Source organism: Pseudomonas sp. GW821-FHT09A09, assembly GCF_059418405.1.
The window spans coordinates 111,167-167,529 of record NZ_JBWKPU010000002.1 but is presented as its reverse complement, the minus strand read 5'-3'; the positions used below and the strand labels follow the sequence as shown (position 1 = coordinate 167,529).

55 protein-coding genes (2 of these 55 running past the window's edge) are annotated in these 56,363 nt (G+C 55.9%); 35 read left to right on the top strand and 20 right to left on the bottom strand.

The annotated features are described in order from the left end of the window. The 17 genes from rpsA to AC07OV_RS02195 all read left to right on the top strand — a co-directional run. Positions 1-1,072: the 3' portion of a 30S ribosomal protein S1 gene (rpsA, locus tag AC07OV_RS02275; protein WP_176998564.1), read on the top strand. It extends 614 nt beyond the left edge of the window; the window shows 1,072 of its 1,686 coding nt (coding positions 615-1,686); its start codon lies beyond the left edge, outside the window; the stop codon is at positions 1,070-1,072. A 161-nt stretch (positions 1,073-1,233) separates the two neighbouring features. Beyond that, complete coding sequence (locus AC07OV_RS02270) at positions 1,234-1,518, top strand: hypothetical protein (RefSeq protein WP_495091416.1); 285 nt, start codon at positions 1,234-1,236, stop codon at positions 1,516-1,518. 132 nt (positions 1,519-1,650) lie between these two features. Continuing rightward, positions 1,651-1,938, top strand: coding sequence for an integration host factor subunit beta (gene ihfB / locus AC07OV_RS02265; RefSeq protein WP_034102647.1), 288 nt, complete (start codon positions 1,651-1,653; stop codon positions 1,936-1,938). A 367-nt stretch (positions 1,939-2,305) separates the two neighbouring features. Beyond that, positions 2,306-3,583 (top strand): Vi polysaccharide biosynthesis UDP-N-acetylglucosamine C-6 dehydrogenase TviB, encoded by a 1,278-nt coding sequence (tviB, locus tag AC07OV_RS02260; protein ID WP_494997857.1) that lies wholly within the window; start codon positions 2,306-2,308, stop codon positions 3,581-3,583. Positions 3,584-3,620: 37 nt separating this feature from the next. Next, the gene (locus tag AC07OV_RS02255; protein ID WP_494997856.1) at positions 3,621-4,658 is read left to right on the top strand and encodes an NAD-dependent epimerase/dehydratase family protein; all 1,038 of its coding nucleotides are present in this window, start codon (positions 3,621-3,623) and stop codon (positions 4,656-4,658) included. After that, positions 4,655-5,071, top strand: coding sequence for a sugar 3,4-ketoisomerase (locus AC07OV_RS02250; protein ID WP_494997855.1), 417 nt, complete (start codon positions 4,655-4,657; stop codon positions 5,069-5,071). The genes AC07OV_RS02255 and AC07OV_RS02250 overlap by 4 nt, the downstream gene beginning before the upstream one ends. Before the next feature lie 70 nt (positions 5,072-5,141). Further along, complete coding sequence (locus AC07OV_RS02245; RefSeq protein ID WP_495091492.1) at positions 5,142-6,269, top strand: DegT/DnrJ/EryC1/StrS family aminotransferase; 1,128 nt, start codon at positions 5,142-5,144, stop codon at positions 6,267-6,269. Next, positions 6,269-7,555 (top strand): O-antigen translocase, encoded by a 1,287-nt coding sequence (locus AC07OV_RS02240; RefSeq protein WP_495091415.1) that lies wholly within the window; start codon positions 6,269-6,271, stop codon positions 7,553-7,555. Before AC07OV_RS02245 ends, AC07OV_RS02240 begins: the two co-directional genes overlap by 1 nt. Beyond that, a complete protein-coding gene (locus AC07OV_RS02235) occupies positions 7,549-8,430 on the top strand; it encodes a glycosyltransferase family 2 protein (RefSeq protein WP_494997852.1) in 882 nt (293 codons plus the stop codon). The genes AC07OV_RS02240 and AC07OV_RS02235 overlap by 7 nt, the downstream gene beginning before the upstream one ends. Next, on the top strand, positions 8,427-9,329 hold the full coding sequence (locus AC07OV_RS02230) for a glycosyltransferase (RefSeq protein ID WP_494997851.1): 903 nt from the start codon (positions 8,427-8,429) through the stop codon (positions 9,327-9,329). Before AC07OV_RS02235 ends, AC07OV_RS02230 begins: the two co-directional genes overlap by 4 nt. A gap of 72 nt (positions 9,330-9,401) precedes the next feature. Next, positions 9,402-11,678 carry an O-antigen ligase family protein gene (locus AC07OV_RS02225; RefSeq protein ID WP_495091414.1) on the top strand — a complete coding sequence of 759 codons (2,277 nt, stop codon included), beginning with the start codon at positions 9,402-9,404 and terminating at the stop codon, positions 11,676-11,678. A 12-nt stretch (positions 11,679-11,690) separates the two neighbouring features. Next, positions 11,691-13,652 carry an asparagine synthase (glutamine-hydrolyzing) gene (gene asnB / locus AC07OV_RS02220; protein WP_495091413.1) on the top strand — a complete coding sequence of 654 codons (1,962 nt, stop codon included), beginning with the start codon at positions 11,691-11,693 and terminating at the stop codon, positions 13,650-13,652. Then, positions 13,649-14,776 carry a glycosyltransferase family 4 protein gene (locus AC07OV_RS02215; RefSeq protein WP_494997848.1) on the top strand — a complete coding sequence of 376 codons (1,128 nt, stop codon included), beginning with the start codon at positions 13,649-13,651 and terminating at the stop codon, positions 14,774-14,776. The genes asnB and AC07OV_RS02215 overlap by 4 nt, the downstream gene beginning before the upstream one ends. A gap of 63 nt (positions 14,777-14,839) precedes the next feature. Then, positions 14,840-15,436, top strand: a complete 597-nt coding sequence (locus tag AC07OV_RS02210) for a sugar transferase (protein ID WP_034102665.1) — start codon at positions 14,840-14,842, stop codon at positions 15,434-15,436. Then, entirely contained in the window at positions 15,433-16,053 is a 621-nt protein-coding gene (locus AC07OV_RS02205) for an acetyltransferase (RefSeq protein ID WP_495091412.1), read from the top strand. Before AC07OV_RS02210 ends, AC07OV_RS02205 begins: the two co-directional genes overlap by 4 nt. 77 nt (positions 16,054-16,130) lie before the next feature. After that, a complete protein-coding gene (locus tag AC07OV_RS02200) occupies positions 16,131-17,318 on the top strand; it encodes a DegT/DnrJ/EryC1/StrS family aminotransferase (RefSeq protein ID WP_494997846.1) in 1,188 nt (395 codons plus the stop codon). 61 nt (positions 17,319-17,379) lie between these two features. Next, the gene (locus tag AC07OV_RS02195; RefSeq protein WP_495091491.1) at positions 17,380-19,380 is read left to right on the top strand and encodes a polysaccharide biosynthesis protein; all 2,001 of its coding nucleotides are present in this window, start codon (positions 17,380-17,382) and stop codon (positions 19,378-19,380) included. Between the two features lie 12 nt (positions 19,381-19,392). On the opposite strand, the gene AC07OV_RS02190 is transcribed toward AC07OV_RS02195, so the two are convergent. The 5 genes from AC07OV_RS02190 to AC07OV_RS02170 form a co-directional block, all read right to left on the bottom strand. After that, positions 19,393-19,947 (bottom strand): O-antigen ligase family protein, encoded by a 555-nt coding sequence (locus AC07OV_RS02190; protein WP_495091411.1) that lies wholly within the window; start codon positions 19,945-19,947, stop codon positions 19,393-19,395. Between the two features lie 11 nt (positions 19,948-19,958). Beyond that, positions 19,959-21,698 (bottom strand): lysylphosphatidylglycerol synthase transmembrane domain-containing protein, encoded by a 1,740-nt coding sequence (locus AC07OV_RS02185; RefSeq protein WP_495091410.1) that lies wholly within the window; start codon positions 21,696-21,698, stop codon positions 19,959-19,961. Positions 21,699-22,522: 824 nt separating this feature from the next. Continuing rightward, entirely contained in the window at positions 22,523-23,140 is a 618-nt protein-coding gene (locus AC07OV_RS02180) for an HAD family hydrolase (RefSeq protein ID WP_494997843.1), read from the bottom strand. Beyond that, a complete protein-coding gene (locus AC07OV_RS02175) occupies positions 23,137-24,033 on the bottom strand; it encodes an NAD-dependent epimerase/dehydratase family protein (RefSeq protein WP_495091409.1) in 897 nt (298 codons plus the stop codon). Before AC07OV_RS02175 ends, AC07OV_RS02180 begins: the two co-directional genes overlap by 4 nt. Continuing rightward, on the bottom strand, positions 24,030-25,097 hold the full coding sequence (locus AC07OV_RS02170; protein WP_494997841.1) for an ATP-grasp domain-containing protein: 1,068 nt from the start codon (positions 25,095-25,097) through the stop codon (positions 24,030-24,032). The genes AC07OV_RS02175 and AC07OV_RS02170 overlap by 4 nt, the downstream gene beginning before the upstream one ends. A gap of 295 nt (positions 25,098-25,392) precedes the next feature. Between AC07OV_RS02170 and AC07OV_RS02165 the strand changes: the two genes are divergently transcribed. After that, positions 25,393-25,716 carry a ComEA family DNA-binding protein gene (locus AC07OV_RS02165; RefSeq protein ID WP_494997840.1) on the top strand — a complete coding sequence of 108 codons (324 nt, stop codon included), beginning with the start codon at positions 25,393-25,395 and terminating at the stop codon, positions 25,714-25,716. Between the two features lie 48 nt (positions 25,717-25,764). Here AC07OV_RS02165 and AC07OV_RS02160 read toward each other — a convergent pair whose 3' ends face one another. Then, positions 25,765-26,328: a TetR/AcrR family transcriptional regulator gene (locus AC07OV_RS02160; protein WP_494997839.1), complete on the bottom strand. Its 564-nt coding sequence runs from the start codon at positions 26,326-26,328 to the stop codon at positions 25,765-25,767. 132 nt (positions 26,329-26,460) lie between these two features. Here AC07OV_RS02160 and AC07OV_RS02155 point away from each other — a divergent pair, with 132 nt between their 5' ends. Together AC07OV_RS02155 and AC07OV_RS02150 are read left to right on the top strand one after the other, a co-directional pair. Further along, on the top strand, positions 26,461-27,105 hold the full coding sequence (locus AC07OV_RS02155) for a GntR family transcriptional regulator (protein ID WP_494997871.1): 645 nt from the start codon (positions 26,461-26,463) through the stop codon (positions 27,103-27,105). Between the two features lie 15 nt (positions 27,106-27,120). Further along, positions 27,121-27,969 carry an urea carboxylase-associated family protein gene (locus AC07OV_RS02150; RefSeq protein WP_495091408.1) on the top strand — a complete coding sequence of 283 codons (849 nt, stop codon included), beginning with the start codon at positions 27,121-27,123 and terminating at the stop codon, positions 27,967-27,969. 6 nt (positions 27,970-27,975) lie between these two features. On the opposite strand, the gene AC07OV_RS02145 is transcribed toward AC07OV_RS02150, so the two are convergent. Further along, complete coding sequence (locus tag AC07OV_RS02145; protein ID WP_003172675.1) at positions 27,976-28,143, bottom strand: DUF2897 family protein; 168 nt, start codon at positions 28,141-28,143, stop codon at positions 27,976-27,978. A gap of 110 nt (positions 28,144-28,253) precedes the next feature. Continuing rightward, complete coding sequence (eat, locus tag AC07OV_RS02140) at positions 28,254-29,618, bottom strand: ethanolamine permease (RefSeq protein ID WP_495091407.1); 1,365 nt, start codon at positions 29,616-29,618, stop codon at positions 28,254-28,256. 414 nt (positions 29,619-30,032) lie between these two features. On the opposite strand from eat, the gene kdpF reads away from it, so the two are divergent. From kdpF to kdpC, 4 genes are all read left to right on the top strand, one after another. Then, complete coding sequence (gene kdpF, locus AC07OV_RS02135) at positions 30,033-30,122, top strand: K(+)-transporting ATPase subunit F (protein WP_003218754.1); 90 nt, start codon at positions 30,033-30,035, stop codon at positions 30,120-30,122. A gap of 9 nt (positions 30,123-30,131) precedes the next feature. Then, positions 30,132-31,826 (top strand): potassium-transporting ATPase subunit KdpA, encoded by a 1,695-nt coding sequence (kdpA, locus tag AC07OV_RS02130; protein WP_495091406.1) that lies wholly within the window; start codon positions 30,132-30,134, stop codon positions 31,824-31,826. A gap of 12 nt (positions 31,827-31,838) precedes the next feature. Further along, on the top strand, positions 31,839-33,896 hold the full coding sequence (gene kdpB / locus AC07OV_RS02125; protein WP_495091405.1) for a potassium-transporting ATPase subunit KdpB: 2,058 nt from the start codon (positions 31,839-31,841) through the stop codon (positions 33,894-33,896). Between the two features lie 111 nt (positions 33,897-34,007). Then, positions 34,008-34,553 (top strand): potassium-transporting ATPase subunit KdpC, encoded by a 546-nt coding sequence (gene kdpC, locus AC07OV_RS02120; protein ID WP_495091404.1) that lies wholly within the window; start codon positions 34,008-34,010, stop codon positions 34,551-34,553. A 57-nt stretch (positions 34,554-34,610) separates the two neighbouring features. Here kdpC and ampC read toward each other — a convergent pair whose 3' ends face one another. Next, the gene (gene ampC / locus AC07OV_RS02115; RefSeq protein ID WP_495091403.1) at positions 34,611-35,765 is read right to left on the bottom strand and encodes a class C beta-lactamase; all 1,155 of its coding nucleotides are present in this window, start codon (positions 35,763-35,765) and stop codon (positions 34,611-34,613) included. 128 nt (positions 35,766-35,893) lie between these two features. Between ampC and AC07OV_RS02110 the strand changes: the two genes are divergently transcribed. After that, positions 35,894-36,772 (top strand): LysR family transcriptional regulator, encoded by an 879-nt coding sequence (locus AC07OV_RS02110; RefSeq protein ID WP_495091402.1) that lies wholly within the window; start codon positions 35,894-35,896, stop codon positions 36,770-36,772. A 73-nt stretch (positions 36,773-36,845) separates the two neighbouring features. Then, positions 36,846-38,030 carry a DUF2252 domain-containing protein gene (locus AC07OV_RS02105; protein ID WP_176995827.1) on the top strand — a complete coding sequence of 395 codons (1,185 nt, stop codon included), beginning with the start codon at positions 36,846-36,848 and terminating at the stop codon, positions 38,028-38,030. A gap of 122 nt (positions 38,031-38,152) precedes the next feature. Here AC07OV_RS02105 and yghX read toward each other — a convergent pair whose 3' ends face one another. Together yghX and AC07OV_RS02095 are read right to left on the bottom strand one after the other, a co-directional pair. Further along, the gene (yghX, locus tag AC07OV_RS02100; protein WP_495091401.1) at positions 38,153-39,040 is read right to left on the bottom strand and encodes a YghX family hydrolase; all 888 of its coding nucleotides are present in this window, start codon (positions 39,038-39,040) and stop codon (positions 38,153-38,155) included. A 44-nt stretch (positions 39,041-39,084) separates the two neighbouring features. Further along, positions 39,085-39,579 (bottom strand): PaaI family thioesterase, encoded by a 495-nt coding sequence (locus AC07OV_RS02095; RefSeq protein WP_495091400.1) that lies wholly within the window; start codon positions 39,577-39,579, stop codon positions 39,085-39,087. 133 nt (positions 39,580-39,712) lie between these two features. Here AC07OV_RS02095 and AC07OV_RS02090 point away from each other — a divergent pair, with 133 nt between their 5' ends. Next, entirely contained in the window at positions 39,713-40,267 is a 555-nt protein-coding gene (locus AC07OV_RS02090; RefSeq protein ID WP_176995830.1) for a YceI family protein, read from the top strand. Here AC07OV_RS02090 and AC07OV_RS02085 read toward each other — a convergent pair. Further along, positions 40,264-41,154 carry a DMT family transporter gene (locus AC07OV_RS02085; protein WP_495091399.1) on the bottom strand — a complete coding sequence of 297 codons (891 nt, stop codon included), beginning with the start codon at positions 41,152-41,154 and terminating at the stop codon, positions 40,264-40,266. The two genes, AC07OV_RS02090 and AC07OV_RS02085, sit on opposite strands and share 4 nt — an antisense overlap. A gap of 90 nt (positions 41,155-41,244) precedes the next feature. Here AC07OV_RS02085 and AC07OV_RS02080 point away from each other — a divergent pair, with 90 nt between their 5' ends. Further along, the gene (locus AC07OV_RS02080; protein ID WP_495091398.1) at positions 41,245-42,570 is read left to right on the top strand and encodes an aminotransferase-like domain-containing protein; all 1,326 of its coding nucleotides are present in this window, start codon (positions 41,245-41,247) and stop codon (positions 42,568-42,570) included. Positions 42,571-42,598: 28 nt separating this feature from the next. Here the strand turns inward: AC07OV_RS02080 and AC07OV_RS02075 are convergent, their stop codons facing one another. Continuing rightward, the gene (locus AC07OV_RS02075; RefSeq protein WP_176995833.1) at positions 42,599-43,030 is read right to left on the bottom strand and encodes a nuclear transport factor 2 family protein; all 432 of its coding nucleotides are present in this window, start codon (positions 43,028-43,030) and stop codon (positions 42,599-42,601) included. Between the two features lie 258 nt (positions 43,031-43,288). Between AC07OV_RS02075 and AC07OV_RS02070 the strand changes: the two genes are divergently transcribed. The 3 genes from AC07OV_RS02070 to AC07OV_RS02060 are packed head-to-tail and all read left to right on the top strand — an operon-like array spanning position 43,289 to position 44,731. Then, a complete protein-coding gene (locus AC07OV_RS02070; protein WP_176995834.1) occupies positions 43,289-43,507 on the top strand; it encodes a DUF6434 domain-containing protein in 219 nt (72 codons plus the stop codon). Further along, complete coding sequence (locus tag AC07OV_RS02065; RefSeq protein ID WP_494996007.1) at positions 43,504-43,974, top strand: RidA family protein; 471 nt, start codon at positions 43,504-43,506, stop codon at positions 43,972-43,974. The genes AC07OV_RS02070 and AC07OV_RS02065 overlap by 4 nt, the downstream gene beginning before the upstream one ends. A 19-nt stretch (positions 43,975-43,993) precedes the next feature. Continuing rightward, the gene (locus tag AC07OV_RS02060) at positions 43,994-44,731 is read left to right on the top strand and encodes a CPBP family intramembrane glutamic endopeptidase (RefSeq protein ID WP_495091397.1); all 738 of its coding nucleotides are present in this window, start codon (positions 43,994-43,996) and stop codon (positions 44,729-44,731) included. 213 nt (positions 44,732-44,944) lie between these two features. Here the strand turns inward: AC07OV_RS02060 and AC07OV_RS02055 are convergent, their stop codons facing one another. After that, positions 44,945-46,654 (bottom strand): amidase, encoded by a 1,710-nt coding sequence (locus AC07OV_RS02055; RefSeq protein ID WP_495091396.1) that lies wholly within the window; start codon positions 46,652-46,654, stop codon positions 44,945-44,947. A gap of 55 nt (positions 46,655-46,709) precedes the next feature. Further along, positions 46,710-47,498 (bottom strand): helix-turn-helix domain-containing protein, encoded by a 789-nt coding sequence (locus AC07OV_RS02050; RefSeq protein WP_495091395.1) that lies wholly within the window; start codon positions 47,496-47,498, stop codon positions 46,710-46,712. An 83-nt stretch (positions 47,499-47,581) separates the two neighbouring features. Here AC07OV_RS02050 and AC07OV_RS02045 point away from each other — a divergent pair, with 83 nt between their 5' ends. Next, complete coding sequence (locus AC07OV_RS02045; RefSeq protein ID WP_494996003.1) at positions 47,582-47,887, top strand: DUF2834 domain-containing protein; 306 nt, start codon at positions 47,582-47,584, stop codon at positions 47,885-47,887. Further along, positions 47,880-48,299 carry an MAPEG family protein gene (locus tag AC07OV_RS02040; RefSeq protein WP_494996002.1) on the top strand — a complete coding sequence of 140 codons (420 nt, stop codon included), beginning with the start codon at positions 47,880-47,882 and terminating at the stop codon, positions 48,297-48,299. The genes AC07OV_RS02045 and AC07OV_RS02040 overlap by 8 nt, the downstream gene beginning before the upstream one ends. Before the next feature lie 114 nt (positions 48,300-48,413). Here AC07OV_RS02040 and AC07OV_RS02035 read toward each other — a convergent pair whose 3' ends face one another. Genes AC07OV_RS02035 through AC07OV_RS02025 form a run of 3 tightly spaced genes read right to left on the bottom strand, consistent with a single transcriptional unit; the run spans position 48,414 to position 51,359 of the window. Continuing rightward, a complete protein-coding gene (locus AC07OV_RS02035) occupies positions 48,414-49,337 on the bottom strand; it encodes a sugar ABC transporter substrate-binding protein (RefSeq protein ID WP_176995841.1) in 924 nt (307 codons plus the stop codon). 43 nt (positions 49,338-49,380) lie between these two features. Next, positions 49,381-50,514: a phytanoyl-CoA dioxygenase family protein gene (locus tag AC07OV_RS02030; protein ID WP_495091394.1), complete on the bottom strand. Its 1,134-nt coding sequence runs from the start codon at positions 50,512-50,514 to the stop codon at positions 49,381-49,383. Further along, on the bottom strand, positions 50,514-51,359 hold the full coding sequence (locus AC07OV_RS02025) for an SDR family oxidoreductase (RefSeq protein WP_495091393.1): 846 nt from the start codon (positions 51,357-51,359) through the stop codon (positions 50,514-50,516). Before AC07OV_RS02025 ends, AC07OV_RS02030 begins: the two co-directional genes overlap by 1 nt. A gap of 124 nt (positions 51,360-51,483) precedes the next feature. Between AC07OV_RS02025 and AC07OV_RS02020 the strand changes: the two genes are divergently transcribed. Both AC07OV_RS02020 and iolG read left to right on the top strand, forming a co-directional pair. Then, on the top strand, positions 51,484-52,509 hold the full coding sequence (locus AC07OV_RS02020) for a LacI family DNA-binding transcriptional regulator (RefSeq protein WP_495091392.1): 1,026 nt from the start codon (positions 51,484-51,486) through the stop codon (positions 52,507-52,509). Positions 52,510-52,543: 34 nt separating this feature from the next. After that, the gene (iolG, locus tag AC07OV_RS02015) at positions 52,544-53,548 is read left to right on the top strand and encodes an inositol 2-dehydrogenase (RefSeq protein WP_495091391.1); all 1,005 of its coding nucleotides are present in this window, start codon (positions 52,544-52,546) and stop codon (positions 53,546-53,548) included. Between the two features lie 515 nt (positions 53,549-54,063). Here iolG and AC07OV_RS02010 read toward each other — a convergent pair. Together AC07OV_RS02010 and AC07OV_RS02005 are read right to left on the bottom strand one after the other, a co-directional pair. Then, entirely contained in the window at positions 54,064-55,242 is a 1,179-nt protein-coding gene (locus tag AC07OV_RS02010) for a GGDEF domain-containing protein (RefSeq protein WP_495091390.1), read from the bottom strand. Between the two features lie 108 nt (positions 55,243-55,350). Further along, positions 55,351-56,363 carry the 3' portion of an MFS transporter gene (locus tag AC07OV_RS02005; RefSeq protein ID WP_176995847.1) on the bottom strand. Its footprint extends 199 nt past the window's final position, so 1,013 of the gene's 1,212 nt are visible here — the last part of the coding sequence; its start codon lies beyond the right edge, outside the window; its stop codon occupies positions 55,351-55,353.

The window sequence follows — 56,363 nt, the reverse complement described above, 5'->3', positions numbered from 1 at the left end:
CGACTACGGCGCATTCGTCGATCTGGGTGGCGTGGATGGCCTGCTGCACATTACCGACATGGCTTGGAAGCGTATCAAGCATCCTTCCGAAATCGTCAACGTTGGCGACGAGATCGATGTCAAGGTTCTGAAATACGATCGCGAGCGCAACCGTGTTTCCCTGGGTCTGAAGCAACTGGGTGAAGATCCATGGGTTGCTATCAAAGCCCGTTACCCAGAAAGCACTCGCGTAACTGCACGTGTTACCAACCTGACCGACTACGGCTGCTTCGCTGAGCTGGAAGAAGGTGTTGAAGGTCTGGTACACGTTTCCGAAATGGACTGGACCAACAAGAACATCCACCCTTCGAAAGTCGTACAAGTCGGCGACGAAGTGGAAGTTATGGTTCTGGACATCGACGAAGAGCGTCGTCGTATCTCCCTGGGCATCAAGCAGTGCAAATCTAACCCATGGGAAGATTTCTCTGGCCAGTTCAACAAGGGCGATAAAATCTCCGGCACCATCAAGTCGATCACCGATTTCGGTATCTTCATTGGTCTGGACGGCGGCATCGACGGCCTGGTTCACCTGTCCGACATCTCCTGGAACGAAGTGGGCGAAGAAGCTGTTCGTCGTTTCAAGAAGGGCGACGAGCTGGACACCGTTATCCTGTCGGTTGACCCAGAGCGCGAGCGCATCTCCCTGGGTATCAAGCAACTGGAAAGCGATCCGTTCTCCGAGTACGTTCAAGAGAACGACAAAGGCGCAATCGTTAAGGGCACTGTGAAAGAAGTTGACGCTAAAGGCGCCATCATCACTCTGGCCGACGATATCGAAGCGACTCTGAAAGCCTCCGAAATCAGCCGTGACCGCGTTGAAGACGCGCGCAACGTTCTGAAAGAAGGCCAGGAAGTAGAAGCCAAGATCATCAGCGTTGATCGTAAGAGCCGCGTAATCCAGCTCTCCATCAAGTCGAAAGACGAAGTGGAAGAGAAAGAAGCTATCCAGAGCCTGAAATCGGCACCGGAAGCTGCACAAGGCGAGACCACCATGGCCTCCCTGCTGCGCGAAGCAATGGCTAAGCAGAACTAAGTTCTGTAAAGCTATAGAAAAAGGGCGACTTCGGTCGCCCTTTTTTGTGCCTGAAATTTGTTGAATCACCGCCCGAGAACCTTGGGCTATCGAGCGGGGTCAGATCTAATTATAGTCTTTGAAGAAATCGCTCTTGTGTCGCTGATTCAATAAGGATCTGAATGAATAGGCTTACAGTTGTATTCGCCATGATGTTGCTTGCAGGGTGCTCCGCTACCAGCGCCAAGACTCACGCCAGGCACGGTGTCAGTGGCATTGAGATCGACTGCTCGGGTCTCGGTTCCAATTGGGACAAGTGCGAGAAGCGCGCTGCCCGTGAGTGTAAGCAGCAGGGCTACAAGGTCATCACCAGGTCCAGTGATGCCAAGGACGATGAGGGTGATTACCTGTTTGGCTGGAATCCTGCGGGTGCGGTGACCCGGACGATGCTGGTGATGTGTAATTGAGTATGGAAGGCGCGTTTTATCGGTATGAATTGATCATGCAGATAAGTTGGTGGGTGGGCTGTTCAAATTCATCAAGTCATGCTAAAACCTTCGAAGCGCTTTTCCTAGCTGCTTGAAAAAGAAGGGAAAAATATGACGAAGTCGGAGTTGATCGAACGAATTGTCACCCATCAAGGGCTGCTCTCATCCAAAGATGTGGAGCTGGCTATCAAGACCATGCTTGAGCAAATGTCCCAGTGCCTGGCCACCGGCGATCGCATCGAGATTCGCGGTTTTGGCAGCTTTTCTCTACACTACCGCGCCCCCCGCGTAGGACGTAATCCGAAGACCGGCCAGTCCGTCAGCCTGGACGGCAAATTTGTACCACATTTCAAGCCGGGCAAGGAGCTAAGGGATCGGGTGAATGAAGAGGAAGAGTAGGGGGGGCAAGGTATCAGCCACCTTTAGCGCTGGTTTCAAATAGCTCTCGGATATTTTTCGATCCGATGCAGTGGGTTAACGAGCCCCATCTGTTTGGCGAATTTAAGGGCCTTGGGCCCTGCAATTTCCATCTTCCCTGTTTTCGAGCGCCAGAACGCTAAAGATAAAACCTCAATACTAGTATAATGAAGTGTTGTTATTTTCGCGGCTGGACTATTTTATTTTAAGGCCTGTTAGGGCTTTTTTTGTTTTTAGTGAGAATGGTTTTCACCCTTTGTGCTGCATCTGCGGGGTGAAGGCATGAAGGTAATGGCTTTATAAAAATCGCAGAGGCGATTTTTACGACAACGGATTAATGGATATACACATGCTAAAACTGGATGACATCAAACTGGCTGTAATAGGCCTTGGTTACGTGGGGTTGCCACTGGCTGTTGAATTTGGCAAGCAGCGTCCGGCGATCGGATTTGACATCAACCAGGCAAGGATTGATGCGTTGAAGGCTGGGCATGACGCCACACTGGAAGTCTGTACTGCGGAGCTGAAAGAGGCTGGTTTGTTGTCGTTCAGCTCGGATCAGGAAGATCTAGTGGCTTGTAATACCTATATCGTCACTGTGCCGACGCCAATCGATAGTTACAAGCAGCCGGACCTGACGCCTCTGATCAAGGCTTCGGAAATGCTCGGTAAAGTGTTAAAGAAAGGCGATATTGTTATCTATGAGTCTACAGTTTATCCCGGCGCCACCGAGGAAGTCTGTGTTCCTGTGTTGGAGAGAGTTTCAGGTTTGAAATTTAACAGGGATTTTTATGCTGGCTATAGCCCGGAGCGGATTAATCCAGGTGATAAAGTTCACCGGCTGACAACTATCAAGAAGGTGACTGCCGGTTCGACTGCGGAAGTCGCCGAGTTGGTTGACGAGCTTTATAATCAAGTTGTGATCGCGGGGACGCACAAGGCTTCCAGTATAAAAGTGGCTGAAGCGGCCAAGGTGATCGAAAATACTCAGCGTGACTTGAATATTGCTCTGATCAACGAGCTGGCAATTATCTTCAATAAGATGGGGATTGATACCGAGGCGGTCTTGGAGGCGGCAGGAACGAAGTGGAACTTTCTACCATTCAGGCCAGGGTTGGTTGGCGGGCACTGCATTGGTGTCGACCCTTATTATCTGACGCACAAGGCGCAATCGATCGGATATCACCCGGAAATTATATTGGCCGGACGCAGGTTGAATGACGGAATGGGGGCGTACGTTGTCTCGCAGATGGTCAAGGCCATGCTCAAGAAGCAGATTCAGGTAGACGGTGCGCGTATTCTACTGATGGGTCTTGCGTTCAAGGAGAATTGCCCTGATCTGCGAAATACCCGCATCGTCGATATTGTTAGTGAGCTGGCTGAATACAATATCGCCGTTGACGTGTACGACCCTTGGGTGAGCAAGGAAGAGGCTGGGGAAGAGTACGGCATTCGTCCTATAGCCGCTCCCGACGAGTCTGCATACGATGGTATAATATTGGCGGTAGCACATGAAGAATTCCGTCAAGCGGGCGTAGCAAAAATACGCAGTTACGGCAAGACAAAGCACGTACTTTATGACCTGAAGTATCTATTGAAGGCCGAAGAGTCTGATTTGCGTCTATAGAACACTCGGTTAAGATAATTACTAGGGTAGGTGCAGAATGAATGAATATAAGAAGATTCTTTCGAAAATTTCGACGTCCCCCAAAAAATGGTTGGTGACAGGCGTTGCCGGTTTTATTGGCTCGAATCTTCTGGAAGCACTGCTATTGGCCGAGCAGTGGGTGGTTGGAATAGACAATTTTTCTACGGGGCACAAGAAAAACCTTGAAGAAGTGCAAGGTCTTGTCAGTGTCGAACAATGGGCACGCTTTACCTTTGTCGAAGGTGATATAAGGTCTCTGGAAGACTGCAACTCAGCTTGTCAGGGGGTTGACTACGTCTTGCATCAAGCAGCCTTGGGCTCTGTTCCGCGCTCGATTAATGACCCGATTAACACCAATAGCACCAATATTGATGGTTTTCTCAACATGTTGGTTGCTGCCAAAGATGCAGGGGTGAAAAGCTTCACCTATGCAGCCAGTAGCTCCACTTACGGCGATCACCCTGGGTTGCCTAAGGTTGAGTCTATCATCGGCAAGCCTCTTTCTCCCTATGCTGTGACAAAGTATGTAAACGAACTCTATGCTGATGTATTTTCTCGCTGCTACGGTTTCAATACTGTAGGACTTCGCTATTTTAATGTTTTCGGTAAGCGCCAGGATCCCAATGGTGCTTATGCAGCGGTTATCCCGAAGTGGATTTCTTCGATGATATCCGGTGAGGATATCTATGTTAACGGCGATGGTGAAACCAGTCGGGATTTTTGTTTCATCGAGAATACTGTCCAAGCCAACTTGCTCGCGGCGACGAGTACAAGCGCTGAGTCCTTGAACCAGATATATAATGTTGCTGTGGGCGACCGTACGACATTGAACCAATTGTTTGCGTTGCTGGCTGCAGAACTCTCCAAGAATGGTGTTGTTCGTCAGCGTAGTCCGGTGTATCGAGACTTCAGGGCAGGCGATGTCAAGCACTCACAAGCTGACATTGGGAAAGTCAAGGCGCTGTTGGGGTATGCCCCCGAGTACAGCGTGGAACAAGGTATTGCTGTGGCCATGCCTTGGTACGTTAACGCCTTGGCGCAAGGTGTGAAATGAATAGCTTAGAGTGGGTCAGCTTTCCACCACTAGGTGATGATCGTGGGTCTTTGGTTGCGATAGAGGCCGAGAAGACCGTTCCCTTTGAGATTAAAAGGGTCTATTACATCTTCGGTACACAAGAAGGTGTCGCTCGAGGTTTTCATGCGCACCGTAATCTTAAGCAAGTAGCGGTGTGCGTAATAGGCCATTGTGAAATGATTCTGGACAACGGCTCTGTCCGAAGTATGGCTAGGCTGGACTCGCCGACCAAAGGGCTGGTCATTGGGGACTTGGTTTGGCGAGAAATGCACAATTTCAGCGAAGATTGTGTATTGCTGGTTTTGGCCAGTGAACATTACGACGAGAGTGATTACATAAGGGATTATTCCGAGTTTTTGGCCGCCGTAGCGGATAGCCAGCCGTCGGTCTGATGTAAATGCCTGAGTCAATTTAGTAACTAAGATGTTTCATAAGTATCAAGTGAATGTGAGTGACTTTACAATGATTGAGTTTTTGAATCTTAAATCTGCCAATGCATCGATGCGTGACGAGCTGATTGGCGCGTGCACAAGGGTTGTAGACTCTGGTTGGTATATAGCGGGTCAAGAGCTGAATCAATTTGAGGCTTCATTCGCCGAATACTGTGGCGCAAAGCATTGTGTTGGGGTGGCCAATGGCCTCGATGCGCTGGTTTTGACACTGCGTGCCTGGAAGTTGATGGGTAAACTGCAGGACGGTGACGAAGTTATTGTGCCGGCAAATACCTATATTGCCAGTATTCTCGCAATTACAGAAAACAACCTGGTGCCCGTACTGGTTGAACCCGATGAGCAGACGTTCAATCTATCGCCTGAACGCACGCGTGCTGCTTTGACTTCTCGAACCCGCGTTATCCTTGCTGTCCATTTGTACGGGCAGCTTGCATGCATGCCTGAGTTGATGGACATTGCCAAATCCCACAAATTGCTTGTACTGGAGGACGCAGCGCAAGCACACGGCGCTAGCTCAAATGGGAAGAAAGCTGGTTGCTGGGGCGATGCGGCAGGGTTCAGTTTCTACCCAGGAAAAAATTTGGGCGCATTGGGCGATGCCGGCGCTGTTGTGACCAGCAGTGATGAGTTAGCGAATGCGCTCCAGGCACTTAGAAATTATGGCTCGCATCAGCGTTACCATAACATGTACCAAGGCGTTAATAGTCGTCTTGACGAAATTCAAGCGGCCATGCTGAGTGTCAAACTCAAGTATCTGGATGTACAAACCGCGCACCGGCGGGAAATTGCCCAGTTCTACATGGATCATATCGAGAATCCGACTATCGCGTTGCCGTTGCGGCCAGTTGTGGACGTACGGAATATGAAGTCTCATGTCTGGCATCTTTTTGTGGTGCGCAGTGAACAGCGAGAGGCACTCCAATCACATTTACTGAAGCACGACATACAGTCGTTGATTCACTATCCTATTCCACCGCATAAGCAAGCAGCCTATCAACACCTGAATGGACTATCCTTGGATATAACGGAAAATATCCATCGAACAGTCCTGAGCCTACCGATCGGGCCGACTCTGAGCATCGCGGAGGCAACGCAGGTTGTCGAGGCGTGCAACAGTTTCAACGGCGTTAGCGCATAATGACTTTTGTAAGAACCAGTTTGCTCAATGCTGTCGCGGTTGTAATTAAAATGCTGACCTTGCTAGGGATAAATAAAATATTGGCCGTGTATGTCGGTCCTGCAGGGTATGCGGCATTAGGGCAGTTTCAAAATTTGGTTCAGATGATCACCACCTTTGCCGGTGGTTCAATGAATACGGGTGTCACAAAGTACACGGCGGAATACGCAGGAGATAGCGATCGGCAGCACAGGATATGGGCCACAGCAGGCATTGTCTCTTTAGTTGGGGCTTGCATTGCAGCCTTACTGATCGCTCTATTTGCCAGACCTCTGGCGCGTTACTTTTTGAGCATTGAAACCCATTACACGGTCTTTTATTGGCTTTCCTGCGGTTTGATTTTCTTTGTTCTAAATTCATTGTTGTTGGCGATACTGAATGGTAAGAAAGAAGTGGCGGCCTACGTGACTGCCAATATTATTGGCAGTCTGCTGAGCTTTGTAGTTGTCGTTGTTTTATCCGTTTATTTTGGGCTGTACGGTGCGTTGGTGTCACTTTCGGTCTACCAGTCTATCGCCTGTGTCGCAACGGCTTATATCTGCTCGCGTAAATCCTGGTTCAGCTTTCGATTGCTGGTCGGTGCAATTGATCAGCAGGCGTTATTTAAGCTATTGAAGTTTTCGCTTATGGTCGGAGTATCGGCTGCGTGTGTACCCTTGTCGAGTATGCTGGTTCGCGATTATTTGATCGGCGCCTACGGTATTGATTTTGCCGGCTATTGGGAAGCGTTGACTAGGCTTAGCGGTGCCTACCTGATGCTGGTAACTACGACCTTAAGTTTGTATTTTCTTCCTAGATACTCGGAAATCAAATCGATCACAAAGCTTAGGCTTGAAGTTGTGAAAGCGCTGTGCATGATTGTTCCCGTTGCACTATTGGGAAGTGCCAGTGTTTATCTGCTAAGGGAGTGGTTGATAAAACTGCTATTTTCCAGTGATTTTTTACCGATTGAAGGTTTGGTCGCTTGGCAAGTGGTTGGCGATACATTGAAGATAACGAGTTGGGTGTTGGGTTTTTTGTTGTGGGCGAGGGCATTGGTCATTCCTTTTATCGTTACTGAAGTTATGTTTTCATTTGGTTTTTTCTTTGCGACAAAGTTTTTTTCGGCCTATTACGGCAGCGATGGAGTAGTCATAGCTTACGCGGCTAACTATTTTTGTTATTTGATAGCGCTAGCCCTGTTTTTCTTTTTGTGGTTTCGAAAGCATAAAATTCTAGAAGCAGGCGAGGGGCACAAGGAATGTTGAAGGTAAGTATTATAGTGCCGTCGTATAATCACTCGAGTTTCGTCTGTGCAACAATTGAGTCGATAATGAATCAAACGGCAGCGCGTAGCAGTTATGAATTGATAGTGGTTGATGATTGTTCTCCGGATGACAGTGTTCAGAAAATCAGATGTCTTCAAGAGAAATATGATTTTGTATTTATTGAAAGTAAAGTAAATACTGGTGTAAATGGTGCTATCGAACGCGCCTTGGAAGTGTGCAGGGGTGCATATATATCGCTGATTGGTTCGGACGACGTGTTGCTGCCTAATAAAATAGCAGCTCAAGTGAGCTTCTTGCATGAAAATGATGTTGATTGTGTTTATTCGTTGGGAGAAATAATCAACGAACAAGGTAATGTTTTTACAAGGCAAAACCTATCTGAATTCGAGCGTGCTTTAAAATCCGGTCAAGGGTACACATTTTGTGCCGTCGATGACACCTCTGCACCTTTGCTACAGTCTGCGATGATGAAAGCAGATTTAATGCGAGAGGTTTCGGGGTTGAGAAGGAAGTTTAAATCAGATGACTGGGTTGTACTGCTGTATTTTCTAAAAAGTTATAAAGTCGGATTTCAGAACTTGGCAACCTTTCAATATCGACTTCATTCTGGAAATACCCATTCGGACTGTTGGAAAACTCTTCCAATGAGGCTTGAAGTTCCCTGTATGTTTTTTTCGGCAGAAGAGTCAGGTTTACGTAACAAGTCTATATCTAATATATTTTTTTCGCACTCGGCAAGCCTGTTTAGAGGGCGTAAGTATTTGACTGGTTTGCGCTTTTTGCTGGCCGGCCTTTGCTTTGGTATTCCTTTTAAAAAGCTGGTTCGGTTGATGAGCAAGAGGCTTGTAGGATGAGTGTGCTATCAGTTTCTATTATTATTCTTACCTATAATCACGAGTCATTTATTTTGGAGGCGTTGCAGTCGGTTGCACTCCAGGAATATCCTGGCGTTCAACTGGTTATCGGTGATGATGCGTCAAGCGACCGAACGTGTGATGTGATTGATCAGTTCGAGCAACAATCCGCAATGAATATCGATAAGATTTATTTCGATGCGAATGTTGGTATTACCAGGAATTTTAATGCGTGCCTGGAACGTTGTCAGGGAGATGTGATTTTTGTGCTGGGTGGTGACGACGTTTTCTGCCCTGGAAAGATCGCGGCGCAAGTGCAGCATCTTGAAGACAATCCAAACGTCACAATTTCGTATCATGATGTTGAGGTATTTGACTCTGACTCAAATCGAGTCATGTATCTCTATAATGACATGCATGGTAAGCACGAAGGTGGAGCGGCAGAGCTGGTCCGACGTGGGGCATTTGGTTGTGGTTGTTCGGTAGCGATCCGAAATAAAAAACTGCCAGCCTGCGATGAACGCATAAAATTTGCGTCAGACTGGCTTTGGTATATTGAAGTTTTGATGCTTTCTGGTGGTGAGATTAAGTACCTTGAAGGTGTCTACGCGCGTTATCGCAGGCACGCCAATAATATTACGGGGGGTAGTCATTTGCGGCAGCAGTATGCAGAAGTTATGCAGACGCTGGATATCGTTGCTGAGAAGTATCCCTCGCTCAAGGCGGTCGCTAGTAAATCTGTTTCCGAACGAAACATAGCATTCTCTATGAAGTTTTTTATTGCTGGTGAGTATTGGCGAGGATTGTCGTTGTTCAAAAAGGCTATGTCTACGAACAGTCTTGCGCCCCTGTTTTTTTTACGTATTAGGATTAGGCGCATATTGAGGTTGTTTCAGTAGTTAGTGGTTGAGGTGCTTGTTGTTGATTTGTTTTGTAGTTGATGCTGGCAATGTGAGCTGTCGGGGGTGTAGATGGATGTCAAAAAAGCTAAGAAGATAGTGGGTGCCGTTGTTTCGTTATTCTTACTGGCAGGGCTTATGTTTTACTTGAGCCCTGCGGATATTCTGTCCCACGCACAACAGTTTCCTCCTGCCTTATTAGTGTTGGTCTTTGCCCTTATGGTTGGGAACGTGGTCGTAGTGACCTTCAGGTTCTGGCGTATTTTATCTCATTTTGATCATCCGCTGTCCTGGCTGTTGGTGTTTAAAGCCAGTGCGGCTGCCAATATTGCATCTTTATTAGTGATTCCTTTATTTGGACAAATGGCCGGTCGTCAGGCAGTTTTACAATCTGCGGGTGTATCGGCGGTTGAAAACGCGGTCATTGCAGCCTATGAGCGGACAGTCGTCGCGGTAATCAGCGCTGCGTTTGCCATGTTGGGTGCTTTGTATTTACTCGAAGGGGTGGTTAGCAAGTATCTAGATGAGTTACCGGTTGTCGAGATTTTCTCAGTACTGCTGTTCGCGTTGGTTTTAAGCTTGGCGTTGGGCATCGGTAGGTTTGAAGTTAAAATTGGCAGTAGTTTACTCGCAAAAAGGAATGCCAAGCGACTGTTGGAGGTCGCGTTAATATCCTCCACAAGCAACATTTTGATGCTGACGTGTTTTGCCTGCCTTTTTTCTGTAGTAGCTCCAAATGTCAGCATGCTGCAGTTGTTTTCTGCTGCTGCCATTGTATCGTTTGCCGCAGGGTTGCCCGTTAGCTTTGGTGGTTGGGGGCTGCGCGAAATCGTTTCGGTTTCTGTCTTGGGGACATTCGCGGTGAGTGCCGAACAAGCCCTTGCAGCTTCTATACTATGTGGCCTCTTATCTATACTTTCGGTGATCAGCTTGGCGCCATTTGCCTTACGTAAAGGTAAGCATGCAATGGCCCAGCCAGTGAATGGGGGGGAGGTGGACATCCCTTTAGCTCAGCGTAAGCTTGGGGGGGCTTACCTAGAGCGCTCTGCGGCGTGGGTGCTTTGTTTCTGTGTATCATTGTTTATTTTTTTCCAGATAATAATAAAATACGGTGAAAGTGCTATCAGCGTGAACTTGGCTGACCCATTTGCGATACTTGCACTGTCGGTTGTTCTCTTGAATGCAGTCTTTAGTCGTTCAGCCCCACGCTGGCGATTTATTCGGGTCAACTCCTTATTGTTACTTGTCACACTTGTTATGTTCCTAGGTTATGCCCATGGTTTCTATAGTATTGGAACTAACGGTTGGGCGCTGGGTAAAGTCTTTGGCTGGTTTGTTTTGTTGGGTTTTGCGTCCGCTGGTTACCTCGCTGCCGCATACTATGGTTTGCCGGGGACTAGGCGAATAGTTGAAACCATGGTTGCAGTTATCTGTGTGATCATCATCCTGCAGATTGCACTTAGGATTCTTCATCTGTACGGAGTCATTCATTGGTCCGGCTTTACCTACTCAATTGATGGATACGTCGGTAATAGGAATGCACTGGCATTTCAGATCATCTGTGTTGCTGCAGCGTTTATTAGCTTGTCTCCGCTTTATCAGGGGAGATACTTGCGGGCGTTTCCGTCCATCAAGTGCAGTGTTTTTGCTGTTGTGGCGCTGACGATAATGACAGTCGGAATTTTCTATACATCTTCGCGTTCTGGTATTGTCACTATTTTGATGCTCCTGTTGTTCGCTGGCGTCTTCAATGTGATGAAGCGCTCTCATTTAATGGCATCGTTTCTCGTTTCCTGTGTCCTCTATGCTTTCATAATTTACCTTCCTGCGGTGCTTGATTTTTTCAATGATCTAGTCACTTTCGTGTTTGGTTATGATTTGTCATTTCCGCATATACAAATTCAACCCGAATTTTCAATGTCTGAAAGTGACGCAGGTAGAGCCTCTATCAATAGTGCGGCAATAACCGCCTGGCTACAATCTCCTTGGTGGGGTAATGGCTTGGGCTACTTTTTTAACAAGAGCAGCCAGCTTGTCGGTTTTCCTGTGATTATTCACAACACTACGCTGTGGGTACTCACTGAGTTTGGCATTGCCGGATTGAGTTGTTTTGCCTTGATGTTTGTTTATCTGTTTATCAGTGCATTCTTTAAAAAGAAACGCAGTGTTAGAGATAATGCAATTATTTTATTGCTGTTAGGTTTTGCATTGATGAGTCTTTTTCATGAGGTTATGTATCAGCGAGTATTTTGGTTTTTGCTCGGTCTGATGCTCGCGTCGCAATTTGTCCGTGCGCCAATCAAGCTAAGTACAGCAGCTCTCGCGACTTCCCCTGCTCAAACGGATTAGTAGGTATTCTTCATGTGTGGTTTAGTAGGTTATCTGGCACAGAGCAGCGTCCCATTGGATGAGGCCGTGTTGCAACGAATGACATCAACCCTGACTCACCGTGGTCCGGACGCCGCCGGCTACTGGACGGATCGCGAAGACGGTATTGCCTTGGGGCATACAAGGCTCTCAATTCTGGACCTGTCTCCCGCGGGCAGCCAGCCTATGGTCTCTCATTGCGGTCGGTACGTTATCGCTTTCAATGGCGAGATTTATAACCATCTTGATCTTAGAGCCACACTGCAGTCGATTGATCCAGGCCTGCAGTGGAGAGGGCATGCGGATACCGAGACCCTGCTCATAGGCTTTAGTTTATGGGGGGTGGAAAAGACGCTTCAGGCAGCTGTAGGCATGTTCGCAATTGCTTTGTGGGACAGGCAGGAAAAACTGCTCACCCTGGCCAGAGATCGCACTGGTGAAAAGCCGCTCTATTACGGCTGGCAAGGCGATTTTTTTCTCTTCGGCTCCGAATTGAAAGCGCTCAAGGCACACCCTGCTTTTTGCGCGGATGTTGATCGAAACGCCTTGGTGCTGTTGTTGAGACATAATTGTGTGCCCGCGCCCCATTGTATTTATGAGGGCATGTTCAAACTGATGCCGGGCACTTACATGCAGCTTCGGGTTGATCTTCAGGGGAGAGCCGAGACTTTAGGGACCCATACTTATTGGAGCCTCAACACAGTAGTTGCGGAAGGCTTGTCAGCACCCTTTGTCGGTACTGATAGCCAAGCAGTTGATTTACTGGAATCTCGACTTTTGCAGAGCCTTGAAGGACAAATGCTGTCTGATGTTCCGTTAGGGGCCTTTCTCAGTGGGGGGGTCGACAGCAGCACTATCGTTTCTCTGATGCAGGCACAATCCGCCAGGCCCATACGCACGTTTACCATAGGTTTTGAAGAGGGCGGGTATGACGAGGCCGTGCATGCCAAAGACATTGCTCGTCACCTTGGCACGGAGCACACAGAACTCTATGTGCGTCCGGAAGATGCGTTAGCTGTTATCCCTCAGCTGCCATCCATATACTGTGAACCATTCAGTGACAGTTCACAGATTCCCACTTATTTACTCAGCAAAATGGCGCGTGAGCATGTGAAGGTCGCCCTTAGCGGTGATGGCGGTGATGAGCTGTTTGGTGGCTATAACCGCTATTTGAGCGCGCGCAAGGTATGGGGGGCCATGCAGCGTTTGCCCCGGCCTGTGCGGGCCGCGGCTTCGTCGATGTTGAAAGCAGTCCCTCCCGTCACATGGGACAAGCTGTTCAAGTTAGGCAAACCACTGATACCCAAGCGGCTGCATATCACGACCCCCGGCGACAAAGCGCATAAGCTGGCTGATGTTCTTGGGTTGGGTACTGGGGAGGAGTTCTTCTATCGATTGGCCAGTCACTGGGACGATCCTGCAGGCATAGTGTTGGGGGCATCCGAGCCAGAGACGCTTTTTACCCGATCATCTGACTGGCCTATTACTGATAGTTTTGAGCATTGGATGATGGCTATGGATGCCCAGACGTATATGGCTGACGATATTCTGGTCAAGGTGGATCGCGCGGCGATGGCCGCCAGTCTTGAAACGCGTTCCCCATTGCTCGACCACCGTGTGGTGGAGCTGGCTTGGAACATGCCATTGCACTACAAGATTCGTGCGGGTGAAGGTAAGTGGCTGCTCAAGCAGGTCCTATATCGTCATGTGCCTAAAAACATGATCGAGCGGCCAAAGCAGGGCTTTGGTATTCCCCTTGATAGTTGGCTGCGAGGGCCGCTTAGAGAATGGGCTGCTTCCTTGCTCGACTCGTCCAGACTTGAGTCTGAGGGGTATTTCAGACCTGCGCCGATTCGAAAAATGTGGGAGGAGCATTTAATGGGCGTGCGTAATTGGCAGCATCAGCTATGGACTATCCTGATGTTTCAGGCTTGGCTGGAGGAGCAGCGAGCATGAGTATTCTGGTCATCGCCAGCTACCCTGACTCTCTGGTAAATTTCCGAGGGCCATTACTGGACGCTTTGCTTGCCAAGGGGTTGGCTGTGCATGTTGCCGCCCCCGATCTGACTTCAAGTCATCCCGTGCGTTCTTTGCTGGAGCGCAAAGGTATCACCGTTCATTCAATCTCATTGAATCGCACCGGGATGAACCCCGTCTCTGATTTTTTCACTTTAATTCAGCTGTGGAAGTTGCTCAGGGCCTTACGTCCGGATTACGTATTGGCTTATACCGTTAAACCCGTTGTCTACGGTTTGATTGCAGCCCGTTTCGCCAGTAAAAAAATAATACGAATAGCGCTGATCACCGGCCTGGGTTATGCGTTCCAGAAACAGCACAGCGGCGGGCGCTTGAGCCTGATGGTCAAAACGCTTGTGCAGCGTCTCTACAGGTATTCTTTGTCTGGCGCACACGCTGTATTTTTCCAGAACCCGGATGATCAGGAATTGTTCCTGAACATGGGTATTCTCAGTGCAGAATCGAGATCTACGGTAGTTAACGGTTCTGGCGTTTGTCTGGATGATTTCACGGTTGCTCCTTTTCCTGAGCAGACACGGTTCCTGTTGATCGCCAGGTTGTTAGGTGACAAGGGGGTGCGGGAATACGCGATGGCAGCGCGGAAAATACGCATGCTTCACCCAGAGGTAGCTTTTGATCTAGTGGGTTGGATCGACGATAACCCTGATGCCATCAGTGAACAGGAGCTTCAAGGCTGGATTGCGGAAGGAACGCTGGAGTATCACGGCAAGTTGAGCGATGTCAGGCCTGTAATTGCAGCGAGTAGTGTTTACGTTCTTCCTTCCTACCGGGAGGGAACACCGCGTACTGTGCTTGAGGCTATGTCCATGGGGCGGGCAATCATTACAACAGATGCTCCTGGTTGTCGTGAAACAGTAATCGAGGGGCTCAACGGTTTTATGGTCACGGTCCAGTCGGTTGATGAGCTGGTGAGCGCAATGTCTAAGTTTGTTCAATGCCCACAACGGATTGTCAGTATGGGCGCAGCCTCGAGAAAACTTGCCGAAGACAAGTATGACGTTAATAAAGTCAATAACGTTATGCTCGCAGTGATTGGCCTGTAATTTTCATGGCTACGTCCCATTGTTCATTCGGTTGATTAAAGTGCAGGGTGTTAGAGTGCAATCATGTTAAAGCGTATATTTGATGTTATCAGTGCTGGGCTGGCAATCGTCTTGCTATCACCTGTTATCCTGGTTGTGGCCCTGCTCATACGCGGGAAGCTCGGTTCGCCGATCATTTTCCGGCAAATGCGCCCGGGATTGGCGGGTAAACCCTTCGAAATGATCAAATTCCGTACCATGAAAGACGCCGTCGGAGGCTCCGGTGCTCCTTTGCCCGACGCTGAACGGCTTGGCCCCTTTGGTCGACTTTTGCGCTCTTCAAGTCTGGATGAGTTGCCGGAGTTGTGGAACGTACTCAAAGGTGATATGAGCCTGGTGGGGCCACGACCTTTGTTGATGGAATACCTCCCGCTGTATTCCGCTAATGAGTTTCGGCGACATGAGGTTCGTCCCGGAATCACTGGTTGGGCGCAAGTAAATGGCAGGAACTCCCTCGGGTGGAAGGAAAAGTTTGAACTGGATGTTTGGTATGTTGAAAATCAAAACTTCTGGCTTGATCTGAAAATTTTGTTCCTGACAGTGAAGAAGGTTATTAAGCGAGATGGTGTAAGTGCAGAGGGTGAAGCGACAATGTCAAAATTCACGGGGGATCAGCAGTGATGCGGCTTGCCATCCTCGGTGCCGGTGGCCATGGCAAAGTGGTTGCGGACACTGCTGAGGCTTGCGGCTGGAAGGAAATAGTGTTTTTTGACGACTCATCGGCGCAGTTGACCCTTTGCGGTGTCTGGCCTGTACTGGGTGACTCCGCATGTCTGCGCAATACACTTTCTAAGTTCGACGGTGTTGTGGTAGCTATTGGCGACAACAAAACCAGGTTGAGAATCACGCTGGAGCTACAAGCGTCCGGTGCAAAAATTGCGACTATTGTTCACCCGCGGGCGAACATTAGCCGCTACGCAAAAATTGCTGCTGGCAGCGTCATATTTGCCGGTGTTTCGGTCAACGCCGGTGCGGTCGTTGGGCAAGCCGCGATACTCAATACGGGGTGCAACGTGGACCATGACTGTCGATTGGGACAGGGCTGTCATGTCAGTCCGGGTGCGAGCCTTGCGGGAGGAGTATTGCTGGGCGACCTCTGCTGGGTTGGAATAGGGGCTTCTATCCGGCAGTGCATACATATCGGGTCGGCGGTTGTGATTGGTGCTGGAGCAGCAGTAGTTGCTAACGTGATGGATGATGTCACCGTTGTCGGAGTGCCAGCCCGACCGCTCAAGTAGCACAATTTATGCCCTAACCTTTGTATCCTCAATGAGCTATATTTCATAATCGCCATTTTATCTATAGGGACTTGACAGTGCTGAATTCTCCATTTTCTCCTTGGCCGTCTTTTTCGGAGGAAGAAGCCAATGCCGTTAAAGAAGTGATTTTGTCAAACAAAGTCAATTATTGGACTGGTCAGGAATGTCGAGAGTTTGAAAAAGAGTTTGCGGCGTGGGCAGGTACTTCATATGCGGTCGCACTTGCCAACGGTACTGTTGCACTTGACCTCGCACTGCGCGCACTAGAGATTGGTCCTGGTGATGAAGTCGTGGTTACTTCCCGGACTTTTCTTGCCTCTGTTTCCAGCATTATTAATGCTGGTGCCACGCCCATATTTGCTGACGTAGATCCTGACTCACAAAATATTACTGCGCAGACAATACAGGCGGTTCTTACGGCGCGTACACGCGCAGTTATCTGTGTGCACCTTGCTGGTTGGCCCTGCGACATGGACCCCATTATGCAGTTGGCACAAACGCATCAACTCAAGATCATTGAGGATTGTGCCCAAGCTCATGGTGCTACCTATAAAGGGCGCCCGGTTGGTTCGATCGGTCATGTCGGAGCCTGGTCCTTCTGCCAGGACAAGATTATGACCACGGGCGGTGAGGGGGGCATGGTAACGACAAACGACCAGCATTTATGGTCGTTGATGTGGTCTTTCAAAGATCATGGTAAAAGTTGGAGGGCTGTTTATGAAGATTCCCACGCTCCCGGCTTTCGCTGGGTTCATGAGAGCTTTGGCACCAATTGGCGCATGCTTGAAGCTCAAGGTGTTATCGGCAGGATCCAGCTTAAGCGTATGCCAGAATGGCAGCGCCAGCGTCTGGCTTTCGCGGAGAAAATTTGGTCTTGTGCTCGAGATATAAACGCTTTACGTGTGCCTGCGCTACCAACAGAAATTTCTCACGCCGCTTATAAATGTTACGTGTTTGTTGAGCCTGCGGCCTTGGCGGACGGCTGGAGTCGCGATCGCATCATTCAAGAAATCAATGCGCTCGGCGTTCCATGTTTTTCAGGTTCTTGCTCCGAAGTCTACCTTGAGAAGGCCTTTGAAAGAACTTCATTTCGCCCGCAACAGCGTTTGTCAGTGGCCAAGGAGTTAGGTGAAACGAGTTTGATGTTTTTGGTCCATCCAACGCTCAAAGAATCCGAAGTGGCCAAGACCTGTCAGGTATTGACAGAGGTGATGGCTTTGGCTGGTCATAGGGATTTGGCGTAAAGCCAGTATTCAATAATTACAGGTTTGGTATCAGGAGCGGTATTTAGTGTTTCAGGGCTTAATGGATAGACTGCGCCTTCAATTGCTGAGTCTCACTCGCCGTCAAAAGCGGGCGTTTCAGGTTTCTGCTGACATTTTGATTGTCTGGCTGGCGTTGTGGATGTCCTTCATCGTTCGTTTGGGGGTTGGCGATTTTGCTTACCCTCTGGTATCTCACGGCTGGTTGTTCGTGATCGCCCCGATTGTGTCCATTCCATTTTTTGTGAAGTTAGGCATGTATCGCGCCGTCATGCGGTATTTTGGTAACGATGCCCTGATTGCCATTTTCAAGGCTGTCACTCTCTCTTCATTATCACTGACCGTTGTTGTTTATTTATTTGGTAGTCAGCACACAGTTGTTCCCAGATCAATAGTTTTCAACTATTGGTGGCTGAGCCTGGTTGCCATCGGTGGACTGCGCTTTGCCATGCGCCAGTATTTTATGGGCGATTGGTTCTCGTCACCCCAAAGTAATACGCTTTCCGGCGCTGACTCACGGATGACTAAGGTGGCCATCTACGGCGCGGGGGCTGCAGGTAACCAACTAGTGGCGGCCTTGCGTATTGGCAAGGCTATGCGTCCAGTGGCGTTTATCGACGATGATCGTGGTATTTGCGATCGAGTTATTTCAGGTTTGCAAGTGTATAAACCTGATCATATTCAGAGGATGCTCGACGCTACTGGTGCAGAAGAAATACTCTTGGCCATTCCCTCTTCTACTCGCGCACGACGAAAGCAGATTTTGGGTTTTCTCGAGTCATTCCCGCTTCATGTACGAAGTGTTCCTGGATTCATGGACCTCGCCAGTGGTCGCGTCAAGGTTGATGACATTCAAGAAGTCGATATTGCTGATCTACTCGGTCGCGACGCAGTGCCGGAAAACCCAGATTTACTGGCTCGTTGTATCACCGGCAAGACCGTATTGGTCAGCGGTGCTGGTGGCTCGATCGGTTCTGAACTGTGCAGGCAGATACTTTCACTCGGCCCTGTTTCGATCATTTTGTTTGATCACAGTGAGTTCAATCTCTACAGTATTTTAACCGAGTTGGAAGGGCGCGTTTCTAGAGAAGCATTGGCTGTTAAGCTGGTGCCTATATTGGGGTCGGTAAGGAATCAGGCAAAGCTACATGAGATCATGTTGGCTTGGAAAGTTAGCACGGTCTATCACGCAGCCGCTTACAAACACGTGCCGATGGTTGAGCATAATATAGCCGAAGGCATCTTAAATAATGTGGTTGGGACATTGCACACTGCTCAGGCCGCACTGCAAGCCCAGGTAGAGAACTTTGTTCTCATATCAACGGACAAAGCGGTACGACCTACCAATGTGATGGGTAGCACCAAGCGATTGGCAGAGCTCATTTTGCAGGCGCTTAGCCGTGAAGCTGAACCTGTCCTGTTTGGCGAGCAGGAGGGGGCGTGTCTCAATAAAACCCGGTTCACTATGGTTCGTTTTGGAAATGTCTTAGGCTCTTCGGGCTCTGTCATTCCTCTTTTTCATAAGCAGATCAAGATGGGTGGACCATTGACGGTCACTCATCCAAAAATCACGCGCTATTTTATGACGATTCCTGAAGCTGCACAGTTGGTTATTCAGGCGGGGTCAATGGGGCAGGGTGGCGATGTTTTTGTTTTGGATATGGGAGAGCCTGTCAGGATAATAGAGCTTGCAGAAAAAATGATTAATTTGTCAGGTTTCTCTGTTCGCTCCGAGAAGAACCCGAGCGGCGACATCTCTATTGAATGCACGGGGCTGCGCCCCGGTGAAAAGCTTTATGAAGAGTTGTTGATCGGCGACAATGTCATTTCCACTCAGCACCCAATGATCATGTGTGCCAGCGAGGATCATCTGTCTTGGGACGTTCTAAAAGGCAGGCTTGACGAACTGTTGGCTGCCGTTCAACGTGGAGATTACTCGCTCGTTCGTCAATTGCTGCGACATACCGTTACAGGCTACGTTCCGGAAAGTGATATCGTTGATTGGCTCTACCTACAGGCATCGGGACCCAATCAAGTGGACTGACCTATATTCAATTTATCGGGGGGGGGCGCGTTCGTCACTTGCAGGCGGTGGGGCATTGGAGTATTGAACGGCGATTAATGCTCCAAACATGAACCAGAAAATTCGCTGGTATAAAACTTCGTGAAACAGACTCATGATGATAAGTGTCATCAGTAGTAGCGTAACGGCTTTGTTTCTATAACCAATATTAATATTCTTCTTTAATTGCCAGCCGATACCGATCAGGGCCGCCAAGAAAATGCCGGCCCCGACAATTCCAAACTCTGTAAGTAACCACAGTAGTGTATTGTGTATGGTGACCTTGAAGCCCACTAGTTCATTGCTTTTTTCGAAGTAATATCCGAGCCCCTGCCCAAAAATAGGTTGTTTTAACCATTCCGTAATAACGCTGTTGATCAGTACCATACGGGCTGTGTCACTTGATGTGCCCGTAAAGTTTGGGGTTGCGTTCAGTAGGTTAAAGTGCTCGCTGTCGCCGCTCATAAAGCTGTGCTTGGTGAAAAGTACTACCATCACGGTGATGACGACGGTAGTTAATATACCTATTTTCCGAAGATGTTGTTTCATTTTTCGGTCTCCTACCGAGTACTTGCTGTAAGCAACAACGTGCAGAGTAGCAGTGCTAGCAGTGTCGAGTTAACGAGCTCTCTCCAGGACATGCTCTTGAGTATGCAAGCGCTAATTAATATAGTGGCGAGGGTCAGTATTCCTGATCTCGAGGCTGTGAATAGAACACCTACTATCATGATGCTCAGCGCAATTATCGGAATGTTGATGCCATGGCCGTTTCTGCCAGCCTTCCTGTAAATAGATAGGTGGGACGAGAATACTGAAATTAACGCGATCAGTTGAAACGCCAAGGCGTTACGATTGCCTGAATAACCCTGCAGTTCGCTCGAAAAGCTTTCCCATTGTATCAAGCCGCTGAAGTGCATTGCCCTGAGGGTCAGTTGCAGTACAATAATCGCACAAGCAATCGCTACCATGTGTTCTATAATGTGGCGGAATGCTTTAATTCCTAAGTTTGATACGCACAAGTATCCTGCGCTCATAAAGCCGAGCAATACAAACCAACCTGCCAGCTTGGTTACTGCCCAACTGCTAATGCCGAATGCGCTCCAGCCAATCAAGAAACTTACTAGCATTGCTGATGTGATAAGGCACAGGTATAAGTTGACTTTTTGCACGTGCCATCTTGGAAGTTTTCTTTCGCTAATGCAGTATAAGACTGTGGCTGTTAATGCCATGACGGCAAAAAGATCGGAAAGATTAATGTTGACTGATGTGTTTGCTAGCGTTATGTGTAGTTGAAAAAATATAAGTAGTGCAATCGCCATTGCAAATATCCATGCCGCAGTGTTTGGCATAGATATCCCCTGAGTAGCCTTTTGTGTTGTTGTGGGAGACGAGTCGTTCTTGTGGTTGTAACGTTCCCTCGTCAGGCCCCACGGACTTAATAGAAGCACGCTAATTATCGATAGCACGCCGCATAGTATTGATGCACTCAGTGCTTCCTTTGAGGGCACTCCAAATAGTCCGAGTGTATAGATGGCTGCCAACTCACGTGGCCCCCATCCGGCAAAGCTGATGGGTAAGCTTGCAACGAAGGACGTGATAGCCGCTGCGGACAGCAGCGAAGTCAATTCAGTGTTGGGTGCGGCAATGTAAAATATTAGGGTAAAGCTCAATATTGTTAATGATAATGTTAGTATTGTGATGGTTAATATTTCCAGTAGCTTTATTAGATTTTTTAACTCCAATGTTTTGCTGATCAGCTCTCGCTCCAGTTTGCTAGTGCTTGATATAAGTTTTAACAGAATACCTGTTGTAATGATGCAGAATATTTCAATGTATGGAATTTGCTCAATGTAGCGCTGCACTTTCGATTCTATCAAGTAGGCACTACCGATAAGGGCAAATATCGCGCTTACGCCTCCAACGGCCAAACGTTCATAAATGGCGATTAACGCATTTTCAATGCTGGTTACACCCGCGCGGCGGAGTAGAGCTTGTCTACCAATCAATTGTCCCAGCAGTGGAATGATCACCAATGATGCTAGATTTGCCGCAGCGCAGGCCCTGTAGACGACTCGCCAGGAAAGGATGTGACCGAAGTGATTGAGAATTCTCCAATAACGGAAGGTAACCATGACGATGCTGGCACCAATCAACATAATATTTAGCACTACTATCTCTAGCGGGAATCTTTTGAGGCTTTCAATTAATTCCCAAAGCGACGCGTGGTAGGCAAGTGCTCCAAGCAATATTAGGGATATTAAAGCTTTAAGCAGCTGGTGATTGTTTAAGGTTTTTTTCATTGCTATGAGCTGCCGTCATGACGTCGAGGAATAATAGGCTTGAACAGTTGAACGTATGGTAGCGCGTTTTTTAGTAATAAAATCATACGATTCCCGGTGCAAGAATATTCCCACATCAATATAGTTATATTCCTACAGCGCAATGCGTGTCTAATTATTTGTTTGGTATTTGTTTGCGCCACTCAATGATGATGTTTTGTGGTTGTTTCTTTTTATAAGCTTGCTTTGGACGGTAGGGGCTGTAATCAATCGTTGTTTGACTAAGCTATACAAACTAAGAGGGTGGCAGAGAGGGGTATATCTTGAACGTTGCTAGCTATCAATTTGACTTTTTAGGTTGTTATTTTTGGATAAAACTCCTGGCGTCAAATTGTCTGCTCAAGAGTATATACAGCGCCAGCCTCTCATCCATGAGGTTCGAAACAGTGCGGTTGCGCGGTGTGAGTTGACTGTTTGATCATTTACCGTTTTATTGTAAAAAATAGTGTAATAATTCTCGCTAGAGCGCGATTTACCAATTTATTATGATGGCCACTGCGTGAGTAGGGAGGGTCATATCTTGTACCTATGTTTTCAATATCCCTTGTGCGCTCTGAAGCTGCTCCTCGTCAAAAAATAGGCATTTTCCAGACGATCGCAGTTTTCCTTATTGAACAGGTCAATGCTCTCGGATTTGCGCTGGCACCTGCCTCTCTATTTGTGCTCTTCCCAAAGAAAGCCCCTTGGTCGTGGGGCTTTATCACAACCTCAATATTGGATTATTTGGGATTGACTTGGACGCTGGGTGACCATCTGAACTTACTATCAGCCTCTTGTTGGTGTCGCTAGGGATTAGGAAGCGTAAACTCCGACGCGAAATTCAGAATCGTTGTGGGTGAATATTGCTCTAGTGCTTGTCTGGACATAAAACCACTCAGAACTGCGCAGGTATTGATGCCGAGCGAGTGTCCTGTATTTACGTCTTTTCCGGTGTCGCCGACCATCCAGTCGGAAACAGCTATATTTGATACTTGCTTACTGATCAGAGACTCTTTCGAGTCATACTGTCCAGTCACTATGGCTTTTCTAAAATACTGCAGCAGCTTTAGCTCCTCCAGTTGAATCAAGGCTTCTCTCTCAAACTGACGTGCGGTACAGACATAGAGGTCTGCTTGCGTTGAAAGTGTTTTTAGTGTGCGCTCTATGTTGGGGAATGGTGTGTCTAGTGCAAGATAATCTGGCGTCTCTATAAGGCTCATCCATTTGTCTGTAAAGATTTCTATATTTGTATGTGTATACATCAGCTTTTTTGCAAGGATGTCTTGGTTGCTAAAGCGTGCGTGCTTCAAACTCCAGTATTCATCAAAGGTCAGCTGAGATGAACTGGCTAGCGCTTGGAATAGATTGTAGAGCCGGTATTTTGAGTCTATTAGGGTTCCGTCAAGATCAAAAAAAATCTTCATTTGATCCCCTCGAAATACTCGATTTCTGACTTCAACCCTAGTTCAAAATCTGTTTCTGTATTCAGTAGGTATTTTTTTATAAGCGTCGTATCGAAAATAAAATCTCTTGTGGTGGCGCTGGATGGTTTTTGCGTCACTTGCACGTCTCGGCCGCTGATCGATATCAGTTGATCTAGCAGGTTTTTTATTGAAACGGCATGCCCTCCCACAATGTTTATTATATCAACGCGCTCGGTAAGCTCGACGCTGGCTAGTATTGCTGAAACAACATCATCAATATAGATGAAGCTTCGTAGTTCTGATCCGTCGCCATAGAGTTCTACTTCTTCGCCAGCTAATATTCTGCCAATAGTCTTTGGCAAGAACTTTTGATACTGGTCCTCTCCTGGGCCGTACACATGACCGATTCTGAGTGTGTGACTGTTTATGGACTTTTGCTTGGCGTAGTTTGCTATGATCTGTTCGCAATAAAGTTTTGACCAGCCATAAAGCGTACTTGGGCCAGTTGCCGAGCTTTCTGATATTGGTGTCGTATTTTCGTAAACGTCCAGTGTGCTTGTAAAAATTATTTTGCTCAGTTTTTTGAAATCTATCGATAGCAGGTTGTTGGTAAACACTACGTTGCTGTTGCATTCATTAATAGCATTTGCAGTCGCTGCTGACTTGGGCGTGTAGGCGCCCGCGTGAATAATGACGTCAACGTCTTGGATACGCTCGATTTCGGCGTTGGTTAGGCCAAGGTCCTGCTGATGATTTTTAAATGTAATGCTTGTCTCATTGAGGTTGGGTGTTGCAGTCAGCGCAATAACGTTTCCGGCCCCCCATTTTTTTATAGCTGCTTTCATTAGGTTCTTGCCGATGAACCCTGATGCTCCCGTAATCAGCAGTTTCATGGGAATATAATCCCATTATCAATTTCACTGGCCGTTGTCAGTTTTGGCGGGGTGTCCATGCCTCTCAACCACATCAATTCATTTGGCAGAGGGTTGATGATTTTATTGAGGGTTGGGAACTCATTATACAGTGCAATGTCCTTGAATATTTTTGGCATGTTCAGTCCGGCTTCTGTGAAAAACTGTACTGTCGTAAAAAATCTGGAAATATTTATTTCCGTAGGGTTTGGTGTGCCAGATTTGTCGTAGGCCATATCTACGCCAAATATTCCATGGGGCTTTTTCGATACGGCTTTAACTGACTGTATAGCGATTTCTGTGGCTTCGTTGTTTTCACAGGTTACACCGACTTTCGTCACGCCAGTCACCCCGGAAATGCTTCTGTTTCCGTGTGTCCAGGCTCTGCGCTCACGTGACTGGGCTACTACAAGCTCTCCTTCGTGCCAGATAGACAGCCAAGTGATTGTGCTGGGTGTCAGCATTTGCGCAGCAACGAAATCGCCCCAGCCGTTATAGTGGTCTATCCACGATTTGGCGAGCATGAAGTCATTGGTTGGAATTGCGCCTTTTCCGCCACCGCCGATGGATGAGGCCCGTAACCATATTTTTCCATCGTCTCCAGCCAGTGTGCTGAATGCTTCCTCTAAGTCAGAGACGTTATTGATCATCTTGTTGCTTGGTACAGGAACTCCTGCAGCTTTGAACGCAAGATAGGACTTGTATTTATGGACGCAGGTATCAATAACCTCGTGGTCCGGCATAAACAAGCGTGTGCCTGTGGCCAGAATCTCATCTCTCATCAGGGATGCATGATAAATTTCCAGGTCATTCTGGAAATGTACCAAGTCGGGTTTTTCCTGATTTAAAATGTTAAGCAGCGCATTTTTGTATTCAGGTGTATTGGCGTAGGGGATATATAGTTTTTTACTGGCGTTGGATAACACTAGGTCAGAGGGTTCTGATCCCATTCCAATAATTGTTTCTTTTTTGTCATCCTGTTGCAGGGATTTGATCACACCTTCCGAGGGCGCTCCGCCAGCACCTGCTATCAATATTTTTGACATTGTGAACTCCTTTGTTCTCTAGGGCCTGTCGTCTTTGTGCCCTGGTTTGAATTTAATGTGTATTCTTCAGTTGAAAATCTTGAGTCGACTGCCTTTTAATTTTTAAAAAGGCGGGCGATCGGCTATCGCGTGCTTGTGGGTATTGACGTTTGGCTGAGTATGTTTATGTGGCCAGTGTTGGCAGCATCAAAATACCTTGTAATCTAATTGATTTTGACGCGTTGAGCTCATCATCTACGGTTAAAAAGCAGCTCAGGAGCAGCTGTTCATTTTTTGTACACCAAGGAGTTTTGCCATGATTCAACGTTTCATTCTGCCGTTTGCGATGTTTTGTGTGCTGGGCATGAGCGGGGTTGTTGTAGCAGCCGCTGAGGTTCATCCCTCCAAGCCCGAGAGGGTGGCGACTAGCTCAGGCATATCAACCAAGCTTAATCTAAACACCGCCGACGCCCCAACCCTAACCACCCAACTCACCGGTATCGGCGAAGCCAAGGCCAAGGCCATTGTCGCTCACCGTGAGGCCAATGGCCCCTTCACCTCGGTGGATGAGCTACTGGAGGTGAAGGGAATCGGCAAGTCGTTGCTGGATAAAAACCGCGACAAGCTTACCGTCAATTAACCTGCAGTAGGAGCCTGCAAGGGCCGGGTTACGGCCCTTGTATGAGATCTAGTCCTCTACCTGGCCCTTCAAACGCGCTCGCGTTACTTCCAGTATTTTCCGTGCCAGCGCCTGGTCTTCGGCGCTGCGCGACAATACAAGTGCCCCCACTAGGGTGGCCAGCATGACGATGCTCAGGTCTTTGGCGTCGGGGCCTTCGCCCAGGGCTTTTTCCAGTTGTTTCAAGCGTGCTTCGATGACAGCATCGCTTGTGGCGCTGGGGTCGCCGCGCTGGCCCAGTTCCGAGCACATGGTCGGTAGTGGGCAGCCCTGGTGTGGGCTGGTGACGTGCCATTCGGAGAGATAGCTGTCGATGAAGGCCTGTACCGGTTTGTCCTGGCTGAACAACATCTCGCAGTGCGCGTCCAGTTCTGCCGCTGCGACTTGTAGGGCCTCTTCCACCAGCTCGTCCTTGGACTTGAAGTGTGCGTAGAAGCCGCCGTGGGTCAGGTTCAGCGCTTTCATCAGGGGTTGCAGGCCCGTGGCCCCGATCCCGTCGCGGCGAAAGCGTACAGAAGCTTCTTTAATGATGCGTTGGTGGGTCTGGGCTTTGTGGTCAGGTGAATAACGCATAGGGCTGCCTCGGTTACAGGCTGGCATTCTAACTAACTTGTATCGATTTACACGTATGTCCTCTATCGGGGACGTTGGCATGGAAAGTGATTACCTCTATGCAGAAGATTGTTCAACAACCGTGAGATAGGCATGGCGCTCAGCTTGTCTTTAGCCGACCAGATTGCTCTTGAGTTGCGCGCTGACATCATCGGCGGGCGGCTTTTTCCGGGCATGCCGTTGGTTGAGGTTGAACTGGTGAAGGCCTATAACGCATCGCGCAATACGATTCGCGAAGCCTTGCATCGACTAGGCCAGGAAGGGCTGACCCGTTATGTGCGTAATAAAGGGGTCATGGTCCGACGGCTGGAGCGAGAGGAGGTGCGCGATCTGTTTGTAGTGCGTCGCACCCTGGAGTTGCAGGCCATTGCCCAGAGCGGCCCGCTGTCAGAGGATCAATCCGAGCGTATGCAGAACGCCATCGACGCTACCACATTGGCCCGCGAGCGTGAGGACTGGCGTGCGGTTGCCACTCACAGCCTGATGTTCCACCAGCAGATTGTCGGCTTGATGCGCAGCCCTTTGTTCGATGAGTTTTTTTCCCAGGTCATCGCCCAGTTGCGGTTGGTATTTTGCGCAGCCCCCGACGAGCAGCGTTTCCAGTTGCCATGGTTGGAGCGCGATCGCGAGATTTACACGTTATTGGTCCAGCAGGATCAAACGGCGGCAGGGGAGGCTTTGAGCCTGTACCTGGATGATTCGGAACATCTGTCCCTGGCCTTGTTTAGCCACCCTTGATCGAGGATCTGCATCATGTACAAAGACTATCCGGCCGCTTATCAGGTCAGTAAGGGTTCAGCGCTGCAGGTCGATACAGCATTTTACGAGCGCATTCGTGACCAAAAGCAGCAACGTACGTTGATCGAGCAGTTCGAAGTGCCGATTCGCACGGGCAGGGCATGGAAGGTGCCGGCCGGGCATGTGTTTCGTGTCACCACACCGGTGGGGCCTCAGGTTGGCGACTTCAACGTGTGGAACGCCAATGACCCCCGCGAACGCCTGTGGGCGGCACGCACGCGCCAGTTGCAGGGCGCTCATGTGAGTACCCATGACCGCTTGTGGTCGAACCTGCCGTTTCTGCGTCCGCTGGTGACGATCACCGACGACAGCCTGGCCGGCTATGGCATCGACGAGCATGGCGGGCGGCTCCACGACCTGCTGGGTACCCGCTGCGATCCGTATGTGAACCGCATGCTCACTGGCGAAGACTTCCATCACCACTGCCACTCCAACCTGACGCGTGCGGTATTGCCCCACGGCCTGACGGAATTTGACGTGCATGACGTACTGAACATTTTCCAATGCACCGGCCTTAATCATGACGATATGTACTTCATGAAGGCGTGTCCGGCGCAGAAGGGCGACTACCTGGAGTTTTTTGCCGAGATTGATCTGCTGTGTGCGTTGTCCACGTGCCCGGGCGGTGATTTATCGCTGCCGATGTGGGGGCCTGAAGCGCAGGACCCGCTGACGGTGTGCCGTCCTTTGGGGGTTGAGATCTACAGGTTGGAGGACGAGTTGCTTAGCGGCTGGAGCCAGCCAGAACGTGCTGCCTATAAAGGGCAGCACGGTTTGCATATTGCTAAAGCGGCTTGGGAGTGAACCGGCTCAGCGGTCCTGCGCATCCTTGGCGTCCGCCTGGGCGTTGCGCTCGGCCACGCGCTTGCGTTGTTCGTCGGTGAGTTCCACCTTGTTGGCACTGTCACGCAGCATCATCAAACCACCGACGATCGAACCGATCGCGACCACCATAATCAACCACGCATACCACGGCATAAGGCTCTCCTTGAGGCGGATCACCGTGGGAGAATTTTCCCACGGTAATAACTGCTTTGAGCAACAGGCTTTCTGAGTAGTTCATTGTAGGCCTGTTCCGCCTCCTTAACTCAGAGCCCGGTCAACATTGCATCGGCCGGTGCGTCGGCGCGGTCTTGCGCAGTCATTTGGAAGTAGATGAACCCTGCCAGCATGAAGCCCAGGAAGATCAACCCGATCAGCGCGTTGAACCAGGCCATCGCCACCAGGCAGACCATCGCCAGCACCAGCGCAATGCCCGGCACGATCGGATAACCCGGCGCCCGGAAGGTGCGCTCCAGCAATGGCTCCGTCTTACGCAGTTTGAACAGGCTGAGCATGCTCATGATGTACATCACGATGGCCCCGAACACCGCCATGGTGATCATCGCCGCGGTCAACGTCATGCCGCCCAGGTTGATCAGGCCGTCGCTGTAGATGGCGGCAATACCGACTACGCCACCGGCGATGATTGCCCGGTGCGGTGTCTGAAAACGCGACAGTTTGGCCAGGAACGGTGGTAAGTAGCCGGCGCGAGCCAGGGCGAAGAACTGGCGCGAGTAGCCCAGGATGATGCCGTGGAAACTCGCCACCAGGCCAAACAGACCGATCCATACGAGCATATGCAACCAGCCGGAGCTGTCGCCCACCACGGTTTTCATCGCTTGAGGCAATGGGTCGTTGATGTTCGACAGGGTGCGCCAGTCGCCAACGCCACCGGCGAAGAACATTACACCCATGGCCAAGAGCACCAGGGTCAGGATGCCGCTGATATAGGCTTTTGGAATGGTGCGCTTTGGATCTTTGGCTTCCTCGGCCGCCATGGCCGCGCCTTCGATGGCCAGGAAAAACCAGATCGCAAACGGAATCGCCGCAAACATCCCGGCAATCGCCGGTGCGCCGAAGGTGTCAGAGCCCGCCCAGCCATTCAGCGCAAAGTGGCTGAAACTGAAGGCCGGGGCCACCACGCCCATGAACACCAGCAGTTCTGCGACGGCCAATACGCACACCACCAGCTCAAACGTTGCTGCGAGCTTCACCCCGAGGATGTTCAAGCTCATGAACACGATGTAGGCACCCACGGCCGCGTGTTTCGGATCCAGTGCCGGAAACTGCACATTCAGGTAGGCGCCGATGGCCAAGGCAATGGCGGGCGGGGCGAAGACAAATTCGATCAAGGTGGCGAGGCCGGCGATCAGGCCCCCTTTTTCGCCAAAGGCGCGACGGCTGTAGGCAAACGGCCCGCCGGCGTGAGGAATGGCGGTGGTCAGCTCGGTGAAGCTGAAGATAAAGCAGGTGTACATGGCCGCGACCATCAGCGAGGTCACCAGGAAGCCCAGCGTACCCGCCACACCCCAGCCATAGCTCCAGCCGAAGTATTCGCCGGAAATCACCAGCCCGACCGCAATGCCCCACAAATGCAGGGTGCCTAAAGTGGGTTTGAGTTGTGTGTTCATCGTGTTGCTCTCCCTGAACCGGTTGGAATGATTCAGGGTGTTGCAGTGGGCATGCCAGCCTGAGAATCATTGTCGTAAAGCGGCGCAACTGTCGCCACGGGGACGGTTTGGCGTTTGAAATTTCCCGTCAATGCACCACGTGAGTGCAGTGTTGGCTCAACTGACGCCATCGCGGGCAAGCCCGACTCCCACACTGGACAGCGTTTGAGCAGGATATGCACGGTCCAATGTGGGAGCCGGGCTTGCCCGCGATGAGGGCCTCAAATTCACCACAAATCCCCCTGTAAACCCCGCATAAACCCACTCTTTACGCCGTCTTTACGCCCCACCCATACCCTCGCTCTCGTTCCTTTACGCCACTCCTGCCGACAATTGCCCCACACGCGGCACTCGCCGCTAAACGGAGAGACTTCCATGAGCGTTCTGGACGGGGTGTCACTGCTATTGGCCGTGGCGCTGTTCATTTATCTGCTGGTTGCGCTGTTACGCGCGGATCGGAACTAGGAGCTGGCCATGCACAGTTATGACTATTGGCTGATCATTGCCTTCTTCGCCGTGGTGCTGGTGCCCGCGCCGTTCCTGGGGCGGTTCTACTACAACGTGATGGAAGGCCAGCGTACCTGGCTCACGCCGGTGCTTGGCCCGGTGGAACGCGCCTGTTATCGCCTGTCGGGCGTGGATGAGCATCAAGAACAAAGCTGGCAAAAATACACGCTGGCCTTGCTGGCATTTAACCTCGCAGGCTTTGTGCTGTTGTTCGCGATCCTGCTGTTCCAGGACTATCTCCCACTAAACCCGCAGAAATTGCCCGGCCAGGAATGGACGCTAGCCTTCAACACTGCGATCAGTTTCATGACCAACACCAACTGGCAGTCCTACAGCGGTGAGGCTTCCCTGAGCTACCTCAGCCAGATGGTTGGCCTGACCGTGCAGAACTTCGTCAGCGCTGCCACGGGGCTCGCCGTGCTGGTCGCGTTGTGCCGTGGGATTGGTCGCAAGTCCACCAAGACACTCGGCAACTTCTGGGTCGACATGACCCGCGCTACCCTCTACGGCCTGCTGCCACTGTGCCTGGTGCTGGCGCTGTTCCTGGTGTGGCAGGGCGTGCCGCAAACCTTCGCCCATTATGTGAATGCCGTGACGATGCAGGGCGTGGACCAGGTGATTCCACTGGGCCCAGCGGCCAGCCAGATTGCGATCAAGCAACTGGGCACCAACGGTGGCGGCTTCTTCGGTGTCAACTCGGCGCACCCTTTTGAGGATCCGACGGCGTGGGCCAACCTGTTCGAAATGGCGGCGATCATCCTGATCCCGGTGGCGCTGGTGTTCACCTTCGGCCATTACGTGAAAGACCTGCGCCAGAGCCGCGCCATTCTCGGCTGTATGCTGGCGTTGTTCATCATCGGCGGCGCGACCTCGCTGTGGGCCGAATACCAGCCCAACCCGGCGCTGAGCAACCCGGCTGTCGAACAGACCGCTCCGCTGGAAGGTAAAGAGGCACGCTTCGGCACCACTGGCACTGTGTTGTGGTCGGTGGCCACCACTGCGGCGTCCAACGGCTCGGTCAACGGCATGCAGGACAGCGTCAACCCGCTCACCGGCATGGTGTCGCTGGTCAACATGATGGTCGGCGAAGTGATCTTCGGCGGCGTCGGCGCCGGAATGTACGGCATGTTGCTCAACGTGCTGATCGCCGTGTTCCTCGCCGGCCTGATGATCGGACGTACTCCGGAATACCTGGGCAAAAAACTCCAGGCCAAGGAAGTGCAGTTGCTGGTGGTGACCTTGCTGGTGATGCCAATTGGCACTCTGGTATTGGGCGCGATTGCTGCCAGCCTGCCTGGCCCGGCCGGTGCCATCAGCAACCCTGGCCCCCATGGTTTCAGCCAGTTGCTGTACGCCTACACATCGGCCAGTGCCAACAACGGTTCGGCATTCGGCGGCTTCAGCGCCAACACCACGTTCCACAACCTGATGTTGAGCCTGAGCATGTTGCTCGGTCGCTTCGGCTACATCCTCCCGGTACTGGCCCTGGCCGGCAGCCTGGCGATGAAGAAAACCGCACCGATCGGCCAGAACAGCTTCCCGACCCATGGCCCGCTGTTCGTGACCCTGTTGACCGTGACCATCTTGCTGGTGGGCGGCCTGACCTTCCTGCCGACGCTGGCGTTGGGGCCTATTGCTGAACACTTGAGCATGGGCTTCTAAGGGGATATGAAAATGAATATGCCTGCAAAAAATGCTGCCCCTGTGACCACACAGGAGTCAGCCAAGACTGCAATCTCCGCCCTGTGGCGCCCGGCGCTGGGCCAGGCGTTCGTCAAGCTGGACCCGCGCCAGTTGCAACGCTCGCCTGTGATGCTGGTGGTCGAACTGACTGCCATCCTCACCACCGTGTTGTGTTTTGTGCCCGACACGGCAGTGCCGACTTACGTCGCGGTGCAAATCGCCGTGTGGCTGTGGTTCACCGTGCTGTTTGCCAACTTCGCCGAAGCCCTGGCCGAAGGTCGCGGCAAGGCCCGCGCCGACAGCCTCAAGGCCGGCAGTGAAGGCCTGAGCGCACGGCGCAAGGAAGCCGATGGCAGCTTCAAGGTGGTGCCGGCCACCAGCCTGCGCAAAGGTGACGTGGTGCGCGTCGCCGCCGGGGAAATGATCCCCGGTGACGGCGAAGTTATCGAAGGCATCGCGGCGGTCAACGAAGCGGCGATCACCGGTGAATCCGCGCCGGTGATCCGCGAGTCCGGGGGCGACCGTTCGGCCGTCACCGGCAACACCCGGCTGGTATCCGACTGGCTGCTGATCCGCATCACCGCCAATCCGGGCGAGTCCACCCTCGACCGCATGATCGCCCTGGTAGAAGGCGCCAAACGCCAGAAAACCCCCAACGAGGTCGCGCTGGATATCTTGCTGATCGGCCTGACGCTGATCTTCCTGCTGGTGGTGGTGACCCTGCAGCCGTTCGCCCACTTCGCCAATGGCAGCTTGCCGTTGGTGTTCCTGGTCGCACTGCTGGTGACGCTGATTCCTACCACCATCGGCGGCTTGCTGTCGGCCATCGGTATTGCCGGTATGGACCGCCTGGTGCGCCTCAACGTGATCGCCAAATCCGGTCGTGCAGTAGAGGCGGCGGGCGACGTGCACGTGTTGCTGCTGGACAAGACCGGCACCATCACCTTCGGCAACCGTCGCTGTGCGGCGGTGATCGCAGCACCCGGTGTGAGTGGCCGGGACCTGGCCGAGGGCGCTCTGTTGGCGTCGTTGGCGGACGACACGGCGGAAGGCAAGTCCATCGTTGAATACCTGCGTGCCTTGCACCCTCAGGCCGAACCGACCCTGGATCAGTTGACCTCCGTGCCGTTCAGCGCGGAAACCCGGTTGTCCGGTGTCGATTACCAGGGCCGTGTGTTCCGTAAAGGCGCGGTGGATTCGCTGCTCGCTTTCATCGGCCAACAACGTCGTGACTTGCAACCTGCGCTGTCGCGTGAAATCGACAAGATCGCCCAGAGCGGCGGTACCCCGTTGCTGGTGTGCGCCGATGGTAGATTGCTGGGCGCGATCCACCTCAAAGACGTGGTCAAACCCGGTATCCGCGAACGTTTCGCCGAGCTGCGCAAGTTGGGGATTCGCACCGTGATGGTCACCGGCGACAACCCGTTGACCGCCGCGGCGATTGCCGCTGAAGCCGGTGTGGATGACGTGCTGGCCGAGGCCACCCCGGAGAAAAAGCTCGCGCGCATTCGCCATGAGCAGAACGACGGCCGCCTGGTTGCCATGTGCGGCGACGGCGCCAACGACGCCCCGGCGCTGGCCCAGGCTGACGTCGGCATGGCCATGAACGACGGCACCCAGGCCGCTCGTGAGGCCGCCAACATGGTCGACCTCGACAGCGACCCGACCAAGCTGCTGGATGTGGTGCAGATCGGTAAAGAGTTGCTGGTGACCCGTGGCGCGCTGACTACCTTCTCCATCGCCAACGACGTGGCCAAGTACTTCGCGATCCTGCCGGCGCTGTTTGCCTCGATCTACCCGCAACTGGGCGTGCTCAACGTGATGCACCTGCAGAGCCCGCAGAGCGCGATTCTCTCGGCCATCGTGTTTAACGCCTTGATCATCGTGGTGCTGATTCCCCTGGCGTTGCGCGGTGTGCGCGTGCAAGCGGCGAGTGCGGCAGCGTTGCTGCGTCGCAACCTGCTGATCTACGGGCTGGGCGGGATTTTGGTGCCGTTCGTGGGCATCAAGGCCATCGACATGCTGCTGACGGCGCTGCACCTGGCGTAACCCTAACTCTCGTAGGAGCCGGCTTGCCGGCGATCGGTCCGACACGGTGCAACTGACCCACCACCATCGCCGGCAAGCCGGCTCCTACAGATCCAATGTGAGGAAGTTGAAATGTCTAACATCATCCGCCCAGCCCTGAGCCTGTTGGTGCTCATGAGCCTGATCACCGGCGTCGCCTACCCGCTGGTGGTCACCGGCGTCGCTCAAGTGGCTTTCCCTGACCAGGCCAATGGCAGCCTGGTGCACGACGCCAGCGGCAAGGTGGTGGGCTCCAGCCTGATCGCCCAGGATTTTACCGGCGACACCTGGTTCCACCCGCGCCCCTCGGCCGGTGCTTTCGCCACCGTTTCCAGCAGTGCCAGCAACTTGAGCCCCAGCAACCCGGCACTGGCGACACGTATCTTCGACGATGCCAACAAACAATTGGTACCTGGCCAAGGCCCCGTGCCCTTGGCCTCGCTGACTACCTCTGGCAGCGGTCTTGATCCACACTTGCCTCCACAGGCGATTGCCTATCAACTGGCGCGAGTGGCTGCCGCACGGAATGTACCGGTGTCGACCTTGCAACGGTTGCTGGATGAACACATCGAAAGCCCGCTGATCGGGCCTCCGGTGGTGAACGTGCTGGCGCTGAACATGGCCCTGGAAAAGTTGTAAGCAGTGCTGGCGCCATCGCGGGCAAGCCCGGCTCCCACATATGGTTGTTGTTCGACGTTAGTGGTCGAGTGCGCTCAAGATCGCATGGGCCACCTTAACCCGCTCCCCATTCGGGTAGTTCTTGTTCGCCAGGATCACCACGCCCAGGCCTTTGCTGGGCACGTAGGCCACGTAGGCACCAAAGCCATTGGTGGAGCCGGTTTTATTCACCAGCGTATCCGCGTGCGGCGCCTGTGGCGGGGTCAGCCAGTTGACCGTGTGCGGTTCCCGGGCCATGGGTGTCGAGTTACCCGCGAGCAGCGCGTCGAGCTTGATGGGGTAGGGGTACATCTCCCAGCCCAGCCCCTGGGTCATGCCGTCTACGGTGTAGTAACCGGTGTGCGTGGCCGCGATGGCTTGCTGCAACGGCTTGGCCAGGCCCTCGGGGTTCATGTTCACTTCCACGTATTTGAGCAAGTCAGCAGCGCTGGTCTTCACGCCGTAGGCTTCGCTGTCCATCGCGCCGGGGCCGACACGTACCGGCTTGCCATCGTTGCCATAGCCTTGGGCGTACAGCTTCATCTGGCTGGCCGGCACCTGGATGAAGGTGTGTTTCAGGCCCAGTTGGGGAAGCAGGGTTTTTTCCATCAACTGATCGAACGGCTGCTTGAGGCTTTGCGCGGCCAGGTGGCCGAACAGGCCCAGGCTGGGGTTGGAGTACAAGCGATGGGTGCCCGGGGCGAAATCGGGTTTCCAGTGCTGGTAGTAGCTGATCATGCGTTGGGCGTTGTCGGCCTCTGCCGGAAACTGCAGGGGCAGGCCGCCGGCGGTGTAGGTGCCGAGTTGGAGCACGCTGATGTGGTCGAACGTGTCGCCCTTCAAGGCGGGCAGGTACTGGCTGGCCGGGGCCGCCAGGTCGAGCTTGCCAGTGGCCACGGCATAGCCGGCGAGGGTGGCGGTGAAGGTCTTGCTCACCGAGCCAATCTCGAACAGGGTGTTTTCGCTGACCGGCTGCCTGGCGTCCTTGGAGGCGACACCGTAGTTAAAGTATTGTGCCTTGCCGTCCTGTACCACGCCGACGACGAGGCCCGGAATAGACTGTTGTTGCATCAACGGTTTGACGCTGGCGTCCACCACGGCGCGCAGGTCGCTCGCGGCCAGGCACTGGCCCGCGCCGATAAAGAGTGCCAGTGCGGTGAAATTACGCACTCCAGACAGTAAAGAGTGAGGCATGATATCGCTTCCATGAGAGTGATCGATTGAATGGATAGCCTGCGCGGGCGTGGCAAATGTAGGCAGTTCGGCGGCTTCGGACAAACGATCATATCTCGCCCCAGCCATTAGTTAATTTTGGGTCAGGCATGCTGCGTTCCCATCTTCCCCTCAACGCCTTGCGCGCCTTCGAGGCCTCCGCCCGGCATTTGAGCTTCACCCGGGCGGCCATCGAGTTGTGCGTCACCCAGGCCGCGGTCAGCCATCAGGTCAAGAGCCTGGAGGCGCAGCTGAATGTCACCCTGTTCAAGCGCCTGCCTCGGGGCTTGATGCTGACCAGCGAAGGCGAGACCTTGCTGCCGGTGGTGCGTGAGTCCTTCGACCGTATCGCCCAGACCCTCAGCCAGTTCGAAGGCGGCCACTACCGCGAAGTGCTCACCGTGGGCGCGGTCGGCACCTTTACCGTGGGCTGGCTGCTGCCACGCCTGGGGGATTTCCAGGCGCGCTACCCCTTTATCGACCTGCGCTTGTCGACTCACAACAACCGCGTCGACGTCGCCGCCGAAGGTTTGGACTACGCGATCCGTTTCGGTGCCGGCGCCTGGCACGGCACGGACGCCTGCCAGTTGCTCGAAGCCCCGTTGACCGTGCTGTGTGTGCCCCAGCTGGCCGAGCAACTGCACACCCCCGCCGATCTGTTGAAACATACGCTGTTGCGCTCCTACCGTGCCGATGAGTGGACCCAATGGTTCCAGGCCGCCGGCCTGCCTGCCGACACCCTGGTGCCGCGCAGTATCGTGTTCGACTCTTCCTTGGCGATGATGGAAGCCGCGCTGCAAGGGATCGGCGTGGCCCTTGCGCCAGCGATGATGTTCTCGCGGCAGTTGGCAAACGATGCGATCCGCCAGCCGTTCGACGTGGGCATCACCACGGGCAGCTATTGGCTGACACGCTTGCAATCGCGGGCGGAGACCCCGGCGATGTCGGCCTTCAAGGGCTGGCTGACGGAAGTCATCGGGCAGGCATGAAATTTTATTCGTGAAACAAAATGAAACATTCAAGCCGGGCTAACCTCTACCGTACCCCGACCTGAGTGCATTCATGAAAAGTCCGCGTCCCTCCGCCCGCATCCCTCACCTCACTCAACTCCGTAACCTGAAAATGGCCCGTTCCGCCCACGCCTACGTGCGTGGCAGCACAGTGCAGTTCTACGAATGGCTGCACAGCCAGCGCGGCCGGCGCTTGCCCCACGGCCCGGCGATCTGGATCTGCGGCGATTGCCACGCGGGCAACCTGGGGCCGACCGGCGATACCAAGGGCCGCATCGACATGCATATCCGCGACCTTGACCAGACCGTGATCGGTAACCCGGCCCATGACCTGGTGCGCCTGGCGCTCTCATTGGCCACGGCGGCACGCGGCTCGGACCTGCCCGGTGTGACCACCGCACGCATGCTTGAAGAAATGATGGTGGGCTACGAGCAGGCCTTTAAAGACAAGCCTGATGAAGTGCCACCGCGCCCGTCCCAGGTCAAGGCGGGCATGCGCAGTGCGGTAGAACGCACGTGGAAAAACCTGGCGCGTGAACGCATCGAAAATGCCCGGCCGACCATTCCGCTGGGCAAGCATTTCTGGTCGTTGTCGCGGGCAGAAAAAAGCGCGCTGGCCAGCGTCTGTGCTTCGGACGAGATCCACCAGTTGGTCACCTCTCTCAAGGGGCGCCCCAAGGATGCCAAGGTCGAACTGCTGGACTCGGCCTATTGGGTCAAGGGCTGCAGCTCCCTGGGCCTGTTGCGTTACGCCGCGTTGCTGGGTGTGGGTGACAAGGACGACCAGGAGTACTGCCTGATCGATATCAAGGAAGCCGTCGGCGCCGCGGCACCCCGTGCCCCGCGCGCGAAGATGCCTCGGGACAACGGTCGTCGGGTGGTGGAGGGCGCCCGCCAACTGTCCCCTGGGTTGGGTGAACGGATGGTGGCGACGCGGTTTCTGGACCACGGTTTTTTCATCCGAGAACTGTTGCCTCAGGACATGAAGCTGGAGCTGGACGAACTGAGCGAGATTGATGCCATGCACGCCGCCGGTTACCTGGCGCGTGTGGTCGGCATTGCCCATGCCCGGCAGATGGACCGTGACACGCGCAAGGACTGGATGGCGGTGTTGCAGGAAAACCGCTCCAAACAGCTGGATGCGCCGTCGTGGTTATGGACCAGCGTGGTGCAGTTGGTGGGCAGCCACGAGCAGGGGTATCTCAACCATTGCCGGCGGTATGCCCTGGAACATTGACCCGGAAAACACCAAAAAACCCCTGTAGGAGCCGGCTTGCCGGCGATAGCAGTGTGTCAGGCGACCTATTCATGTCTGAATGACCGCTATCGCCGGCAAGCCGGCTCCTACAGGTTGTGAGTTCAAGCCAGGTACTTGCGGAACCAGCCCAGGGTTCTTTCCCACGCCAGGTTCGCCGCCGCTTCGTCATAACGCGGCGTCGAGTCGTTATGAAAACCGTGGTTGGCCCCCTTGTAGATAAACGCCTCGTACGTCGTGCCCGCCGCCTTCAACGCCTTTTCATACGCCGGCCAACCTTCATTGATCCGCGTATCCAACTCGCCGTAATGCAGCATGATTGGCGCCTTGATGCGCGGCACGTCCTTGGCCTCGGGCTGGCGCCCATAGAACGACACCGCAGCGCCCAGTTCCGGGTAGGCCACCGCCGCCGCATTGGTCACGCCGCCGCCATAGCAGAAGCCAGTGATGCCGACCTTTCCGGTGCTGCTGTCGTGGTGCATCAGCCATTCGATGGCGGCGAAGAAGTCGTTCATCAGCTTTTCGGGGTCGACTTTCTGTTGCAGCTCCACGCCTTTTTCATCGTTGCCCGGGTAGCCGCCCACCGAGGTCAGGCCGTCCGGCGCCAGGGCGATGAACCCGGCCTTGGCCAGGCGCCGTGCGACGTCTTCGATATAGGGGTTCAGGCCGCGATTCTCATGCACCACCACCACGGCCGGCAGCTTGCCGCTGGCCTTGGCCGGGCGCACCAGATAGCCGCGCACCGTGCCATTGCCCTTGGGCGAAGGGTAGGTGATGTAGTCGGCGATGATGTCCGGGTCGGTGAACTTCACCTGTTCGGCCAGGGCGTAGTTGGGGCTAAGGGCAGCGAGCAGGGCCGAGGCGGTGAGGCCGCCAAAGGTGAACAGCGCGGCGCGGTCGAGAAATTCACGGCGGTTGATCTTGCCGTGGGCGTAGCCGTCGTAGAGTTCCAGCAATTGGGGGGCAAAATCTTTCGCGGTGAGACGAGTCATCGGTGCAATCCTCAATTAGCGGTGGCAATCAATGTAGACCAGGTTCAACCCTCGCGGCCATGGGCGGCAGCGGCCAATTGCCCGGTGTCGACGCGCACGAACACCGAGTCGCCAATGGCCGTCAGCACGTCGCCGGCGTACACCTCGCAGACCACGCGGCTCTTGCGCCCTACATCGCCTTCGACGCGCGCGCGCAGGGTCAGCGTAACGCCCATGGGTGTCGGCTTGATGAATTTGATGCCCAGGTTGCCGGTCACGCAGTCGATGCGCGGCAAACTGCCCGGTTCACGCCCCTCGGCGCGGTAGTGGTAGGCCATGGCGGTCCAGTTGGAATGGCAGTCCACCAGCATGGCAATCAGGCCGCCGTAGACCAGGTCGGGCCACCCGGTGAATTGATCCTGCGGCAGGTGTTCGGCGATCACGTGGATGCCATCGGCATCCCAACGGCTCTTGATGTGCAGGCCGTGCGGGTTGCTCCCGCCGCAGCCGTAACAGATGCCCTCGGGCGCGGTGGTGTCCTGCAGGGAGGGGGTGTGCATGGGAAGTCCTTATTGTTCTGGGCGACTACTCTGTTTAGCAGGACACACGCCGGATGGGAATAAATCCGTGCCATGGCGTGTTAGCTCAGCACGTGTGTCCTTTTCTCTTGCGGAGTGTTCCCTGATGCGTCGAATGGCCCCAGTCGTCCTGCTGGCTCTTGTCTTCGGTTGGTTGTCCAGTGCCCAGGCCGTGGAGTACCAGGACGTCAACCGCACCGCCAGCCAGATCAGCTTCACCTTCCAGCAGTTCGGTCAGCGGGTGTACGGCACCTTCAGCCAGTTCGAAGGCACGTTGACGTTCGACACGCAAAAGCCCGAGGCAGGGCACGCGTTACTGAAGATCCAGCTGGCCAGCATCGACGCCGGCAGCCCCGATGCCAATGACGAGTTGCAACGCGCCTCGTGGTTCGACACCGCGACCTACCCGGTGGGTGTCTACGAGTCCACCGCGGTCAAAGCGCTGGGCGACAACCGCTTCAAGATCAGCGGCAACCTGACGATCAAGGGCATCACCCAGCCGGTGGATATCGATGTGCTGCTCAAGGAGCAGAGCGGTATCGGCGTGTTCGACGGTGAGTTTGTGCTCAAACGCGGCGACTTCAAGATCGGCGAGGGTGAGTGGGCGGGCAACAGCGTGGTGTCTGACGCCATCAACATCAAGTTCAAGATGGTTGCACCCCAGCGCTAGCGCGCAAACTTCTTGGCCCCGGCCACGCAGCCGATCACCGCAACGGTCACCAGTACCATGCCGAGGCTGACCTGTTCATGCAGCAGGCCGGCGGCCAGCGCCAGGCCAAAGAACGGCTGCAGCAACTGCAACTGGCCAACCGCGGCAATGCCACCCTGGGCCAGGCCGCGGTACCAGAACACAAAGCCGATCAGCATGCTGAACAACGACACGTAACCCAGGCTGAGCCAGGCCGGCAGGCTGATACCGGTGAGGCTGTGCGGCGCCAGCGCCAGGCTGAACGGCACCACCACCGGCAGCGACACCACCAGTGCCCAGCAGATCACCTGCCAGCCACCCAGGCTGCGCGACAGCTTGGCGCCCTCGGCGTAACCCAGGCCGCACACCAGCACCGCCAGCAGCATCAACAGGTCGCCGGCCGGTGCCGCGCTCAGGCCCTGAGCCAAGGCGTAGCCCATCACCAGCACACTGCCCAGGATCGAAAACAGCCAGAACACCGGGCGCGGGCGCTCGCCACCGCGCAGCACGCCGAAAATGGCAGTGGCCAACGGCAGCAGGCCGATAAACACGATGGAGTGCGCCGAGGTCACGTATTGCAGTGCCAAGGCAGTGAGCAGCGGAAAGCCGATCACCACGCCCAGGGCTACCACTGCCAGGGGGACCCACTGGTGGCGTGCGGGGCGTTTTTCCTTGAAGGCCTTCAACAGCAGCAACCCCAAGACGGCAGCGAGTGTGGCGCGGATCATGGTCAGGAACACCGGGTCGAACTCCATCACCGCCAGGCGCGTGGCCGGCAATGACCCGCTGAAAATCACCACGCCGATAAAGCCGTTGATCCAACCCTGGGTACTGGTGTCCAGGGTGCTGAGTCGTGAAGTACGTTCCATGGGAAGAGGCCCGAAAAAGAAAAGTTGCGTGGCGCTCATCCTAGGATTGAAGATAAAGACAATCAAAAAATTGTCATGGATACATCGCCCATGCCTCGCGCTCGCTACAAGTCCTTGGTCGACGCCTTTGCCCAGAGCATTCGCTCCGGCGAAATGCCCCCTGGCACGCGCCTGCCTACCCATCGCCAATTGGCTGCCGACCACGGCCTGGCATTGGTCACCGCCAGCCGGGTGTACACGGAATTGGAGGCCATGGGCCTGGTCAGCGGTGAAACCGGGCGCGGAACCTTCGTGCGCGAGATCGCCTTGCCCCCAGGGCAGGGCAGTGGGCAGATGACCCTGGCCACCGGCATGCTCGACCTCAACTTCAACTACCCCTCGTTGCCGGGTCAGGCGGATCTGTTGCGCACGGCGTTGCGCCAATTGGCACTCTCCGGTGACCTGGAAGCCCTGTTGCGATACCAACCCCATGCCGGCCGTCTGCATGAGCGCGCGGCCGTGGCGCGCCATTTGTTGAGCCGGGGGCTGGCGGTGGAGGCCGAGCATGTGCTGGTGGTCAGTGGCGCCCAGCATGGCTTGGCAGTGGCGATGATGACGTTGCTCAAGCCTGGGGATGTGATCGCGGTCGACGCCTTGACGTATTCCGGGTTCAAGGTGCTGGCCGAAACCCTGCACCTGGAAATCGTCGCCATCGCGGTGACGCCCAACGGCCCGGACCTGGACCACCTGCACAGCCTGTGTCGCAAGCGCCCGGTACGCGCTGTCTACAGCATCCCGACTTTGCACAACCCGCTGGGTTGGGTGATGAGCCTGGAGCAGCGTGAACGGTTGGCGGCGATTGCCCGTGAACACGCGTTGATGATCATCGAAGACGCGGCTTACGCCTTCCTGGCAGAGGATGCGCCGCCGCCGATGGCGACGCTGGCACCTGAGCGCACGGTGTATATCGGTGGGTTTTCCAAAAGTGTTGCCACCGGTTTGCGGGTCGGTTTTATCGCTGCGCCTTCAGCGCTGGTGAAGGGGTTGGAACGCACCATCATGGCCACCACCTGGAACGTGCCGGGGGTGATGAGTGCGATTGCCGTGGGTTGGATCGAAGACGGCACCGTCGCGCAGTTGGAAGCCCAAAAGCGTCAGGATGCTCAGGCGCGGCAAGCGCTGGCGGCGCAGGTGTTGAGGGAGGTGGATTACATCAGCCATCCATCGTCGTACTTTTTATGGCTACCGCTGGCGGAAGACATGCGCGCCGATCAGATCACCATGGCGCTACAACGGGAAAACATCTCGGTGTCCACTGCCGAGCCGTTCGCGGTGTCAGCGACGGTGCCCCATGCGCTGCGCCTGGCGTTGGGCTCGGTCACGATGCCGGCGCTGCGCGAGGCACTGCTGGCGGTGCGCAAGGTCGTGATGTGGTGAGCCGACGGGCGCGGCTCACCCACGGGCCTCAGTACTTGTAAGCCTGACGGCCGATCAGCAGCCATTTGCCTTTTTGTTTCTGCCAGACCTGGAAGTTGTCGATGTCGGTCGGCACTTCGACGCCGCTGTTCACCGCCAGGGCATGGAAGTGGTTGCGCACCAGGGCGGTGTCGCCATCCAGGGTGATGGTCTGGTTCTGCATTTCAAGGGTCTTGAAGGCGCTGGTGTGGGTTTCCAGGTCGGCGATGAATTGCGCCTTGTTCTGCACCTTGCCGCTGGAGTGGCCATAGGTGAGTTTGTCGGAAGTCAGCGCGTGCAGTTGCTTGAGGTCCAGGTGCAGCATGGCTTGGGTCAGTTGGTCGACCGCTTGGGCCACATCCTTTTCGGCAGGGGCAGGCGCTGCTGCGACGTAGCCGGTGAACAGGCACAGAAAACCGATCAGCACTTTGACGTTTTGCATGGGTGTTTCCTTATTGTTGTGGGGGTGACACGACTGGCTTAAGTTGTCGTACAACCATGCAATATTTACCGGCGAGAAGGAAAGTGAAATTTTGAAATATCTCGAAAATATTCAGCGATAAGCTGTTCTAAGCGAAGTTTGATCTTGTACGACGTCCCAACACGTTGAGATCTTCAGACGTGCAGTGCGTGCGGCTTCCTGCACCAGTAGCACATCGCTATGCTATGGCCCAAATAACAAACCACTTCGAGGGACAGAATGGATTTTGACTGGCACAGCGGTTCCATCACCCGCGCCACCCCCGTGACCCCGCGCTATAAAAACACCCAGAACGTTCGCCGCTTCATGCTTGAACACTGCGGCCCTGCGTTCAAATTCGACCGGGCATTCATGGCCTGGATTCGCAACGGCCAGCCCAAGACTCTGGGCGATGTGGTGCAAGAATGGCAACGTCGAAACCCGGAGGCACGCCCATGACACGCGACGAAAAATACCAGGCCGCCCAGCAGCGTATCGGCTATCTGCTGGAGGCGTTCAAGGTCGGTGGCAATTACACGCCGTTGGTGCGCGACGGCAACCACCTGTACATCAGCGGCCAGATCCCCCGTGTCGGCGACACGATTGTGCTGCCGGGCAAGGTCGGTGAAAGCCTGACCCTGGCCCAGGCGCAGGTGGCCGCCGGTATCAGCGCGCTGCGCTGCCTGGGGCTGCTCAAGCAGGCGCTGGGTTCGCTCGATCAGGTCAAGGCGATACCACGCATTGGTGTGTATGTGCGCAGTGCCGAAGACTTCGATCAGCAAAGTGAAGTGGCCAATGGCGCCTCGGACCTGCTGCATGAAATCCTCGGCGAGGCCGGGGTGCATACGCGTACTTCGGTCGGCGTGTTCCAGTTACCAAAATCGGCCGCCGTCGAGATCGAAATGCTCGCCATTGCCCACGACTGACCCGAAGGATTGATAAGGGATGATCACCGAAGGAATGGTGGTGCTGGTGCGATACGCCGTTCACCTGGCCCCGGGGCTGGCGTTGTTTGGCCTGTGGTTCGCGCTCACGCCCAGGGCGCTGGCCGCAATGCGTATCCTGATTTTGCTCGCGGCGTTTGTGCTGATGCGCGACGCAATGACGCCCCTGGGCATGTGGCGGTTGGGCAGCGAGGTGCAGATCGCGTTCACCGCCAATGCGTTTGTGTTGGCGGCGCTGGGCGGTTTGTCGGTGATGTTGATCCTGCTGCTGCCGCTCGCGGCGCCGGACCTGTGGCGGCTGATTCGCTGGTCCATTGGCAACCCGATTGCCGGCCTGGCGGTCGGGTTCGCGGTGGGTGGCCTGATTGGCGTGCCGTTGCGGATTTACCAGGGGATCGACGCCGCTGACTTCCACGGCTACTGGGTGTGGTTGCCGGGCATGGTGGTGCTGGCCTATGGCGCCAATGCATTGGAAGAAGTGCTGTTTCGCGGGTGCTTGCAGGGTTATCTGGAACAGCAGGTCTCTCCCCTGCGGGCGGCGTTGATCAGCGGCGTGGCCTTTGCGGCCTGCCATGCATTCCTGGCGTTGAGTGTGACCCAACTGGGCTGGCCGATATTGGCCTTCACCCTGATTGAAGGCCTGGCCTGCGCGCTGGTGCGCCTGCGCTACGGCGTGCTGCCCGCCACCGTGGCCCATGGCACGGCAATCCTGCTGATCGCCGTGCCGTACATGGCTTGAGGCGAAACCCGATCCAACTGTAGGAGCTGGCTTGCCAGCGATGACGGTGAATCAGACAGACCGCTATCGCCGGCAAGCCGGCTCCTACAGAGACCGTGTTCAGCACGTGGCTTGAGGTGAAACCCGATCCAACTGTAGGAGCTGGCTTGCCAGCGATGGCGGTGAATCAGACAGACCGCCATCGCCGGCAAGCCGGCTCCTACAGGGGCCGTGTTAGTCCGTGGCCAGCGCGGGGGTGCGGGGTGGGATCTGGCGTTTGCTGCCGGTGGCTTCATAGGCGGCCGCCAGGCGCAGCAAGGTGGAGTCATCATAGGCACGCCCCGCAAACGTCAGGCCCACCGGCATGCCAATGTCCGCCATCACGCCCATCGGCACGGTCACGGTCGGCACGCCCAGGTGGCGGATCGCGAGGTTGCCGTTGGCCACCCAGATGCCGTTGCTCCAGGCGATGTCGGCGGAGGCTTCGTTGACGTCGGCATCCGCCGGGCCCACGTCGGCCACGGTGGGGAACAGCACGGCGTCCAGCCCCAGGGTGTCCATCCAGTCTTCCAGGTCCAGGCGGCGGGTTTGTTCCAGGCCGCGCAAACCGTCCGGCACGGTGCTGATTTCATTCCAAGGGGTGATGCCGCGCTGGGCCATGCGTACGTATTCGTCCATGCCAGCGGCCAGGTCGTCTTCACGGTTGGGCAGGGTGCCCGGGTCGTGAGGGAAGATCTTCGGCCCGTCCACATCCGCCAGGCGGTTCAAGGTCGGGTCGCCGTTGGCGCGCAGGAAATCATCGAAGGCCCAGGCCGACAGTTCCCACAGCTCATCGTGCAGGAACTCCTTGGACACCAGGCCCCGGGTGAACACCGTTGGCGCGCCAGGGCGGTCGCCTTCGCAGTTGGAGACCAGTGGGAAATCCACCTCGATCACTTCGGCGCCGGCCGCTTCCAGCGCCTGGCGTGCGGCTTGCCACAATGTAATCACAGAGGCACGGGTGTTGATCTTTTGCCCGGTTGGCCCGCCAATCCCGGGCTTTTCGCTGGTGCCAGCCTCAGGGTCAGCATTGATGTACATGCGCGGCACACCGAAACGCTTGCCGGCTAGGGCGGCGCTGCCAGCGGCCAATTCAGCATAGGACGCCGGGCGCACCGAGGCCACGCTCGGGATCGGCACCCAAGGCTGCAGCCGCCACAGGTCGCCACGGGTGTCCGGGTCTTCGGCAACCACCACGTCGAGCACTTCCAGCAGGTCGGCCATGGTGCGGGCGTAGGGCACCACCACGTCCATGGTCGGCGTCAGCGGCCAGTTGCCGCGCACCGAAATCACCCCACGGGAAGGGGTGTAGGCGCACAGGCCATTGTTGGAGGCCGGGCCGCGACCGCTCGACCAGGTTTCTTCAGCCAGGCCGAACGCCGCAAAGCTGGCAGCGGTGGCGGTGCCGGCACCATTCGAGGAGCCGGAAGCAAACGGTGCGGTGAGGAAGTTGGCGTTATACGGGCTTTCGGCGCGGCCATAGACGCCACGCTGCATGCCGCCATTGGCCATCGGCGGCATGTTGGTCTTGCCCAGGCAGATGGCGCCACCGGCGCGCAGGCGTTCGATGGTGAAGGCGTCACGATGGGCGGTGAGCTTGGCAAATGCCGGGCTGCCCGAAGCGGCTGTGAGGCCCTTGACCAGGTAGCTGTCTTTGGCGGTATACGGGATGCCATCCAAGGGCCCCAGGGTTTCGCCCTTGGCCCGGCGCGCGTCGGAGGCCCGGGCTTCTTCCAGGGCCTGGGGGTTGCGCACCACCACCGCGTTCAGTGCGGTCGCGGTCTGCGGGCCATCGTAGGCATCGATCCGCGCCAGGTACGCCTGGACCAGTTCAACGGCAGTGGTCTGGCCGGTTTCCAGCGCAGCGCGCAATTGGGCAATGGAGACTTCGGTAACTTGCATCACGTTTTTTTCGCCGCCTTCAAGTGGGAGGTATGGCGGCAGTCTACGTACAGATATTTCACAAAACCAGCGCCGCATGGTCGGCATAGGCCGCACGCATGACCTGCCAGGTGTGCTCGTCGGCGGGAATCAGGTGTTCGATTCGCAGCGAGGTCAGGGTGATGTCCTGGGGCATGCCAAAGGTGGTGAAGGTCGACAGGAAGTTCAGCTCGCCCTGGCTTGAGCGGATGCGTGTGAGCACCAACGGCGGCATTTGCGCGGGCAGCTCGGTGCTGTCGGGCACCGGCAAGGTGGCCAGCAAGGCCGCCAGTTCGGGGTTGCCCAGTGCTTCGCGGGTTGCTCGTTGCCAGGCGAGGGTGCGGATCTCCTCGGCATTGATCAGGTGGTCGCCCAGGCCACTCGGTTGCAGCAGGGTGGTGAGCAGGTTCAAGCCATCGGCCGCGTCCGCTTGCAGGCCGACCAGCCCGAACAGCACCCCAGCACTGGCATTCGCCGCCAGCACTTCCCAGTGGCTGCCCAGCAAAATCGCCGGAGCGGGGTTGTTGGCATGCAACACGTGGTGGACTGCTTCACGTACCGCCGCCATGGCGGGCGAGGCGAGCGGGGTGGCCGCGTAACGCGGGGCGTAGCCGGCGGCAAAGAACACCCGATTGGCGTGTTCCAGCGGCGCATCCAGGGCCGTCAACACCCGGTGCAGCGTGCCAGCGCTGGGCTTGGCACGCCCGGTTTCGATGCAACTGAGGTGGCGCTGGGAAACACCGGTGATCAGGGCCAGGTCCAGCTGGCTGAGCTTGGCGTTGCGGCGCAACTGGCGCAGCAGTTCGCCCGCGGGAGTGGGGGTGTCCATGAGGGTTTGATGACCTCCGAGGTCATTGCGAGGGCCGTCACCTTATCACTAGGGTGGGCCTCAATCACTCCAAGGAAGACGCCATGCGCAGACCTTATCTCGCCCTCGCCGCATTACTCGGCTTTTCGCTGTACACCCTGGCCACGATGCTGACGGCGCAGCAATCGTTGTTGGCGTTCGGGCTGGAACTGATGTCACGGCCCGACACCGCCCAGGTGGTCATCGACCTTTATCTGATGGCGGTGCTGGCGTGCGTGTGGATGTACCGGGATGCCCGCCGGCGTGGGCGCTCGGTGGCGTCGTTGGTGCCTTACTTTGTGCTGACGGCGGTGTTCGTTTCGGTGGGGCCGCTGTTGTATCTGGTGGTGAATGGAGGCCGCGATGAATGACCTGCTGAAGGTGTATGCGCTGTGTGTGCTGTTGCTGTGCCTGAAGATGTTTGCGATTTCCTGCTACCAGGGGTACTTCCGGTTACGGGGCTTGGCGTTTACCCATCGGGAAGACGCGGCGTTCTTCAAGCGTGCGGCCCAGCCAGAAGAACTGCCCCAGGTTGCCCGGGCGGCGAGGGCTTGGGCGAATGATCTGGAGAATATCCCGCTGTTTTTTGTGTTGGGTGGGTTATGTGTGGTGTTGGGGGATGACAGCGTCGCCTTCTTTTGGCTGTGCGGCGGTTTCACCCTGGCGCGCGTGACGCACACAGTGGCCTATCTGAAGAGGTGGCAGCCCTGGCGCACGTTGGCGTATGGGGTAGGTGTGGCCTGCCAGTTCGGCCTTGGAGTGTGCATCGTTGATTCAATGTAGGAGCTGGCTTGCCAGCGATAGCGGTCTGTCAGGCAATGGTTGTTTAACTGATGGACCGCCATCGCTGCGGTGCGACGATTCGACAAGCCAGCTCCTACAGGGGGGCTGGGGGGATTATGGGTTGAGGAAGGCCTGGTAGTTGTCCTTGGTGATCTGCTGGTAAGGGATGGTCAGTTCAGCGGTGTAGGGTTGTTTCTTCACCATCTTCACCGCCAGGTCGATGGCGCCCACGGCCTGGCCCTTGTTGTCCTGGTACGCCGTTACCAGCAACAGGCCTTTTTTCACGGCATCCAACCCGGCGGCGCCGCCGTCGCTGCCGGCGACCAGGATGTCCTTGCCCGGTTGCATGCCCGCCTGGCTGATCGCCATGGCCGCGCCAATCGCCATTTCATCCGCGTTCGCGGCAACCGCATCAATCCTGGTGCCCGAGACGATCCAGTTGTTCATCAGGTCGATCGCCTTGCTGCGCTGCCACTCGGCGCTTTGTTCCTCGACGATCTTGATGCCCGGGTACTCCTTGAGCACGTTCTTCACGCCCTGGGTGCGGTTGTGGGTGGCGTTGTTGGACAGCAGCCCGAGCATGATCGCAAGGTTGCCCTTGCCGCCCATTTTTTCCGCCAGGTAGCGCATCTGGATCTCACCGGCCTTGATCTCGTCGGAGCCGACATACCCCACGCCAGCCGGCACGTCCTTGAACTCCGGGCGGCGGTTGACGTACACCAGCGGCGTCTTGGCCTGCTGGGCATTGACGGTCATCTTCTGCGTGGCGGCGGTGTCCACGGCGTTGACGATAATCGCGTCCATGCCCTGGGCGGTGAAGTTTTGCACCTGGTTGAGCTGGCGCACCACATCGCCCTGGGCGTCTTCGAATTGCAGGGTCACGCCGGGCAGTTCTTTGGCGTGGGCTGCCATGTAGTCACGCATCTGCGCGAGGAACACATCGTCGACCTGAGCGATGCTCACGCCGATCCGTATATCCGCCAGCGCCCACGGGGTGATCGCCAGGGTAAAGAGTGCCGCAAGGACTTGCTTCTTCATGGGGGTGCTCCGTTATTTTTTGTTGTTGTTAAAACAGAGTGATTCACGCCTGGCGTTTGGCGCGCAGCTGCTCCACGGCAGCGGCAAAGTGTGCCAGTGGCCAGCGTTCGTTGAGGGCCTGCACCATCAGTTGCTGCCCGGTTTGTGGGGCCAGCCCGTGCAGGGGCGGGTCGGTGTCGAGGTTGGTGGGGAATGAGTAACCGTCGGCGGTGCAGGCGATCACGGCCTCTACGGCGCTGGCATCCAGCGCGGTGTTTGCCAGCAGCACCGGGTACACCGCCAGCATCATGCGGTCGCGGTCGAGGGCTTCCATGGGTTTGCCGAACGCCGAGGAGATCTGCAGCAGGTTGGCCATGCGCTGGCGGTCGGGCGTGCGGTTGGTGCCGGCCGCGTGAAACAGCGCCGGGTTGAAGAACAGCAGGTCGCCCTTGTTCAGCGGCAGTTGCACGGCGTGTTGCTGGAAGTAGTCGATGAATTCCGCACGGCGCCACGCCAGGTAGCCCAGGGCGTACTGTTGGGAAAACGGCAGCAACTGGGTGGGACCGGTTTCCAGCGGCATGTCCGAATGGGCCACCGCGCCTTGCAGCGTCAGGTACTGGGACAACTCGTGCAGGGGCAGGGGGAAGCGCTCCACCACGTCGGTCGTCTGGAAACCCAGGTGATAGTCGCGATGGGGCTGCTGCGCCTGGCCGCCGGGGTGCACCACGTTGACCTGCGCGGTGACCTGGAAACTCGGGCCAAGCCACGCTTCGGCAATCAGCCCTAACAGCGGGTTGGCGTAATACTCGACAAACGATTCAGGCGACTGCAACGCGGCCTTTTGCAGGGAGTTCCAGATACGCCCGTTGCTGCCCGCCTTGGCGAAGTGGTCGGCGGCCACACCTTGCGCGGTCTCATTGGCAAAGATCGCCTCGAACACCTGGCTATGGCGGTCGACCACCTCAAGGTCTTCGTAGGCGCCGCGTACCACCATCACGCCCGGGCCATCGCGAAACAGGCGATGCAGTTCATTCATCACCGTCAGGCGGTCGGCGTGACGCAGGCTGCGGGCCTGATAGATCGGCACATTGCTCATCACCTCAGCGCACAGCGGGTAATCATCCTGGGTGGCGCGTTGCGCGCAGACGTGGCTGAAATCCGCCAGTTGCACGGCGTCGCCTGTGACAAACGCCGACATCACACACCTCCCGACAGGCTCAGGGCCTGGTGCGGTTGCGGGGTGCTGCTGTCGGTGCAACCGACCACGCCTTGCTCCAGGTCGATCACCGCGCCGGTCATCATGCCCGACTCCCGCGACAGCAAAAACGCCACGCTTTGCGCCACTTCCTCGGGCTTGAGCAAGCGGCCGAAGGGTTGTGCGTTTTCGGCCTTTTCCAGCCAGCCGTCCTCGGCGCCGTGGTATTGGCGCTGGATCTCATCCTCGTGGGGCGTGTCCATCCAGCCGATGTTCAGGCCATTCACCCGGATACGGTTGCGCAGGGCACTGAACGCGACGTTCTTGGTCAGGATCGCCAGCGCGCCCTTGGACGCCGCATACGCGCTCAAGAACGATTGCCCGCCGTGGCCGGTGACGCTCTGGATATTCACCACGGCGCCTTCCACGCCGGTGCTGATCATCAACTTCAACGCTTCCTGCATCAGGAAAAACGGCGCCCGCACGTTCACCGCAAACAGCCGCTCGAACAGTTCGGGCGAGGTGTCGAGGATGGTGCCGCGGTCGGACATACCGGCGCAGTTCACCAGGCCATGCAAGGTGCCGAAGTGAGTGCGCGCAGCCTCGATGATCGCGCGGCAGTCCTCGACGTTTTCCAGGTCGGCCTCGACAAAAAACGCCTGGCAATCGAGCTGTGCCAGTTGCCGCACCTGCTCTTCGCCCTGGGCGCGGCGGCGACCGCAGAGGATCAGCCCGGCAGCGCCCCGCTGCGCCAGGGTGTGGGCCACCGCAGCGCCGAGGCCCTGGGTGCTGCCGGTGACGACGAAGTATTGGCCGCTGAACGAGGTGGCGAGATCGGTGTGGGGCATGGGGTTCTCCTGGAATTTTTGTTGTTGTGCATCGCCCGGCTCGACGGCGGGCAAAACTGAGACTAGCATTGCGAAACCTCAGTAACGCCCAAAAAAGACCTCAAAAACACCTCAGGCCAACCCCATGCTCGAACGCGCCAAACACTTCTCCATCAAGCAGCTCGCCACCCAGGCGGGTGTGAGCAAAGCCACGGTCGACCGTGTGCTCCACCAGCGCGGCAGCGTGCACGGGCAGACGCGGCGGCGTATCGAGCAGGCGTTGGATGAGTTGGAGGCCCAGGAGAAAAACGGCCTGGCGGTGGGGCGTACGTTCCATGTCGACGTGATCATGCACACGCCCCAGCGTTTCAGCGCGGCGGTGCAGGCGGCCATCGTCGCGCAGCTGGCCAGCCTGGCGCCGTTTCGCATCGCACCGCGTTTCCACCTGTTCGAAGAGATCGAACCCCAGGCCATGCATGACCAGTTGCTGCGCTGCCTCGACACCTGCAGCCAGGGCGTGGTGCTCAAGGCCGCCGATGAGCCGGCGGTGAACCAGGCGGTCAAGCAACTGATCGCGGCGGGCATTCCGGTGGTAACGCTGGTGACCGACCTGCCGCAAAGCGAGCGCATTGGCTACGTGGGCATGGACAACCGCACGGCGGGGCAGACCGCCGCTTACCTCATGTCGCGCTGGCTGCCGGTGCAACCGCAGGACGTGGCCGTTGTGATCGGCAGTGAATTGTTCCGCGGCGAAGAAGAGCGCGAGATGGGCTTTCGTGCCTGGCTGCGCGGCCGTGCTGCGCACCTGCGGGTGATGGATATCAGCGGTGGCTACGGCGTGTATGACCGCACGTTCGAGCGCGTCACCCAGGCCTTGAAACTCAACCCTGACTTGAAGGCGGTGTACAGCGTGGGCGGCGGCAACCGGGCGATTGTCGATGCGTTCGCCGCGCTGGAGCGGCCGTTGGAGGTGTTCATCGGCCACGACCTTGACGAAGAGAACCGCCAATTGCTGCTCGAAGAAAAAGTCGCCGCGATCATCGACCATAACCTGCAGATCGATGCCCGCAGCGTGTTTCTGCACATCCTGCAATACCACCGGCTGTGGAAGGCCGGGCCGATTGCGCCGTCCCAGGTGCAGATCGTCACGCCGTTCAATCTGCCGGACTAAGCACTCCCTCAATAACAACATCAGGAGTTCGACCATGCTGAGAATCGCCGTTCTGGGTGCCGGGCGCATCGCCAGGATCCACGCCGCCAACGTCGCTGCCCACCCGAATGCCACGCTGGTGCTGGTGGCCGACCCCTGGCGCGAAGGCGTCGATGCGCTGAGCACGCAGTTGGGCTGCGAGGCCGCTTACGATTGCGCGGCAGTGCTGACCCGCAAGGACATCGACGCGGTGGTGATCGGCACGCCCACCGACACCCATATCGACCTGTTGCTGGCAGCGGTAGCCGAAGGCAAGGCGGTGCTTTGCGAAAAACCTATCGACCTGGACATCGCCAGGGCCCGCAGCGCCGCGCAAGCCGTCGAGCGCCAGGGGGGGCGGGTGATGCTCGGCTTCAACCGGCGTTTCGACCCCGACATGCTGCGCCTGCGCCAGGCCCTGGATGCGGGGCAGATCGGCGCGGTGCGTCAGGTGATCATCACCAGCCGCGACCCCGGGCTGGCGCCGCGTGACTACCTGGAACACTCCGGCGGCATTCTGCGCGACATGACCATCCACGACTTCGACACCGCTCGCCACCTGCTCGGCGAAGAACCGGTGGAGGTCAGCGCCATCGCCAGTCGCCTGGTGGACCCGAGCCTGGCCGAGATCGACGATTACGACAGCGTGATGGTGCTGTTGCGCACCGCCTCCGGCAAGCAATGCCACATCAATTGCTGCCGCCAGGCGGTGTATGGCTATGACCAGCGGGTGGAAGTGTCGGGGGCCCGCGGCGTACTGCTCACCGACAACCACCGGCCCAGCACCTTGCGCCATTGGAGTGCCGAACACACCGAGGCGCTGGAGCCGTTGCAGCACTTTTTCCTGGAGCGGTACGCCGATGCCTACCGCAATGAGCTGACGCAATTCATCGACGCGCTGAACAGCGGCAACCCGTTGCCCACAAGCGTGCGTGATGGCCTGTATGCGTTGCACTTGGCCGATTGCGCGCTCGAATCGGTGAAAACCGGGCGCAGTGTGGCGGTCAACTACGACCTATGACTGTACGCCGCTCCCCTGTAGGCGCTGGCTTGCCAGCGATAGCGGCGGCACTGCCAACAAAGATGTCGCCTGATCCACCGCCATCGCCGGCAAGCCGGCTCCTACGGAGGGTGTTTGACGCCAATTCCCCTGTAGGAGCTGGCTTGCCAGCGAAAGCGGCGGCACAGCCAATAGAGATGTCGCCTCGTCCACCGCCATCGCCGGCAAGCCGGCTCCTACAGAGGGTGTTTGACGCCAATTCCCCTGTAGGAGCTGGCTTGCCAGCGATAGCGGCAGCACAGCCAACACAGATGTCGCCTGACCCACCGCCATCGCCGGCAAGCCGGCTCCTACGGAGGGTGTTTGACGCCAATTCCCCTGTAGGAGCTGGCTTGCCTGCGAAAGCGGCGGCACAGCCAATAGAGATGTCGCCTGGTCCACCGCCATCGTCGGCAAGCCGGCGCCTACAGTGAATTCAAACCTGGTCGCTTGCGCATATCCCTTATCGGCGCCGGGTTCACTTCCTTATTGGGCCGTCAGAAGGCATTGGACGGCGCCGAGCGTGAGCCCGTGCGGTCCACCAGGCGGATGCTGTCGCGGCCACCGCGCTTGGTTTCATACAGCGCGGTGTCGCCTTGTTCAATCAAGGCCGTGAGGCTGGCCGGTGGCTGATCGAACAGGTTGGCGCCGATGCTCAGGGTCACCGGTGCCGGGGTGGTGAAGGACTGTGCGGCCAGTTGCTGGAACTGGTCGCGCAGGCCACTGCCCAGTTCGACGATCTGTTGTGTCGACGCCTGGTGCAGCAGGATCACGAATTCATCGCCACCCAACCGGGCAGCCAATGAACCCTGAGGCACGACGGCGCGGATCATTTCGCTCAAGGCGATCAGCAGGCGGTCGCCGGCCACATGGCCGTAGAGGTCGTTGACCGACTTGAAGTTGTCGATATCGATCAACAGCAGCGCGCCCGGTTGTGCCGGCGCAACCTGGGCCAGCAGGGGCGGCGCATGCACGTCCAGGGCGCGACGGTTGTACAGCGCCGTGAGTGGGTCGCGGGCGGCGAGTTGAGCGATCTGCTGTTCGCGGCGGTAGCGTTCGGAGCCGGTCATCGACAGCGCGATCAGCATGATTGCCATCGCGCCTTCCACCAGGGAAATCTGGATGATCTCGCCCTTGAACGCGGCCAAATCAATCAAGGTGCCCGGGATCAGTACCGACAGCGCCTTGGCCACATAAAACGCGCCGTGAATCAGCAAGACGAAGCGCAACTGCACCGCGCCGATGCTCAGGGACTTGCCATGGGGGCGCAGCAGGAAACTGGCGCGCAGGGTGGGCAGTGACACCAGCAACGACTGCACCCCCAGCATGACCTTGGACCACGACGGGTCCGCCGGCAGCATCAGCATGCCCAGCCACACCGCCAGCATCAGCAGCCACAGGGGCGACAGGCGCGTCTGGGTAAAGCGCGCCACGCCAAGCAAGAACAGGAAGTGTGCGGTCACCAGCAAGCCGTTGGCGAACCAGATGCCAATCATCAGGTAGCCATTGAGGCGCAACAGGGCGAGGGTGGAGCCGATGGTGATGGTGGCGAACCCGGCGCTCCAGTAAAGCAACGAGGGTTCGCGCACGCTGCGCCATTCAACGGCCAGGTACAGCGCGGCCGCAGCGGCGAGGGCAACCGTAAGGGCCAAAATCGTAGGGGGGTCGAGCGTCATGTCTTGCCGGATCTGCCTGGTGTGCGTTTAAACCGGGATTGTAAGCGCACACGCAGGTTTTTCAGAGCAACTTTCGTGATGGCATACAGCCATCCGATAATCGGCCGGTCAGGCGCCCTTGGTCGAGGGCAGCAAGACCGTCAGGATGCCCACCAACGGCAGGAACGAGCACAGTTTATAGACGTACTCGATACCGTGGGTGTCGGCGAGCAAACCGAGCAGCGCGGCACCAATCCCGCTGAAGCCGAACATCAGGCCGAAGAAGATCCCGGCGATCATGCCCACGTTGCCCGGCACCAGTTCCTGGGCGTACACCACGATGGCCGAGAAGGCCGAGGCGATGATAAAGCCGATCACCACGCTCAATACGGCCGTCCAGAACAGGTCGACGTAGGGCAGGGCCAGGGTGAACGGCGCGGCGCCAAGGATCGAGAACCAGATGACTTTCTTGCGCCCGATCTTGTCGCCAATCGGGCCGCCCGCGAACGTGCCGACGGCCACGGCGCCGAGGAACAGGAACAGGTACATCTGCGAGCTGGCAACCGACAGCTGGAATTTCTCGATCAGGTAGAACGTGAAGTAGCTGGTGAGGCTGGTCATGTACCAGTACTTGGAGAACACCAGCACCGCCAGCACGATCAGGGCAAAGGTCACGCGGCCTTTGGACAGGCCGTGGGTCGCTTTACCGCCGGCCTTGAGCTTGAACAGGTTGAGGTGGTTGCGGTACCAGCGGCTCAGGCCGTACAGCACCAGGATCGCGAACACCGCAAACAAGCCGAACCAGGCGATGTGGCTTTGGCCGTAAGGGATGATGATCGCCGCTGCCAGCAACGGGCCAAAGGCACTGCCGGTGTTGCCGCCGACCTGGAACGTCGATTGCGCCAGGCCATAACGACCGCCAGACGCGAGGCGTGCGACACGCGAGGTTTCCGGGTGGAAGGTCGAGGAGCCGACGCCCACCAGGCCCGCTGCCAGCAAAATCGCCGGGAAGGTGCCGACAAACGCCAGCATCAGGATGCCAATCAGCGTGCAGACCATGCCCGCCGGCAACAGCCACGGCTTGGGATGGCGGTCGGTGTGGTAACCGATCCACGGTTGCAGCAGGGACGCGGTCAGCTGGA

Coding starts and splice junctions, on each gene's coding strand:
- AC07OV_RS02190 (WP_495091411.1), bottom strand. CDS start 19,947: ATGAAACAACATCTTCGGAAAATAGGTATATTAACTACCGTCGTCATC.
- AC07OV_RS02170 (WP_494997841.1), bottom strand. CDS start 25,097: ATGTCAAAAATATTGATAGCAGGTGCTGGCGGAGCGCCCTCGGAAGGT.
- AC07OV_RS02035 (WP_176995841.1), bottom strand. CDS start 49,337: ATGAAGAAGCAAGTCCTTGCGGCACTCTTTACCCTGGCGATCACCCCG.
- AC07OV_RS02225 (WP_495091414.1), top strand. CDS start 9,402: ATGGATGTCAAAAAAGCTAAGAAGATAGTGGGTGCCGTTGTTTCGTTA.
- AC07OV_RS02145 (WP_003172675.1), bottom strand. CDS start 28,143: ATGCCGTGGTATGCGTGGTTGATTATGGTGGTCGCGATCGGTTCGATC.
- AC07OV_RS02050 (WP_495091395.1), bottom strand. CDS start 47,498: ATGGACACCCCCACTCCCGCGGGCGAACTGCTGCGCCAGTTGCGCCGC.
- kdpC (WP_495091404.1), top strand. CDS start 34,008: ATGTCTAACATCATCCGCCCAGCCCTGAGCCTGTTGGTGCTCATGAGC.
- kdpB (WP_495091405.1), top strand. CDS start 31,839: ATGAATATGCCTGCAAAAAATGCTGCCCCTGTGACCACACAGGAGTCA.
- AC07OV_RS02175 (WP_495091409.1), bottom strand. CDS start 24,033: ATGAAACTGCTGATTACGGGAGCATCAGGGTTCATCGGCAAGAACCTA.
- iolG (WP_495091391.1), top strand. CDS start 52,544: ATGCTGAGAATCGCCGTTCTGGGTGCCGGGCGCATCGCCAGGATCCAC.
- AC07OV_RS02095 (WP_495091400.1), bottom strand. CDS start 39,579: ATGCACACCCCCTCCCTGCAGGACACCACCGCGCCCGAGGGCATCTGT.
- AC07OV_RS02210 (WP_034102665.1), top strand. CDS start 14,840: ATGTTAAAGCGTATATTTGATGTTATCAGTGCTGGGCTGGCAATCGTC.
- AC07OV_RS02030 (WP_495091394.1), bottom strand. CDS start 50,514: ATGTCGGCGTTTGTCACAGGCGACGCCGTGCAACTGGCGGATTTCAGC.
- AC07OV_RS02195 (WP_495091491.1), top strand. CDS start 17,380: ATGGATAGACTGCGCCTTCAATTGCTGAGTCTCACTCGCCGTCAAAAG.
- AC07OV_RS02215 (WP_494997848.1), top strand. CDS start 13,649: ATGAGTATTCTGGTCATCGCCAGCTACCCTGACTCTCTGGTAAATTTC.
- AC07OV_RS02080 (WP_495091398.1), top strand. CDS start 41,245: ATGCCTCGCGCTCGCTACAAGTCCTTGGTCGACGCCTTTGCCCAGAGC.
- AC07OV_RS02085 (WP_495091399.1), bottom strand. CDS start 41,154: ATGGAACGTACTTCACGACTCAGCACCCTGGACACCAGTACCCAGGGT.
- AC07OV_RS02075 (WP_176995833.1), bottom strand. CDS start 43,030: ATGCAAAACGTCAAAGTGCTGATCGGTTTTCTGTGCCTGTTCACCGGC.
- AC07OV_RS02090 (WP_176995830.1), top strand. CDS start 39,713: ATGGCCCCAGTCGTCCTGCTGGCTCTTGTCTTCGGTTGGTTGTCCAGT.
- kdpF (WP_003218754.1), top strand. CDS start 30,033: ATGAGCGTTCTGGACGGGGTGTCACTGCTATTGGCCGTGGCGCTGTTC.
- AC07OV_RS02270 (WP_495091416.1), top strand. CDS start 1,234: ATGAATAGGCTTACAGTTGTATTCGCCATGATGTTGCTTGCAGGGTGC.
- AC07OV_RS02230 (WP_494997851.1), top strand. CDS start 8,427: ATGAGTGTGCTATCAGTTTCTATTATTATTCTTACCTATAATCACGAG.
- AC07OV_RS02020 (WP_495091392.1), top strand. CDS start 51,484: ATGCTCGAACGCGCCAAACACTTCTCCATCAAGCAGCTCGCCACCCAG.
- eat (WP_495091407.1), bottom strand. CDS start 29,618: ATGAACACACAACTCAAACCCACTTTAGGCACCCTGCATTTGTGGGGC.
- AC07OV_RS02255 (WP_494997856.1), top strand. CDS start 3,621: ATGAATGAATATAAGAAGATTCTTTCGAAAATTTCGACGTCCCCCAAA.
- AC07OV_RS02155 (WP_494997871.1), top strand. CDS start 26,461: ATGGCGCTCAGCTTGTCTTTAGCCGACCAGATTGCTCTTGAGTTGCGC.
- ampC (WP_495091403.1), bottom strand. CDS start 35,765: ATGCCTCACTCTTTACTGTCTGGAGTGCGTAATTTCACCGCACTGGCA.
- AC07OV_RS02150 (WP_495091408.1), top strand. CDS start 27,121: ATGTACAAAGACTATCCGGCCGCTTATCAGGTCAGTAAGGGTTCAGCG.
- ihfB (WP_034102647.1), top strand. CDS start 1,651: ATGACGAAGTCGGAGTTGATCGAACGAATTGTCACCCATCAAGGGCTG.
- AC07OV_RS02010 (WP_495091390.1), bottom strand. CDS start 55,242: ATGACGCTCGACCCCCCTACGATTTTGGCCCTTACGGTTGCCCTCGCC.
- AC07OV_RS02105 (WP_176995827.1), top strand. CDS start 36,846: ATGAAAAGTCCGCGTCCCTCCGCCCGCATCCCTCACCTCACTCAACTC.
- AC07OV_RS02160 (WP_494997839.1), bottom strand. CDS start 26,328: ATGCGTTATTCACCTGACCACAAAGCCCAGACCCACCAACGCATCATT.
- AC07OV_RS02250 (WP_494997855.1), top strand. CDS start 4,655: ATGAATAGCTTAGAGTGGGTCAGCTTTCCACCACTAGGTGATGATCGT.
- AC07OV_RS02245 (WP_495091492.1), top strand. CDS start 5,142: ATGATTGAGTTTTTGAATCTTAAATCTGCCAATGCATCGATGCGTGAC.
- kdpA (WP_495091406.1), top strand. CDS start 30,132: ATGCACAGTTATGACTATTGGCTGATCATTGCCTTCTTCGCCGTGGTG.
- AC07OV_RS02235 (WP_494997852.1), top strand. CDS start 7,549: ATGTTGAAGGTAAGTATTATAGTGCCGTCGTATAATCACTCGAGTTTC.
- tviB (WP_494997857.1), top strand. CDS start 2,306: ATGCTAAAACTGGATGACATCAAACTGGCTGTAATAGGCCTTGGTTAC.
- yghX (WP_495091401.1), bottom strand. CDS start 39,040: ATGACTCGTCTCACCGCGAAAGATTTTGCCCCCCAATTGCTGGAACTC.
- AC07OV_RS02180 (WP_494997843.1), bottom strand. CDS start 23,140: ATGAAGATTTTTTTTGATCTTGACGGAACCCTAATAGACTCAAAATAC.
- AC07OV_RS02165 (WP_494997840.1), top strand. CDS start 25,393: ATGATTCAACGTTTCATTCTGCCGTTTGCGATGTTTTGTGTGCTGGGC.
- AC07OV_RS02065 (WP_494996007.1), top strand. CDS start 43,504: ATGACACGCGACGAAAAATACCAGGCCGCCCAGCAGCGTATCGGCTAT.
- AC07OV_RS02240 (WP_495091415.1), top strand. CDS start 6,269: ATGACTTTTGTAAGAACCAGTTTGCTCAATGCTGTCGCGGTTGTAATT.
- asnB (WP_495091413.1), top strand. CDS start 11,691: ATGTGTGGTTTAGTAGGTTATCTGGCACAGAGCAGCGTCCCATTGGAT.
- AC07OV_RS02110 (WP_495091402.1), top strand. CDS start 35,894: ATGCTGCGTTCCCATCTTCCCCTCAACGCCTTGCGCGCCTTCGAGGCC.
- AC07OV_RS02060 (WP_495091397.1), top strand. CDS start 43,994: ATGATCACCGAAGGAATGGTGGTGCTGGTGCGATACGCCGTTCACCTG.
- AC07OV_RS02040 (WP_494996002.1), top strand. CDS start 47,880: ATGAATGACCTGCTGAAGGTGTATGCGCTGTGTGTGCTGTTGCTGTGC.
- AC07OV_RS02045 (WP_494996003.1), top strand. CDS start 47,582: ATGCGCAGACCTTATCTCGCCCTCGCCGCATTACTCGGCTTTTCGCTG.
- AC07OV_RS02025 (WP_495091393.1), bottom strand. CDS start 51,359: ATGCCCCACACCGATCTCGCCACCTCGTTCAGCGGCCAATACTTCGTC.
- AC07OV_RS02185 (WP_495091410.1), bottom strand. CDS start 21,698: ATGAAAAAAACCTTAAACAATCACCAGCTGCTTAAAGCTTTAATATCC.
- AC07OV_RS02070 (WP_176995834.1), top strand. CDS start 43,289: ATGGATTTTGACTGGCACAGCGGTTCCATCACCCGCGCCACCCCCGTG.